Origin of the sequence: Paenibacillus xylanexedens (assembly GCF_017874615.1) — a bacterium.
GTDB lineage: Bacteria > Bacillota > Bacilli > Paenibacillales > Paenibacillaceae > Paenibacillus > Paenibacillus xylanexedens.
This window is the reverse complement of record NZ_JAGIKV010000002.1, coordinates 346,030-403,700: the sequence shown is the minus strand read 5'-3', so window position 1 is coordinate 403,700 and position 57,671 is coordinate 346,030. Positions and strand designations below refer to the sequence as shown.

The 57,671-nt window shown below is 41.0% G+C and carries 64 protein-coding genes; 56 read left to right on the top strand and 8 right to left on the bottom strand.

Translation table 11 applies throughout. From position 1 onward, the window contains the following. The first annotated feature begins 86 nt into the window (after window positions 1–86). From J2Z28_RS04240 to J2Z28_RS04215, 6 genes are all read left to right on the top strand, one after another. Complete coding sequence (locus J2Z28_RS04240; protein ID WP_211081308.1) at window positions 87–608, top strand: GNAT family N-acetyltransferase; 522 nt, start codon at window positions 87–89, stop codon at window positions 606–608. A 185-nt stretch (window positions 609–793) separates the two neighbouring features. Next, a complete protein-coding gene (locus J2Z28_RS04235) occupies window positions 794–1,273 on the top strand; it encodes a hypothetical protein (protein ID WP_211081307.1) in 480 nt (159 codons plus the stop codon). A gap of 95 nt (window positions 1,274–1,368) precedes the next feature. Further along, window positions 1,369–1,599, top strand: coding sequence for a hypothetical protein (locus J2Z28_RS04230; protein WP_211081306.1), 231 nt, complete (start codon window positions 1,369–1,371; stop codon window positions 1,597–1,599). Between the two features lie 82 nt (window positions 1,600–1,681). After that, a complete protein-coding gene (locus J2Z28_RS04225) occupies window positions 1,682–2,317 on the top strand; it encodes a P-loop NTPase family protein (protein ID WP_211081305.1) in 636 nt (211 codons plus the stop codon). A gap of 104 nt (window positions 2,318–2,421) precedes the next feature. Continuing rightward, a complete protein-coding gene (locus J2Z28_RS04220) occupies window positions 2,422–2,796 on the top strand; it encodes a hypothetical protein (RefSeq protein WP_211081304.1) in 375 nt (124 codons plus the stop codon). 111 nt (window positions 2,797–2,907) lie between these two features. Continuing rightward, complete coding sequence (locus tag J2Z28_RS04215) at window positions 2,908–4,713, top strand: serine hydrolase domain-containing protein (RefSeq protein ID WP_211081303.1); 1,806 nt, start codon at window positions 2,908–2,910, stop codon at window positions 4,711–4,713. 195 nt (window positions 4,714–4,908) lie between these two features. Here J2Z28_RS04215 and J2Z28_RS04210 read toward each other — a convergent pair whose 3' ends face one another. Further along, window positions 4,909–5,289: a hypothetical protein gene (locus J2Z28_RS04210; RefSeq protein ID WP_211081302.1), complete on the bottom strand. Its 381-nt coding sequence runs from the start codon at window positions 5,287–5,289 to the stop codon at window positions 4,909–4,911. A 341-nt stretch (window positions 5,290–5,630) separates the two neighbouring features. Between J2Z28_RS04210 and J2Z28_RS04205 the strand changes: the two genes are divergently transcribed. From J2Z28_RS04205 to J2Z28_RS04170, 8 genes are all read left to right on the top strand, one after another. After that, on the top strand, window positions 5,631–6,713 hold the full coding sequence (locus tag J2Z28_RS04205; protein ID WP_211081301.1) for a GTP pyrophosphokinase: 1,083 nt from the start codon (window positions 5,631–5,633) through the stop codon (window positions 6,711–6,713). Between the two features lie 283 nt (window positions 6,714–6,996). Continuing rightward, complete coding sequence (locus J2Z28_RS04200; RefSeq protein WP_211081300.1) at window positions 6,997–7,896, top strand: hypothetical protein; 900 nt, start codon at window positions 6,997–6,999, stop codon at window positions 7,894–7,896. Window positions 7,897–8,093: 197 nt separating this feature from the next. Next, window positions 8,094–9,263, top strand: coding sequence for a hypothetical protein (locus tag J2Z28_RS04195; protein WP_211081299.1), 1,170 nt, complete (start codon window positions 8,094–8,096; stop codon window positions 9,261–9,263). 229 nt (window positions 9,264–9,492) lie between these two features. Then, window positions 9,493–10,401 carry a hypothetical protein gene (locus J2Z28_RS04190; protein WP_211081298.1) on the top strand — a complete coding sequence of 303 codons (909 nt, stop codon included), beginning with the start codon at window positions 9,493–9,495 and terminating at the stop codon, window positions 10,399–10,401. A 241-nt stretch (window positions 10,402–10,642) separates the two neighbouring features. Continuing rightward, window positions 10,643–11,500, top strand: coding sequence for an HNH endonuclease (locus J2Z28_RS04185; protein WP_211081297.1), 858 nt, complete (start codon window positions 10,643–10,645; stop codon window positions 11,498–11,500). Window positions 11,501–11,683: 183 nt separating this feature from the next. Beyond that, window positions 11,684–12,457 carry a TRADD-N-associated membrane domain-containing protein gene (locus tag J2Z28_RS04180; RefSeq protein ID WP_211081296.1) on the top strand — a complete coding sequence of 258 codons (774 nt, stop codon included), beginning with the start codon at window positions 11,684–11,686 and terminating at the stop codon, window positions 12,455–12,457. A gap of 828 nt (window positions 12,458–13,285) precedes the next feature. After that, window positions 13,286–14,083, top strand: a complete 798-nt coding sequence (locus J2Z28_RS04175; RefSeq protein ID WP_211081295.1) for a hypothetical protein — start codon at window positions 13,286–13,288, stop codon at window positions 14,081–14,083. Window positions 14,084–14,167: 84 nt separating this feature from the next. After that, the gene (locus J2Z28_RS04170) at window positions 14,168–15,787 is read left to right on the top strand and encodes a hypothetical protein (RefSeq protein WP_211081294.1); all 1,620 of its coding nucleotides are present in this window, start codon (window positions 14,168–14,170) and stop codon (window positions 15,785–15,787) included. 29 nt (window positions 15,788–15,816) lie between these two features. Here J2Z28_RS04170 and J2Z28_RS04165 read toward each other — a convergent pair whose 3' ends face one another. Continuing rightward, the gene (locus J2Z28_RS04165) at window positions 15,817–16,074 is read right to left on the bottom strand and encodes a helix-turn-helix domain-containing protein (RefSeq protein ID WP_211081293.1); all 258 of its coding nucleotides are present in this window, start codon (window positions 16,072–16,074) and stop codon (window positions 15,817–15,819) included. A 163-nt stretch (window positions 16,075–16,237) separates the two neighbouring features. Here J2Z28_RS04165 and J2Z28_RS04160 point away from each other — a divergent pair, with 163 nt between their 5' ends. Next, window positions 16,238–16,423 carry an aspartyl-phosphate phosphatase Spo0E family protein gene (locus tag J2Z28_RS04160; RefSeq protein WP_211081292.1) on the top strand — a complete coding sequence of 62 codons (186 nt, stop codon included), beginning with the start codon at window positions 16,238–16,240 and terminating at the stop codon, window positions 16,421–16,423. 36 nt (window positions 16,424–16,459) lie between these two features. Then, window positions 16,460–16,762, top strand: a complete 303-nt coding sequence (locus J2Z28_RS04155) for a hypothetical protein (RefSeq protein ID WP_211081291.1) — start codon at window positions 16,460–16,462, stop codon at window positions 16,760–16,762. Window positions 16,763–16,885: 123 nt separating this feature from the next. Here the strand turns inward: J2Z28_RS04155 and J2Z28_RS04150 are convergent, their stop codons facing one another. The 3 genes from J2Z28_RS04150 to J2Z28_RS04140 all read right to left on the bottom strand — a co-directional run bounded on the left by J2Z28_RS04150 (window position 16,886) and on the right by J2Z28_RS04140 (window position 22,542). Next, the gene (locus J2Z28_RS04150) at window positions 16,886–18,565 is read right to left on the bottom strand and encodes a type 2 periplasmic-binding domain-containing protein (protein ID WP_211081290.1); all 1,680 of its coding nucleotides are present in this window, start codon (window positions 18,563–18,565) and stop codon (window positions 16,886–16,888) included. 134 nt (window positions 18,566–18,699) lie between these two features. After that, entirely contained in the window at window positions 18,700–20,310 is a 1,611-nt protein-coding gene (locus J2Z28_RS04145; protein WP_211081289.1) for a response regulator transcription factor, read from the bottom strand. Between the two features lie 420 nt (window positions 20,311–20,730). Beyond that, a complete protein-coding gene (locus J2Z28_RS04140) occupies window positions 20,731–22,542 on the bottom strand; it encodes a sensor histidine kinase (protein WP_211081288.1) in 1,812 nt (603 codons plus the stop codon). Window positions 22,543–22,712: 170 nt separating this feature from the next. Between J2Z28_RS04140 and J2Z28_RS04135 the strand changes: the two genes are divergently transcribed. From J2Z28_RS04135 to J2Z28_RS04120, 4 genes are all read left to right on the top strand, one after another. Beyond that, entirely contained in the window at window positions 22,713–23,675 is a 963-nt protein-coding gene (locus J2Z28_RS04135; RefSeq protein WP_415841430.1) for an ABC transporter permease, read from the top strand. Window positions 23,676–23,691: 16 nt separating this feature from the next. Further along, window positions 23,692–24,564, top strand: a complete 873-nt coding sequence (locus J2Z28_RS04130) for a carbohydrate ABC transporter permease (RefSeq protein WP_100529640.1) — start codon at window positions 23,692–23,694, stop codon at window positions 24,562–24,564. A 291-nt stretch (window positions 24,565–24,855) separates the two neighbouring features. Then, window positions 24,856–26,472: a xylulokinase gene (locus J2Z28_RS04125; protein WP_211081359.1), complete on the top strand. Its 1,617-nt coding sequence runs from the start codon at window positions 24,856–24,858 to the stop codon at window positions 26,470–26,472. 295 nt (window positions 26,473–26,767) lie between these two features. Next, window positions 26,768–27,409, top strand: a complete 642-nt coding sequence (locus tag J2Z28_RS04120) for a FusB/FusC family EF-G-binding protein (protein ID WP_211081287.1) — start codon at window positions 26,768–26,770, stop codon at window positions 27,407–27,409. A 129-nt stretch (window positions 27,410–27,538) separates the two neighbouring features. On the opposite strand, the gene J2Z28_RS04115 is transcribed toward J2Z28_RS04120, so the two are convergent. Beyond that, entirely contained in the window at window positions 27,539–28,126 is a 588-nt protein-coding gene (locus J2Z28_RS04115) for an NAD(P)H oxidoreductase (protein ID WP_211081358.1), read from the bottom strand. Window positions 28,127–28,372: 246 nt separating this feature from the next. On the opposite strand from J2Z28_RS04115, the gene J2Z28_RS04110 reads away from it, so the two are divergent. The 13 genes from J2Z28_RS04110 (at window position 28,373) to J2Z28_RS04050 (ending at window position 36,530) form a co-directional block, all read left to right on the top strand. Further along, entirely contained in the window at window positions 28,373–28,759 is a 387-nt protein-coding gene (locus tag J2Z28_RS04110; RefSeq protein WP_211081286.1) for a winged helix-turn-helix transcriptional regulator, read from the top strand. 18 nt (window positions 28,760–28,777) lie between these two features. After that, complete coding sequence (locus J2Z28_RS04105; RefSeq protein WP_211081285.1) at window positions 28,778–29,269, top strand: NUDIX hydrolase; 492 nt, start codon at window positions 28,778–28,780, stop codon at window positions 29,267–29,269. A gap of 78 nt (window positions 29,270–29,347) precedes the next feature. Beyond that, window positions 29,348–30,469 (top strand): hypothetical protein, encoded by a 1,122-nt coding sequence (locus J2Z28_RS04100; RefSeq protein ID WP_211081284.1) that lies wholly within the window; start codon window positions 29,348–29,350, stop codon window positions 30,467–30,469. A 535-nt stretch (window positions 30,470–31,004) separates the two neighbouring features. Beyond that, window positions 31,005–31,238: a hypothetical protein gene (locus tag J2Z28_RS04095; RefSeq protein WP_211081283.1), complete on the top strand. Its 234-nt coding sequence runs from the start codon at window positions 31,005–31,007 to the stop codon at window positions 31,236–31,238. Window positions 31,239–31,247: 9 nt separating this feature from the next. After that, window positions 31,248–31,481, top strand: coding sequence for a hypothetical protein (locus J2Z28_RS04090; RefSeq protein ID WP_211081282.1), 234 nt, complete (start codon window positions 31,248–31,250; stop codon window positions 31,479–31,481). 80 nt (window positions 31,482–31,561) lie between these two features. Further along, window positions 31,562–32,425 (top strand): DUF4085 family protein, encoded by an 864-nt coding sequence (locus tag J2Z28_RS04085; RefSeq protein ID WP_211081281.1) that lies wholly within the window; start codon window positions 31,562–31,564, stop codon window positions 32,423–32,425. A gap of 20 nt (window positions 32,426–32,445) precedes the next feature. After that, window positions 32,446–32,733: a hypothetical protein gene (locus J2Z28_RS04080; protein ID WP_211081280.1), complete on the top strand. Its 288-nt coding sequence runs from the start codon at window positions 32,446–32,448 to the stop codon at window positions 32,731–32,733. Between the two features lie 281 nt (window positions 32,734–33,014). Then, a complete protein-coding gene (locus J2Z28_RS04075; RefSeq protein ID WP_211081279.1) occupies window positions 33,015–33,563 on the top strand; it encodes an HAD-IIIA family hydrolase in 549 nt (182 codons plus the stop codon). A gap of 20 nt (window positions 33,564–33,583) precedes the next feature. Beyond that, a complete protein-coding gene (locus J2Z28_RS04070; RefSeq protein WP_211081278.1) occupies window positions 33,584–34,084 on the top strand; it encodes an NUDIX domain-containing protein in 501 nt (166 codons plus the stop codon). A 56-nt stretch (window positions 34,085–34,140) separates the two neighbouring features. Next, window positions 34,141–35,004: a phosphotransferase gene (locus J2Z28_RS04065; RefSeq protein ID WP_211081277.1), complete on the top strand. Its 864-nt coding sequence runs from the start codon at window positions 34,141–34,143 to the stop codon at window positions 35,002–35,004. 50 nt (window positions 35,005–35,054) lie between these two features. Continuing rightward, complete coding sequence (locus J2Z28_RS04060) at window positions 35,055–35,615, top strand: MepB family protein (protein ID WP_211081276.1); 561 nt, start codon at window positions 35,055–35,057, stop codon at window positions 35,613–35,615. A gap of 96 nt (window positions 35,616–35,711) precedes the next feature. Continuing rightward, the gene (locus J2Z28_RS04055; protein WP_211081275.1) at window positions 35,712–36,170 is read left to right on the top strand and encodes a DUF2262 domain-containing protein; all 459 of its coding nucleotides are present in this window, start codon (window positions 35,712–35,714) and stop codon (window positions 36,168–36,170) included. Between the two features lie 63 nt (window positions 36,171–36,233). After that, complete coding sequence (locus J2Z28_RS04050; RefSeq protein ID WP_211081274.1) at window positions 36,234–36,530, top strand: SHOCT domain-containing protein; 297 nt, start codon at window positions 36,234–36,236, stop codon at window positions 36,528–36,530. Window positions 36,531–36,670: 140 nt separating this feature from the next. Here the strand turns inward: J2Z28_RS04050 and J2Z28_RS04045 are convergent, their stop codons facing one another. Beyond that, on the bottom strand, window positions 36,671–37,654 hold the full coding sequence (locus J2Z28_RS04045; protein ID WP_211081273.1) for a cation diffusion facilitator family transporter: 984 nt from the start codon (window positions 37,652–37,654) through the stop codon (window positions 36,671–36,673). A 290-nt stretch (window positions 37,655–37,944) separates the two neighbouring features. Between J2Z28_RS04045 and J2Z28_RS04040 the strand changes: the two genes are divergently transcribed. The 7 genes from J2Z28_RS04040 (at window position 37,945) to J2Z28_RS04010 (ending at window position 43,608) form a co-directional block, all read left to right on the top strand. Next, window positions 37,945–38,622, top strand: a complete 678-nt coding sequence (locus tag J2Z28_RS04040) for a response regulator transcription factor (protein WP_211081272.1) — start codon at window positions 37,945–37,947, stop codon at window positions 38,620–38,622. Then, window positions 38,619–39,995, top strand: coding sequence for a sensor histidine kinase (locus J2Z28_RS04035; RefSeq protein ID WP_211081271.1), 1,377 nt, complete (start codon window positions 38,619–38,621; stop codon window positions 39,993–39,995). The genes J2Z28_RS04040 and J2Z28_RS04035 overlap by 4 nt, the downstream gene beginning before the upstream one ends. Before the next feature lie 67 nt (window positions 39,996–40,062). Beyond that, window positions 40,063–41,193 carry an ABC transporter permease gene (locus J2Z28_RS04030; RefSeq protein ID WP_211081270.1) on the top strand — a complete coding sequence of 377 codons (1,131 nt, stop codon included), beginning with the start codon at window positions 40,063–40,065 and terminating at the stop codon, window positions 41,191–41,193. Further along, window positions 41,190–41,867: an ABC transporter ATP-binding protein gene (locus J2Z28_RS04025; protein ID WP_211081269.1), complete on the top strand. Its 678-nt coding sequence runs from the start codon at window positions 41,190–41,192 to the stop codon at window positions 41,865–41,867. Before J2Z28_RS04030 ends, J2Z28_RS04025 begins: the two co-directional genes overlap by 4 nt. Before the next feature lie 164 nt (window positions 41,868–42,031). Beyond that, window positions 42,032–42,568: an NUDIX hydrolase gene (locus J2Z28_RS04020; RefSeq protein WP_211081268.1), complete on the top strand. Its 537-nt coding sequence runs from the start codon at window positions 42,032–42,034 to the stop codon at window positions 42,566–42,568. 59 nt (window positions 42,569–42,627) lie between these two features. Then, on the top strand, window positions 42,628–43,221 hold the full coding sequence (locus tag J2Z28_RS04015; RefSeq protein ID WP_211081267.1) for a DUF4304 domain-containing protein: 594 nt from the start codon (window positions 42,628–42,630) through the stop codon (window positions 43,219–43,221). Between the two features lie 93 nt (window positions 43,222–43,314). Continuing rightward, a complete protein-coding gene (locus J2Z28_RS04010; RefSeq protein WP_211081266.1) occupies window positions 43,315–43,608 on the top strand; it encodes an RNA polymerase alpha subunit C-terminal domain-containing protein in 294 nt (97 codons plus the stop codon). Between the two features lie 19 nt (window positions 43,609–43,627). On the opposite strand, the gene J2Z28_RS04005 is transcribed toward J2Z28_RS04010, so the two are convergent. After that, entirely contained in the window at window positions 43,628–44,572 is a 945-nt protein-coding gene (locus tag J2Z28_RS04005) for a hypothetical protein (protein WP_244988085.1), read from the bottom strand. Window positions 44,573–44,930: 358 nt separating this feature from the next. Between J2Z28_RS04005 and J2Z28_RS04000 the strand changes: the two genes are divergently transcribed. The 16 genes from J2Z28_RS04000 to J2Z28_RS03925 all read left to right on the top strand — a co-directional run bounded on the left by J2Z28_RS04000 (window position 44,931) and on the right by J2Z28_RS03925 (window position 57,363). Next, the gene (locus tag J2Z28_RS04000; RefSeq protein ID WP_211081264.1) at window positions 44,931–45,437 is read left to right on the top strand and encodes a DUF2569 domain-containing protein; all 507 of its coding nucleotides are present in this window, start codon (window positions 44,931–44,933) and stop codon (window positions 45,435–45,437) included. Window positions 45,438–45,558: 121 nt separating this feature from the next. Next, on the top strand, window positions 45,559–46,173 hold the full coding sequence (locus tag J2Z28_RS03995) for a histidine phosphatase family protein (RefSeq protein WP_211081263.1): 615 nt from the start codon (window positions 45,559–45,561) through the stop codon (window positions 46,171–46,173). Window positions 46,174–46,277: 104 nt separating this feature from the next. Further along, window positions 46,278–46,934, top strand: a complete 657-nt coding sequence (locus tag J2Z28_RS03990; protein WP_211081262.1) for a pyridoxine/pyridoxamine 5'-phosphate oxidase — start codon at window positions 46,278–46,280, stop codon at window positions 46,932–46,934. Window positions 46,935–47,015: 81 nt separating this feature from the next. After that, window positions 47,016–47,690, top strand: a complete 675-nt coding sequence (locus J2Z28_RS03985; RefSeq protein ID WP_244988084.1) for a GNAT family N-acetyltransferase — start codon at window positions 47,016–47,018, stop codon at window positions 47,688–47,690. Window positions 47,691–47,965: 275 nt separating this feature from the next. Then, window positions 47,966–48,922, top strand: coding sequence for a radical SAM protein (locus J2Z28_RS03980; protein ID WP_211081261.1), 957 nt, complete (start codon window positions 47,966–47,968; stop codon window positions 48,920–48,922). 426 nt (window positions 48,923–49,348) lie between these two features. Continuing rightward, entirely contained in the window at window positions 49,349–50,362 is a 1,014-nt protein-coding gene (locus tag J2Z28_RS03975) for a phosphodiester glycosidase family protein (RefSeq protein ID WP_211081260.1), read from the top strand. Then, on the top strand, window positions 50,359–51,372 hold the full coding sequence (locus J2Z28_RS03970; protein ID WP_211081259.1) for a bifunctional glycosyltransferase family 2/GtrA family protein: 1,014 nt from the start codon (window positions 50,359–50,361) through the stop codon (window positions 51,370–51,372). The genes J2Z28_RS03975 and J2Z28_RS03970 overlap by 4 nt, the downstream gene beginning before the upstream one ends. Before the next feature lie 217 nt (window positions 51,373–51,589). Continuing rightward, the gene (locus J2Z28_RS03965) at window positions 51,590–52,300 is read left to right on the top strand and encodes an AAA family ATPase (RefSeq protein WP_211081258.1); all 711 of its coding nucleotides are present in this window, start codon (window positions 51,590–51,592) and stop codon (window positions 52,298–52,300) included. Between the two features lie 67 nt (window positions 52,301–52,367). Further along, window positions 52,368–52,856: a cysteine hydrolase family protein gene (locus J2Z28_RS03960; protein WP_211081257.1), complete on the top strand. Its 489-nt coding sequence runs from the start codon at window positions 52,368–52,370 to the stop codon at window positions 52,854–52,856. Between the two features lie 260 nt (window positions 52,857–53,116). Then, window positions 53,117–53,638 (top strand): GNAT family N-acetyltransferase, encoded by a 522-nt coding sequence (locus J2Z28_RS03955; protein WP_244988083.1) that lies wholly within the window; start codon window positions 53,117–53,119, stop codon window positions 53,636–53,638. A gap of 24 nt (window positions 53,639–53,662) precedes the next feature. Continuing rightward, a complete protein-coding gene (locus J2Z28_RS03950; protein WP_211081256.1) occupies window positions 53,663–54,073 on the top strand; it encodes a hypothetical protein in 411 nt (136 codons plus the stop codon). 150 nt (window positions 54,074–54,223) lie between these two features. Beyond that, entirely contained in the window at window positions 54,224–54,706 is a 483-nt protein-coding gene (locus J2Z28_RS03945) for a hypothetical protein (RefSeq protein WP_211081255.1), read from the top strand. A gap of 48 nt (window positions 54,707–54,754) precedes the next feature. Further along, window positions 54,755–55,390, top strand: a complete 636-nt coding sequence (locus tag J2Z28_RS03940) for a hypothetical protein (protein ID WP_211081254.1) — start codon at window positions 54,755–54,757, stop codon at window positions 55,388–55,390. A gap of 497 nt (window positions 55,391–55,887) precedes the next feature. Beyond that, the gene (locus J2Z28_RS31070; RefSeq protein ID WP_244988082.1) at window positions 55,888–56,160 is read left to right on the top strand and encodes a hypothetical protein; all 273 of its coding nucleotides are present in this window, start codon (window positions 55,888–55,890) and stop codon (window positions 56,158–56,160) included. 173 nt (window positions 56,161–56,333) lie between these two features. Next, window positions 56,334–56,837 carry a DUF4188 domain-containing protein gene (locus J2Z28_RS03930; protein WP_211081253.1) on the top strand — a complete coding sequence of 168 codons (504 nt, stop codon included), beginning with the start codon at window positions 56,334–56,336 and terminating at the stop codon, window positions 56,835–56,837. 25 nt (window positions 56,838–56,862) lie between these two features. Then, window positions 56,863–57,363: a hypothetical protein gene (locus J2Z28_RS03925; RefSeq protein ID WP_211081252.1), complete on the top strand. Its 501-nt coding sequence runs from the start codon at window positions 56,863–56,865 to the stop codon at window positions 57,361–57,363. Window positions 57,364–57,671 lie beyond the last annotated feature (308 nt).

Genomic DNA, 57,671 nt, shown 5'->3' with positions numbered 1-57,671 from the left:
ATGCAGCCGCACCCTTTCGGGTGCTTTTAAGCCGGTGGTGGGTTAGCATCTACGAAACGACATCAAACCATAAGGAGGCTAATTACATGATTAGATTGTGTAAAAGCATGGATACGGATGTAATGTATCAGATTATTAATGATGCAGCAAAGGCATACAAAGGAGTAATTCCTGACGATAGGTATCATGAGCCTTATATGACATTGGAAGAGCTAAAGTGCGAAATGAACGATGGTGTAGTATTTTGGGGATTTGAAGAAAAAAATCTATTATTAGGAGTTATGGGAATTCAAGATAAGGGTGATGTATGCTTAATTAGACACGCATATGTACGAACAAACCAACGGAATAGCGGAATAGGTACCAAGCTTTTATCTCATATGGTGGCTTTAACAAATAAACCGATCTTAATAGGGACATGGGACTCAGCTGAATGGGCTAAGAAATTTTACTTAAAGAATGGTTTTAAACTGGTATCACCTGATGAGAAGAAAAAGCTATTAAATACCTATTGGAATGTTCCAGAAAGACAAATTGAGACCTCTGTAGTCTTATGCGATAGCAAGAGGCCACTTGACAAAATTTCAGAATATACAAGTTCAGATTAAGTTAGAAGTGGTTTCGTATAATATCATATTCCCGCTTAATAAATCAAAATTTGAAAAGAGGTTTTTTCCTAAAACCCCTATAATTGAAAGCAAACAACTAGACAATACCTATTTAAAAGGACTTAGGAAATATCCACGGATTAGATTAGCGATTGCACTTGAACTTGCAAATAGGGATCTTCAAGATGAAGAGAAAAATTAAAGGAGTTTCCAAATTGAAGAATCAAAAGCGTTCAATGATTTTAATATTTCTTTTAATAATAGTAGCTCTAAGTGGTTGTATTTCAAGCAGTGTAAAGACGGATGAAACTGTTGAGAATGGGTTGAACATAAACTTGATATCAATTGGACTGGGAGGGAGCGAAGAAGATGAAGGTATAACAGTCGTAACATATCATTTCAATCTATGGAATAGAACCAATAAATCAATAATCCTAAAAACAGTTGAACCGATTATAAGTAAGGAGATTCAGGAGCGATTAATTGATAGAGACATTAAATTGGACATAAATAAGAAAGTTGATGGTAATACTTCGGAAGCACTGACAGGTACTTTTAAATTAGATACAAAAGGGCTTGATAAAGAAGGAATAATCAAGTTAAACATTAATGTTAAAGAATTTAATATAGCAATTGAACAAGTCATAGGAATAAACGAACCTTAAGGCTCATCAATATCGGATAACAAAGTGTTTATGATGTGGGAGGCTTCCGTTTTGCTGTAATTAGTGGTGTTTCCTTAAAGGAGGATTTTAAAATAATGAGAAAACGGCATTCTATTGATAAAGCGGAGTGGTCAGAAACAAGAGAGACCCATTATCACAAAGACTGCAAGGATATTGTATTTGCATTTGGCGATGGACTCATTGAAGTGGATGGCACGATTTATTTGAAAAGAAAAGAAGTCCTAATTAAGGTAATAAAACCTCTTAAACGAAAAACATTTTGGTATGAAACATGGCTAAAGATTAAAGAAATCTACAATACATAGTCTAATATAAATTCAACATGATCGCTTAAGAGCCAGTGAAGGTTGATTAATCATTTGGTGAGTAATATTTGGAGGTAATTGAATGACGATAATTTGTCTCGAAGGTGCCAGTTCTGTAGGTAAAAGTACCACTTGTCAGCAGTTCGCTACACAATATGATGCATTTATTGTTCCAGAAACAGGGTTCCTTTGTGAAGCTCCTCAACTTGAAGGTAAGGAACTTATGATGTGGTTGCTGGAGAGACAAATCGATAGATGGCATATAGCATATGAGAAGAATCAACAACATGAGTATGTGATTTTGGATGGCGATGTATTTAAGATTTGGTACAGCTGGATATATGGTTCTGAGCACCTATCTTTAGATGAAACAGCGAACTTTTTTAGAGAGAAGTTATTGAAGAATGAAATATCATTACCGGATGCTTATGTACTATTCTGGGCTGAAGAAGATGAGCTGCGCAAGCGAAAGGAGATGGATCAGACAAGATCCAGAAGAAATTTTGATAAACATCTGTGCATGATTGAACCTCAAATGAGGTACTTCCATTACCTTAATGAACTGGTACCAGGATATGTAGGGATTCATAAAGCAGAGACTGTAGAAGAGAATATACATCATATTGTAAAGCATTGCGAAACGTTACCGGACATAAAAAAACGAGAGAGCGAGATCTTTGATAGAGTAATTGATTTCTATAAAAGTACTACTCCTTAATCTTAGTGTGATTTTAATAACAGATCCTAAAGCTACTCTAGCTGTGTCTTGGATAACATACCAAATACTGCGATCAAAGGAAAAAGGAATATGTGAGGTGAGTTATGGGCGTAAGAAAAAAATATAAACGTAAAATCGTTCGCTCTAATCGATTATTTTATTGGTATGTTGAACCGGATATTGACGATGAAGGAATAATCAAATTACATATCGTTTCTGAGGATAAGAAGTTAATCGTCACTTATGAAGTGGGACAACACAGTATTAAGAAGAATCCCCCATATATAGTCATCATCGGAGAAGAATTCGAAGGCTGGACGTTAGAATATATAGGATACAGAAGAGTACTAACACCGAAATGGAGCGATGAGACCATCACGCCAAAATTGATAGGAAAAATTATTGATTGGTGCCTGTTGAAAGACAAAGAAATAAACATCGTTAATTGGAAAGGTGAACTTCTCCGACCTATCTCTTAAATGGAGTGTAATTGCATTTGAAAATAATTTAGAGTCACGTGGACTCTTTTGAAAACGCATACTCGAAAACAAGAGATGTAATTGCCATTTAATATAAAAGGAGAGAAGCTAATGCAGATGAATCGTGGATATCACACGGTTAACAAAGTAATCGCTTGTGTTCTGTCATTCATATTTATCATTATGGCAATAGCGGTACCTGCCCACGCTGAAGAAAAACAGGTTGAGACTACACCATCCAGAATTCCTTTATCCAAGTTAGAGGAAACGATTGATGCTTATGTTGCCTCGTATGAGAAGTACACCGCTGCCGTTTCGGTTGTGGCTATCAAAGATGGTGAAACCATTGTGAATAAGGCATATGGTTACGCAGATATTGAGAATCAGCGAAAGGCGGATACCTCTACTGTTTTTGAATGGGCTTCCATCTCGAAACTGTTGGTCTATACAAGTGTGATGCAGCTTGTCGAACAAGGAAAGCTTGATTTGGAGACGGATATCCAGGAATATCTGCCAGAGGGATTTTTCAAAAAGCTGAAACATGATGATCCAATTACCCTAATGAACCTGATGCATCACAATGCGGGTTGGGAAGATCAAACAGCGGCCGAGGTGTTTTATTACTCCGAGGATGAAACGTTAGAATTGGGAGAAACGTTGCGTAAATATGAGCCAAAACAGATCTATAAACGGAATAGCATAGTGGGTTATTCGAACTATGGCGTTGGTCTAGCCGATTACATCGTGGAAGAGATAAGTGGCCAACCTTTTTATGAGTATGTCAATCAACATATATTTAAACCGCTTCATATGAACGACACTTCAATTCATCCAACGGGGCAAGATCATCCAGACCTAGTACATAGAAGAAATGAGATTGAAGGGTATACAAAAGATTTGAAACTGATCCCTGAGAACAGAGTATACGTAACGATTTATCCTACAGGGGCAGCGATTGGGACAGCAGAAGATTTAGGCAAATTCCTTGCAGCGTTGATGCCTGTAGATGATAGCCATGTATTATTTAAGGACAGGGATACGTTGAACGAAATGTTGTCAACAAGTCTATATTATGAGGGGACTTCTACTCCGCGATTTGCGCATGGGTTCGTTGAGATGGAATACTGGGTGCCTACACTGATGCACGAGGGGAATTTGAAAGGATTCTCTAGTAAACTTGTCTTTGATCCCGAATCTAAATTTGGGATGGTTGTCATGACAAACCAGTCTTTTGAGGAAATTTATTATTATGGACTTACTAAAGAGATTTTCGGTGATAACGTCAATTCTAATAGAGTTACTTCTGAGGGGGGAGGATATTTTCAATCCGCACGACGGGCGGCCTCTAGATTTACTAATTTATTTACAGCCCTTGATATAAGGAAATTCACAAAAGCTGATTTAGCAAAGTCTTATAATGTTGTCGAGAATAATGGGGTTATTGAGAAAACTTCCGTCACTCCTTACATTGATTACTTGCCAGTATCGAATCTAAAGGTGAACTTGATTAAAATATCTTTTATTCCTGTTTTGCTTGCCGCCATTTTCAGTTTATGTGCTTTAATTGGCTATCTAATCTTGATGCTTCTTAACAAACTAAATAAACGAGGAAATCTTACCACCAATTTTAATAAATATCATCTTGCCATTAATTTTGCAGGTGTGGCACTCTTTCTTAATCTTTTCATCATGCAAACGAAGTTGAGGTTTCCAAATTATCCTGCTTATTCTTCGTTACGGATCAATTTAATGTTTAACCTACTTTATGTAGTTCTAGCAGTGGCGTATCTTGGCTTGCTTATTTACAAACTGCGGAAGAGTAGTTACAGCAAAAAGAAAAAGGTGATGTACATCATGTCTGGCATCTCGGCTTTTATCTTGGCTGCTTTTATTGTGGGATGGAATTTGTATGTTTAGAGTGGCAAACGCTGAATGTAGATATTTCAAACATTACAATGGCTCGTGGATGACTTCTATAGATAAGTGAAATATTAAGTGGGGTCAATTAAAAGGAGTAAAGGCAGCAGTTCCTTATTGGGGACTGCTGCCTTTGTGTGAGTACGCCCTTTGGCGACTTATGCCTCTGTATATTAAAGGGGTATCAAAATCATCCTACTTTTTGTCTCTCAAAATAAATATTTTAATGGAACTGTAAATGACCACTAGAATATTCAATAATAACAGACCTATATATCCATCCGTTAACTTTGTTCGTTCAATCCACTTGTTCACTAACTCTCCAGAGAGAGCTTGTTTTCCTAAATATTTATCTATATCATTTTGATTTATTTCATCCCTATATATAAGTGGAAACTCCATGCTGTTGGAAGAAGCAGCTAGCGGCGGATAGAAATCTACCCATTTCTGACCTGCCCATCGATCATACTTATAATGAAAGTCTGCGCTGGACTCAAGATTGTCCCACCTGAGAAAACCCAATAATATTAGAATACAAAGTGTGACAACGCTAAATAATAACATCTTGTTATTCAAATAAACACCATCCTTATGTTGTACTACTAACAGTACCGTTGCATGAAACAACTTCATCATTCGTTATATTTTATCAGCATTTTCCGTTATATGGAAGTGGATTGTTTCAATCCGAATGAAATGAGCGTATTCAAAGCCCATTGGATCGTATGGACATGAGTGAATGAAAGAAAACTGATAAATATCCCTTATTCGCCAATTTTTTCTTCGCAAATACCACAGCATAGGTTATCATATACCTAATTCAGATATCAGGCGGGGTGTGTGGTATTTACGAAGTACATAAATTAGATGTTAGACGCAATACCGTAGGAAGTTCATATTAAATGGGAGGTTCATTAATGGAGAATAGCGAGAAAAATATAGATGAGATTATTAAATGGTATGTGAATGTAAGGCCTACATACAAAAACCTTGCAAGCAAGGTTGAGTCAATCATAAGAGAAGTTTTAAATAGCTCAGGAATTTCATATTATACAGTTTCAAGCCGAGCAAAAGACATTGAGAGCTTTTCAAAAAAGGCCAGTAAAGAAAAATATAAAAATCCCAAAAATGAAATTAAAGATATGGCTGGAATAAGAATTATTACATTTGTTAAAAGTGAGGTTTTACAATGTTGCGATATAATTAAACCATTGTTTGATATTGACCCTGATCATAGTGTAGATAAAACAAAGGAACTTGGAAATGATAAGGTAGGCTATAGATCTATCCATTATGTAGCCAAGCTAACAGACGAAAGACTTGGATTGCCCGAATATAGCGTATTTAAAGAATTAACTTTTGAAATACAAGTTAGAACTATACTTGAGCATGCTTGGGCAGATATCTCGCACGATAGAAATTATAAGTTTATTGGTAATTTACCTACGGAAAATGATATTCAAAGAAGGTTCTCTTTAGCAGCGGCTACTTTAGAATTAGTTGATAGAGAATTTGATAACTTAGCAAAGGAAATAAATATTTATGATAAAGAAGTTAAGAATAAAGTAGAAAATGATGATTTGAATGTATCAATCAATACTACGTCTTTAAGAAATTATCTGAATAATAAATTCAGATCACTTATTGACAAAAATATATTAGAACGCACCTTCAATAAAGGAAGTAAAAGGATAGTTAATGAATTGAAATTATATGGAATATATACGTTAGCGGATATAGATAGAATAATAGGAGACGACATAAATAAATATGTAGAGAAGCCAACAAACTACTTGGGTTTATTAAGATACATTATGATTATTAACGACATAAACTTGTACTTTGAGAAAGCCTGGAGAAAATCTTGGACAGGAATAGATCGGAAAGAGATTAATTACTTATCTTCATTAGGTGTAGACATAGAGGCAATTATGGATAAATTCGAATTGCATGTTGCCGAGAATGACTTTGATTATGATGAAGATGATATCTTTGAATAAGAGTTTTTTTAGAAGACTAAAAGTAAATAAAGGAGTAACTTGATTAACCAAGGAAGTCGGTACGGCGTCTAACATAATATTCACGCATCGGGCATACGCCCTCGGTCCGGCAGAAGCATTCTAGGGAAGCAAAGGCTGCCGGACACACTTGGCATACGCCAAGCGTCGTGAATACGGGAACGTTATAGGAAATTAGCGAAAGCAAATATAAAAGTCCAATTACTGAACTTCAAAGCGGTATTTTTAATGATTTATAGTTGAATTTATTGGAGGTTTGAAAGAAATGCAGTTAATTAAAGTTATTGTTTCAAGTGACATGACTTATATGCCGGAAGGCGATGATGGAAAAAGTATTAATCGCAAAGAAATATTGAAGATACAGTATTTTATTACCGAGATTTCTGTCACAGAAGAATTGCTCCAACAATTAGAAATTGATGTTATAAGATGTAAAGGAGATTGGCTTCAAACAAGTTATAATATCCATGGAAGTTACATAGAATTTGATATTAATTTTTTGCAATTTACTGTTGGATTTGAAGATATAGACAACCATGAAGATTTTCTTGATGGCTATCAGTCAACTTTGACATGCATTAATCAATGCTTTAAAGACCATTTTAAATTAGTTAAATATGAAACAATAAGAATCGAAGGATCTGAAATTAAAGCTATAGAAGATAATAATGAAAATGAGGATGTTGATCTTCTCAATATTACGATTATTGAAGCTGATTTGAGTGAACATCCTATTATAGAGGAATTGGACGATCAAAAATTAGCTTACGAAATAATTAATAAGAGAGCAACTCTGAGTAATACCGGCGCAAGCTCGTTTTCTTTAGCAGCTCTTATTATGGTTATTGGTAAAGCTACAGGTGGTGCTATAGGTACGGTTGCAGGCAAGAAATTACTCAAAGAAATTATTGAAAAGTATAAAGGTAAAGACAACTTGATTGAAATTGATGATATGAAAATTAAGCTAGGAAAAGTGAAAAGGGACATATCTTCAATGCTCGATGTTCCTGTTACTATTATCGATTTTTATTCAATTACTTCTTATGGGGATTCTGTTGCTATATCTTTTGTATGTAGGAAGGGGTTAGAGCTAACTTTAATTACTGCCAATTGTAATACAAGAGGCGAAATTAGCTATTTAAATATTGAAAAGCCTATACTGTAGTGATTATTATATTGAGCATTTCATAGAAGCTGCTGACATCCTATAACATAATATTCACGCTGAGGGCTTACGCCCTAGGTCCGGCATACGCCGGACACCCGACATGAGTCGGGTCGAGATTACAGAAACGTTATACGCAATCCCTAAAGAATAAAGATAATATCAAAATGCGTTTAAAATAAGGAGGTAGATTACCAATGATTGATAAAACACTTGAAATGGATTTGTATAATCACAAAATTTATGATGCTTGGCAATTTGTTTTAAATACTTCAAAAGCCATTGGAACTGCAAAATATTGTAGAGATCTCATTTCTGACTTGATAGAAAAAATGTCGAATGAGCATGATGAATGGAAAAATAACTTGTTCAATGACTTAATGCATCAAGAAAATGAGCTTAAGAAAGTTTCAATCACTACAGAAGGCCTTCCCGATTTTCAGGTCAAGGTTTCAAATATAGAAGTACCTGTTGTTTTTTTGCTGAACAAAACAACAAAAGATTTTTTTCAATACATTAGAAACTCTTTTGATTCGATGGCTCAAGTTTCCAATGCGGCTTTATTGGCCAACAAAGCAAAAAAAATTGACACAGTTGATTTCCCGAAGATGTTAAGTGTTTTTAATCAACAAACCTACTCTAATGATTTCCCGGGTATGTCATTATGGTATAACGATATTAATTTGTCATCTGAATTTAGTTATATAGATGCATTCAATAACCGATCTAAACATACACTCGACATTTATCTTAAAGTCTCTATGGACCTTATTGGCTCGCAAAATGTAACAAAAATAAATCCCTTCTTTAGAAAGGATATACAGCATCAAAGTCAGGATGTTATTAGTTATTTAGATTCAATATATCAATTTACATTGAAGTCTTTTGAAGAATTTTTGGGAATTTTAAAAGATGAATATGTAAAAGAAAAGTATGTTGAGAATAGAAGTATTAAATTAAAAGCACATCAACAAAAAATGCTAGATAGCCCCAATAGTGACTACTCGGTTGTATATTTTGAATCAGAAGAAAAACATAAAGATTTACCTGATGAAATTCAAATCCTTTTTTTGAATAAAATAGATGAAGAAATCTGGTCTAAAAATTGCGAAATTGAAACGATACTTGTAAGAAATAAAGAAGAAAATTACTCTGCAAGGTATAAAGCAGAAAACTCTTACGGAAATGATAATCTACTTAAATACCGAAAATATAGAAAGGATGATTTAGAAGGACAAATTGTATTATTCGAAGAGATGAGTAGACAAAAAAATAATACGATTTTTTATCTCAATAATCCTTATATAGATGTTCAGACAGTAAGTGATGATAAAACATTTATACAAAGAGTTCAATTACCTTTTTAGAAATTCATGTAAAGCATTTTAAAGTGCTTGAAGTATATACAGCGAAGACAGGGAGAGCGTATAACATAATATTCACGCTGCGGGCATACGTTCTGGGTCCGACATGCGTCGGACACCCAGTATACGCTGGATCGTGAATACAGTAACGTTATATGCAACTTGAAAGAATAGGAAAATACAAAGTATTGATTTTTTCCTAAAACAAAAAAATACATTTAGGAGTATTTCTATGGCTGATCTTACCCCTTTATTAACCATATCTGGCGCGTTTGGTGCTGCATTTGCTGGGCAGTATTTAGGACATAAACTGACACGTAATCGTGATACAGAAAAACAAAATAAGGAAAGCTTGCAAAACCTATACTCGCCATTAGTTTATAAAATCGTAGATTATATAGACATTGAATGCAGTAATTCCATTATCACACCTAATAATTTTATTGACGAACTAGAGATATATGTTTTAGATCATCTTAATATACAGCTAAAAGAGAATACGAATGATCTATTCAATAATATTTTGGCAGATATAAGCGAAAAACTGACATATGCTGACCAAAATCTGATTATGAGTTTTGAGATTGCTAAAAAGTACGGGAAGGAGTTTAATTACGGTCAGGAAAAAGCAACTTTAGTGAAAAATATTTATTCTGTAAGAAGTCGTATAGAATTATCTTCAGTATTCTTGTCACAGTATTTGAAGCTTAACAAACAATTGAAAACACTTTCTAAAGCTATTCAAGATGAGTTAGAAGAACCTTATTTCTACACTCTAGTAGTTCGTATACTTCTTCAAATGCGTTTGTTTTCTATAGCTATTAATTATTCATTTAGAGATAAAGATTTAATTGTTTCAGCATTCGGTATTGATAAATATTTACTTGAAAAGGCAGAAAATCTAGTGAAAAGACATGAATATATACTTAATGATTTAGATGATTTTTCGTCAAAAGTAAGCGAAGAATTGGATGTAGATTCATACGCTTTCTTAGATGAACTAATTCATAAGATGGAGTATATGGATCATTATGAATCTGACGCTCCAAGTATATGGAGGAGATTAATTGAAGAAGATCGTAATAAGGAAGAAAAACAATTAGAGGACTTTCTTGAAAATTACGTAAACAAAGATTCTTGAATTAATAATACTTCTTAGTGGAAAGTGTCACAATGATTCAATCAAACCTTGTAATTAGTGTAACTCAAATGCAAGATTAATTTAAATATTGAATTTGAAAACACAGGCAGCATATAACATAATATTCACGCATCCGACATGCGTCGGTTCGTGAATACAGAAACGTTATAGGAAATCGACTAAAGTACTAAAAAAGTTATATAACATATAATTCAACTTGTTTTGGAGGAAATTGATATCGATGAGCTACATTGATATGAAGTACATAAGTACTTATTATTATGCAAATGTGATACAAGGTGTTATTGAAGATCCATCTAGCTACTTGATGAACCTGGAAAGTATTTTTGGCGACTCTGGGGTTTTGAATTATATAGAGCCTTTCAAAAAAAGAAGCAATTTGCATGCGTTCATTGAATTCATTATTGATTCACTATTTTGGGAGCAGTATTCAAAACTAAAAATTTCAAATTGTATTGATAGATCGCATTTTGATTTTGATAACCCCAGATATATTACACCCTTAGAACATATCTTTGAAGAATACGGAGTAGATCATTTATCTTTTATGGAATGGTGGAATGACTCGGAAGAAGATATTTTAGAAGAAAGACATTTTGAAGATTATTATCAAGAGTTGGTTCTTTTAGAAGGATACTATAAGGTCATTGAATTACTTGGGGAGGAAGTCTTTTATATTTTATTTTTGAACAGAAAACTCTTACAAGAATTCAATGAGATTTTCTCTTCATACTTAAATATGTGTGACGGAGATGATTTTGCAATGGAATTTGTAAAAGAGAATTCTCTAGAACCTATATTAAAAACAGATTACAAGTTAAAACGTGTTAGCATTCCATCATGGGTAAAAAGAGCAGTGTATTTTAGAGATAGAGGTGCATGTACAAAGTGTGGGAAAGACTTAAGTGGATATTTATCTTTAGAAAATCAAGAGAATTACGATCATATCGTTCCCTTAAATTTATATGGATTTAATGATGTGACTAATATCCAGTTATTATGTAAAGAATGCAATTCTAAAAAGAGTGGTTATCAACGTGCAGCTGAAACCAAATATCAGAGTTGGTATAAGAAGTAAAAGTACTTATCTGGATCAGTAACATAGAATCTTAAGGATGGAATTAAAAATTAAAGTATATCGGAGAAGATGTTGACATCATATATCAATATATTCACGCTGAGTGCATACGAACTTGGCCCGACATTCGCCGAGTCGTGAATACAGGAACGTTATGACAAATCACTGTAAAGGATAAATGACATGAGCGAAGAGACTGAAATACCGATTAAAATAAATGATACGACAACTGATAATGTGGAGTTAAGTGGTGATGCAATTGGTCTCGATTTTATTGATTCTAAAATTCAAAAGCTAATTGGAGAGAAAGAGACAGATCAAAAGTTAACAAGTGCGCTAAGGTATTTTTTTGGAATAGTAACAATAACAGGCATCCTTATTTGTTCGGGATTTATTGACACGTTTCTCTATATTGGGATTGTTTTAATTGTAATTGGTGGTTTAATTTTTGCAGCTAGTTTTTCTGATACAAAACAAGGACGATTAGCTGCTGAAATAAAAACTCTGGAACTTCAAAAAGAACGACTCGAGAAAAAGTCTGCTAGTAATGAAACAAGTAGGTATTATGATAGCTTAGTCAGTATTAATTTAAGAAATTTAGAAGAATACTATGATCTTGTTAAAATCAGCAATAAGAAATCGTTCTTTTCTTCTTTAATAATGAGTTTTTTAGGTATACTAATAATTTTATGTGCTCTTTGCGTGTCATACTTTACCTCGCAATTCAAGGATATAACTTATATAGTAACAGCCTCAGGAATAGTAGTTGAAGTGATAGCAGGATTAATGTTCTTTTTGTACAGTAGGACAGTTCTGCAACTTAAAAGTTATCACGATAGTTTAATAGATGTTCAGAACGTATTGCTGTCCTTTAAATTAATTGAGGATACTAAAGATGAGAAAATAAAGTCCGAAATGATGAAACAGATGATAGAAAATTTAATTCAAAGGAAATAGTAATTGTTTAACTCTTAGAGCACGGGAATTAGCGTAACGTAAGATTTAAGCGTAGGCTTCGATGGAGCCTTGGTTTGAGAAATGGGTTTCGAGGAGCATGTTAGCAGACAACCCCTCCGGGTTCGTGAATATAAGAATGTTATGGGAAACTCTATAATGATCAAATCTTGGGTTCTATCTCATAATTAAGTGGTTGACAGTCTTCGGGCGCAAATCATGGGAAGTTCTCACTTTAATAATCTTCGCATTAAACGATGATTGATGAAGATGCTTGGAGTTTTAAATCGATCAACCCCTAAAGTTGGTTTTGAGCCATTAATTCATTGATATTTCCGAAACCCTCGCGATCATCACGAATTCTTAGTGTTGAACAAGATGACATCTGGGTCTCTATAGGGATTAAGGGAAAGATAGGTAGCAAAAAAATCAACTTTACCGGACAACAATAATACGTGGAGAGAGAAATCTTAAGATTTATTACATAAAAGTGGACATGACTTAATGAGAAAGTTACGTGTTCTGTGATTGGTAGAGAAGGAACAAGAATTTCCGCAAGATACCTCTGGACAAGAGGGCAAGAAATACAACAATGAAGATGGGAGAGTTTCCCTGAAAGGATTTTTGAGCAGTTCTCCACTAAGTATTTACGCGCTCTTTTGTTTTGATGAGATCAAGTGAGAGGCAAGGTCTTCAATTTCTATACGGGAGAACTCTTGAAGCAGATCGTTTGTGTTCTCAGTACAACGAGAATAATTTCATTGGGAAAGGCCGTCCGAGTTGGAAATACGTTTCTGTCTCTTCAACAATTCGCCAAAAAAGGAGTAGAATATGGAGGAAATATTAAAAGAAATATCAAAAATAGCAGGTATTCCAAGTGTTATTTTTACCGTTATATTTATAATCATGAGAATAAAACCCATCACATTGATCACATCAAATCCAGTTGAGATAAAGATGTTATCAAAAGAAAAGAGATTCTCAATTAAAATTGTCAAGTATTTATTTGAAATATTCATTATACTTAGTCTTATGTTATTAATGACATTTAGTGTCTTTACAAAAAAGTCTATGTTCAATCCTATAATAGGAAGTATATGGGCGGTATTATTATTGATTATATTTATCTTTATGTTAGCTATGATTGAGGTAAAAAATAAAAGGTTGAACGATATTCTTAGGCCAATGCCAAAAGTATTATCAGTTGTAATATTCATTATTTCACTAATTTTATCAGCCAGTTTTTATGTTCTCCCTACATATTACGTAGGAACTCAATTATCATCTATTCTAAATGAAATAGAAAAGCCAACAACTTCAATATTGTTGTTTGTTTTAGGGTTAAATTCTATTATGTATTTAATAATTATAATATTCATTCTAATGCCAGTTGGAAGATTAATATCCCGTTTTTTTGATTTTGACAATGCACTTTCCAATTTGAATAATAAATATGTATTTATAGAAATTGAAGAAGATGGAGAAAATAAAAGATGGTATTTAAATTACCCGATAGATGCTAAGTGGTATTACTTAACCGATTCAGTTAATTTTTCTGTTGAAACAAATAGTAGATTTATAGAAATTGAAGAACTTTACAAGAAAATCTTGAAAATTGAGACCACTTAAATATAATTTAACTTGTTACCACATTTCTTTCTTAATTTATATATTGGCTGTAGAACTATATATTAAAGACAGGGGTTTAATTATATGGATAATAATTTAATAGATTCTATATCTTCGAGGATATTTGCTGAAATCGATAAAGTTCGCGCAGAATTCAAAACTGATATAATTGATTACGCCGGTAGCAACAATACAATTTTGCTTTACTGCAAATTACATGAAATTTTTTATTATAATCATTTATTCAGTAAAGGTCAGCATATTCAAAACACTTCTAAATTAAAATACACTATTAGTGAAATAATTAGTTGGGTTTCCAACGAGGAATTTATTGAGGACAAAGAAATAAAAGAAATAGATCTTTATAAACTAGAAAATAAACTAGAATCTTATTTCATTAGGGCAATTGAAGTCTCACAATGCAGTTCTGCCTTCTTATCGAATTATGCTAATATATTTAATGTCGTCGAAGTGGATAAAAATAGTGTGGAATTCAAATATAAAAGTGAGGATTTAGAGAAATTTGAAAACATAAATCATCTATTAATCACTGAATATATACAGAGCAATCGTAAGGAATTTGAAAATAAGATGCGGAAAGGTCAACACCAAAAAAAATACAGAAATGATCCTTATAAGTTTAATGCAGAAAGCATATTAAACACTGATATAAGTCTTCCAGACGATTATACAATGTTAGACATTTCAATTGCGCAGATAAAGGAATTTTGGTTGAATATATACATCCTAGCTTATAAAACTGACAAGAGTAATATTGACTATGCCAAAAGTTGTGCAAAGAGCAAGGGACATATTTCTTTTAACAATGGATTCAAAAATATTGAGATAGTAGAATTGAATTTTGAAGAATGGCCTTTAGAAAAATTAGATGAGAAATCGCTAAATTTATTGTTGGAGATGTTTAGTTACAATGGGATTAAGAAAGAACAAACTATCCACTCATCATTCATCACTGAGCCAATTATTAAATTAGCAAATGGGAAGTATATTATTATTCCAACGACGTTGTTCGATTTTCAAATAGAAAGGTATGTTTTACAAGTATTTGATAAACACATAGGCTTTAAACAAAAAATGAAATTGAAAGTTCAGACCGATGACTATAAAAGAGAAGATATATTCACTGCAAAGCTGAACATTTTGTTTAATGACTTTAAGTTTAAAAATGATGGATTAAAAATAGGTTCTACAGATATCGATTATCTAGTCTATGATGAGAATAGTGAGACTGTTGTTTGTTTTGAAGCTAAATGGATCACCGAACCATACACCCCAACTGAAATAGTTAATAAAGATAGATCACTCAAAAAAGCATTAGAAATACAATTACCAAATTATCAAAGAGAACTGGAGTCTAATACTGAGACATTACTAAAAAAAGCTTTTGGGCATCACTTTAATGCCAAGCCTAAATATTTTTTTTATTTTGCATTAACTAATCTAAGTATTGGTAGTGGCTCGCTAGATAGAAGTATATATAAAGTCATCAATTTCAGACTACTTAAAAAGGCATTAAGAGACACTGATTACAATATTCTAGAAGCTTCTCAAAAATTGAATTTTGATTTCTATATTCAAGACTACAATAAATTCATAGAATCTATAGTTTCAACTTCATCATGTTTCGGAGCAGAAGTGCGTCAACCTGAGTTTAGATACTTGGGTGGCTACGATCTAGACTGAACCTTTATGGGTATAGCACATCTCACAAGCTATACCCAATCCCTTTCTTCCCCAAGTAAGTACCCCACAGAAACCTCCAAAGCCTTGGCAATCATCACCACTTCATAATCCTGAACAAGACGATATTGACCTTCCAAACGCGAAAGACTGGTTTGACTGATATCCAAGCCCAGTGTTTGCAGTCTGGCGAGGAACTCTCTTTGTTTGATTTCTTTGCTTTTACGGATAGCTACGACTCGGGAGCCGATTATATTTTTGTCTCCAGGTGGTTCTTGTCTATGCTTCATTATGTACACCCCTCATTTCAACCAAATTGTATGAGAAATAATGGTTGTTTTAATGCGGATATCGAATTAAAATGAAATAAACCGATATTCGCATTAAAATGACTGCTCACGTCTAGTCTTAACAAGACATGGTGCAGTTTAGACCCATCAGAGAGGTGGATGTATGAGCCGGTTGCTTGACTTATTGGAAGAGGAACGGCGCAAGCTTAATCAGCTTGGAGAGGCATCCTTGAAGCAAGCGATTCCGTTGTGGGACAACCCCGAAGTGCAAGAACAGAGCCGAAGGGTGGATGAACTGGTGACCCGAGTGAGTGAAATGAAGGCGAGGAATAACCGAGTTGTACGATGATGGGTGAGGTACATAATGCATAGGGGAGGAGAAACAATGGATTTTCCATCGTGGATGCAACAAGCGATTCAGGCAAGGCTGGAAGAGGTGTCTTCCCAGATCGAGCATGATCCTGAACTTAATCGGGTACGTGGGGAAACAGACAAAGCATTTGAAACTTTGTTTGCAGGTAAGGATGTTGAACAGACACCTGAATATGCCGAGTGGGAGAATCGTTATATTGTCAGAAAAGGAATAGAGAATGAGCGGTTGTACATGAAAGGGCTAAGAGACGGCATTCAGCTCACGGTTTCCTTGCTAGGTGTGTCGATGCCGGAGGAGATTGATACGAAGGCTTGATCCACTAACGCGACCCAAAAGTAATGGGGAGCGACCCCGATCTTAACCTAAAAACCCAGCCGAAGCGTATAACTTAACGCTTCGGCTGGGTTTTTAACGTTCTACTTTTCCAAAATCCAATCTTTACTTCGCACTTACCGATTTAAACCATTCATTCACTTCTTGCGTGATCTGATCTCCGCCATTGGATTTCCAGTTGGCGACGAATTGGTCAAAGGCATCAATTGGCAGTTTGCCGTAGATGATTTTGTTGAAGGTTTCCATCTCGGACTGGCGGAGCAGGTTCCATTTGGATACCATGGTTGGTGTTGCAGCACCAGTAAAGTAGTTCTGTTTACGAATGTCGATTTGCGACATTACGACTTTACCTGCATACCAGTTTTCCGGTTTGCGGAATTCGGCCATTTGTTTCTCGTAAGGCGTTTCGGGCTTCTCGCCGTCAGCCAGCTTCACGAGGGTTTTCATGAACAGATCCGGGATACGGGCTGGCCCTGTCAGGAACGGGAACTCGTTGGAGAAGTCTTTGATCTTCTCTTTGTCACTGGTTGGTTTGCCGTCAACGATGTCCCAGTCGTAACCTTTGGCAAAGCCATATTCATACTCACTGCCCGCAGCCGGATTAGCCAGGTTATCGAGCAAGTAGTTGTAGTACAGGAAGATGGCTTCTGGATGCTTCGCATCCTTGTTGATCATGATACTTGCGTTGACACCAGAGTTCTGCCACTTCGTACCGATCTTGCCGTCTGGGCCAGCTGGAACAGGGTAAGCTTTATATTTTGAGCCAGGTACGTTCTTGAGCAGGTCAGGTGCAGGCCAGTCCGGAACCCAGTTTGCGCCAGGCAGAATGCCCGCTTTGCCAGCCGTCCAGCTTTCAGCGGATTTACCTTCATCCCACAGGGCGGAGTCGGTATGGATATATCCTTTATCCATCCATTCAGCCAGCTTGGCAAGGGCTTGTTTCGCACCCGGGTTAACGGAGCCGTACTCCAGATTGCCGTTTGCGTCTTTGTTCCATTGCTCCTCGATTGTGCCATAAGCACCGAACAACCAGTCGAGTTGGCCCATCCAGGTGTTGGTGTTATTTTTCAGCGAGATTGCCAGTGGGAATACTTTGTCTGGAGACAGACCGTCCGGGTTCTCGTTTTTGAATTTGTCCATGATGTTCTCAAGGTCTGCGATGGTTTTTGGAGCTTCCAGGTTCAGCTTCTCCATCCAGTCTTCGCGGAGCCAGAGCAGTGTATCGTCGTTATCGGTGTACTCCATGATCGGCATGTTGTATTTCTTGCCGTCCTTCGTGAACGGATACCACAGTTCAGGATGTGCTGTTGCATGATCTTTCAGGGTCTGACTCGCGTACTTGTCGAACAACTCATCAATGGCGATGAATTGACCGGAGTCGATCAGCTGATTGGTCAGTACCGCATTGGTGGGTACTGTTACGAAATCAGGCAGCGTCTCGCCAGAAGCGATAGCCAGTTGAAGCTTTTGTCTGTATTGATCGTCATTGGCCGGATACCAGGTATCTTTATGCTTCATACCCAGCGTTTCGAGCATCCAGCGATCGTGCACGTTATTTTCTTTGGTATCTCCTTGCACGTATTTCTTCGGCATCAATACCGAACTGAACTCGATGGGTGGGTCATATTTTCCTTTGGCAAAAGCAGCTTCTGCTTCAGCTGAGCCGACAGTTCCCGGCGTATTATTACCATTGTCACTGGCTGTCTTGCCACTGCCGCACGCAGTGATCGTGATGAGCGCGATAACCATGAGCAGTGACCACCATGTTTTTTTGAATTTGATCATTGTTCAATCCCCCTACGGTGTATGATCTTTACAGTATAACTGTACCAATTTGTGCGGGAGTGCATCTATATGAGTTTTTTAGTTTTGATAGGACTCTATTAGTGAATGTTCAAAAAGAGCGGTTTTCAGTCATTTTATTTGTGCTGGTCTCTGTACTCCTGCGGTGTAACGCCAAACTGGCGTTTGAACACCTTGATAAAATAAGCCGGGTCCATATAACCAATCTCCATGCTGATTTCGTACACTTTTTTGGTGGTCGTGACTAGCTTGTGGCAGGCCCGATCCATGCGCAAGCGCGAGATATAATCACTGATGCCTTCGCCGGTTTCGATCTTATAGATCTTGGACAAATGGGTTGGGTGCAGATTGACATGGTCAGCGAGCACACGCAAAGACACATCCAGATGCAGGTTCTTATCTGTAAAATCCTGAATCTTCTTCACATACTCGGAACGGATGTCCTTGATCTCGTTGGACGTGCCTTCTTTGAGTTTGCCAAGCACACTAAGTGACCATCTTCGCAGTTTGCTGATGGTAGCGAAAACTTCCCCACTTTGCAAACCCTCGACATCATTGCCCATTAATGTGGTCAGAGTCAGCTTGTTCCGGTGGGCGATATTGGTGAATGAAGCCGTAATAAGAAAACCAGCCTCCATACAATGCTCCCAGGATTCCGACCATTTCTCATCCAGCTCTGCGCAGACCGCGCGTATTTTCTCTTCCGCTGCATCCCACTGTCCGCTCTCTAGCAAACTAATAAAGGTGGGCGGGGTGTACAGTACGTCCAAGGGACCTTGTGCCGCAGGTGTCTCGACATCGCTGACACGCATGACGAATTCGCGTTCGTCTCCAACGATCTGCCGGAAATAAGCGGAAGCCTGACGGAAGCGATCGTAAAGCTGATCCGGAAAGGTGAACCACTCGGTGATAACGATGGAGAGGGAGCCTTTCAGAAACTGTTTTACTTTGGATTGAAGCTGAATGGACAGCTTCTCCAGAATGGTTTCTTTGCCAATATCGCCTTTCCGATCTTTAAACTGAAGCAAAAACACTAGATATCCGTGCTCCTCCTTGACGCCCCACACTTCCATAAACTCACCCATAATCTCTTCCGCCATGTTGATGATTGCATATTCGATCAGTGTCTGATCATTGCTGTCATAGTGTCCGAATTCTTCTTCCAGCCGTACGAGCATTAATGCGGCATCCCCGGTATGAAAGGGCAGAGCGTAATTGGCGAGCTTCCGATCCCATTCCGCAGCGGCGATTCGTTGTCCCTGTAAAGCTCCTAGGAGCAGTCGTCCCCGCAAATGGGGGAGATTCTCTCGCAACGTAAACTGCGTTCGTGTCAGTGAACTGACAATTTCCCATTCGTTGTTCAATTGATCGATGGCTTTCTGCACAGCGCCCATTAATTCCTCGTCTGTCGGGGGCTTGAGCAGATAGTCTACGGCTTCGAACTGGATGGCTTTTTTCGCGTAATCAAATTCGGAATATCCGGATAATAGAATACATTTTATTTTTTTGTCCCGGATGCGGATGCGTTCTATTAGTTCAATGCCTGTCATTTCGGGCATCTGGATGTCTGAGATCACGATATCGATGGGATGGGTGTCAATCATTTGAAGTGCTTCGTGTGCCGAGTATGCTTTATGCACATGTTCGATGCCCAGCGTGTGCCAGGGCTTGGTCATGGACAGGTTATCGACCCAGTGTGCTTCATCGTCTACGATCATCATTTGCATGGTGTAGTGTCTCCTTGGTGGTATATAAGTCTTAAGAGTTAAAATCAATGGATGCTTCTTGTGAACGAGGCCGCTACGGATTTGAAGGTTTCTTTCGATCGCTGTTCAAGCCCCATTTTCTGAATTTGAAGATTGGATGGTTAAAATGGTGCTTGAAAGGCGAACGCTTCGCTTCTCCAGAATCCCTTCAATCCTTCGCTTTGGTTCACGTAAAGTATAACCCTTTATTTTAAAACAAGCCCTATATAAAGGTTGAATTTCTAATAAAAGCGAAGCGTATGCTCCGATGAGGCATTCTTTCCAGAATGGTTCATGAGAACACTTCCGAACACTTTGCTTCTTCAGGTTTTTTCTGTCCTCTGCGTTCACGTGTAAATGGTTCGTTCAAAATCAAATATCAACTTATCGTTAGTATCGATATTAATTTGTATCGTTATTACCTTTATCGGAATCTGTATCCTCTTTTGGTATCTCCCAGATGATTTCGGTTCGGAATCCGCCAAGTGGGGATGGGCCGAATAGGAGGTAGGAATGACTGCCGAACAGGTGCGTGATTCGTTGGTGCGTATTCCAAAGGCCGCAGCCCATTTCTTCTTGTAAAGGTTCCTGCATCTTCAAGTTCAGCGCTTCGTACTGTTCTGGGCTGAGGCCAGGACCATCGTCGTCGATATATATTCTGCCAAAACCATTCAAGCGCTCCCCGGTAATTCGGATTTCCCCGGAAGAATAGGACTTCGCCACGCCGTGAATGACGGAATTCTCAACCATCGGTTGAAGCATTAATCGTGGCACCGACTGGGCAAGCATATCCTCAGGGATATCGATGTGATACTCAATACGACCATTGCGCAGCTTCTGGATATCCAGATAGTTGATCAGCAGCTTGATCTCTTCTTGTAGCGATGACGTCTCCCGTTCCATACGGGTGGTGTAGCGATAATACGCACTTAGGTTATGCGCCATGGAGACCACGGCTTGCTCGTCCTTCATCTGGGCCATGTTGATGATATAACCAAGACAATTATATAGGAAATGCGGATTGATCTGCGCTTGTAATTGCTTCAGCGTAGCTTCCCGGGCTCTAATTTTCTCATGGAAAACATTCTCGATCAGATCCTGAATCTGATGGGACATATCGTTGAATCGGCGGAACAGGAATGAGAACTCGTTCTGGTTTTTGCTATACAGTCGGACGGAATAATCCCCTTGCTCTACACGGCGTAAGCCTTTGATCAGCTTTTTGATCGGATATTGAACATTTCGGTACAGCAGGATTGAAGCAGAGATGCCCACAACCAACAGCATAATCATACAGGTGTAGAACAGATTCTGACTCAGCGAGATGGGTTTCAAAATCTGATACAGCGGGATCACGTCCACCAGATGCCAATCCAGATAAGTGGACTTCACAGAGCTAACCAGATAGTTCTTCCCGTTCAGCTTCACGACATCTTGTGTTGTGTCTTCTGGGGAATGCGTATCCAGATACTGAATGAGTTCTGCGGATAATTGCTTGTCCGCGCTGCGATTGAGAATGGGTGAATTTCCTTTGTGATATAAGAAAGGATCACCTTGTCCGCCTGCTTTATACGTATCCAGCATATTCTGAATATTCTCATAGCTGAAGCTGGCTTCAATCACCAGATTACTTCCCGTGAGCATCCCCGGCTGTGCCAAGGAATCGGTAAAGAACCAATAGAAGGATTGCAGCTTGTCTTTTGATTCCGCACCCTGGTCCCCATAGGTCCATTGTCCGCTCATATTTTTTTTCAAATACGCTTCATCATATCCTGTGGTTCGATTGTAGTTGGCGATGACATCCTTATTCTGCTGTGAATGCACTGCATATCGGGTGGGCCATATATCCGTAACGCCGGTTTGCAGCGTCATCTTCTCTTGTATCACATAACGGGTCTGCATCCGGTCATATCGATCATCCCACATGTTAAGGCCGTTGAATGCTCTGACATTGGGATCTCGGGAGAGAATCAGGCTGAAATCCATCATCTGATTGATTCGGGAGTCGATCTGACTGGACAGAAACGTGAGCTGTTTGGTGTTGGAGATCTGCAGTTCTTTGCTGACGACATCATAGGTGACGTTATTCGAGTAGGTGTACATGATTAGAATGGGGATGAACAAGACCACAATTAACAAGTTTATTTTGGCAAAAAGACTGAATCGGGATCGGGTCTTACCTTGAAAAAACATGAAGCGCTTCCATATATGCATAAAAAGTCTCCTTCTAATTCGTGTGTAAACAACTTCTTCCTAGGATGGCCCTAACAAAACACTATCAAGCCTAACAATGTTATATAGCAGACCTCAGTATGGCTTGATACTATTTATATCAGAGAACCCGATCACACACAAAAACTTTTTTTGGGAACAGGAGAAGCGCTATGGAGGCTAAATTGGAGGGTAAGCGGATCCCGCAGGAAAACGTTGGGAACAAGCTGGATAAAAAGAGAAAAAAACGCTACAAACAGCCATGGATTCTGCACTTTATGGTGTTGCCGGCGGCCATTATGGTCTTTATATTTTCATACATTCCGATGTCCGGGATTTTGATGGCATTTCAAGATTATAAACCTGCGCTGGGATTTTTCAATTCCGAATGGGTAGGACTGAAACACTTCAGGTACATGTGGGAAAATGATTATTTCCTGCAAATTACGTGGAACACGTTGTTCTTTGCCTGTTCCAAGATTGTCATGAACCTGATTATTCCGTTTGTATTCGCCTTATTACTTAATGAGGTACGGAAGATGGCGCTGAAAAGAACGATTCAAACGCTCGTGTATCTTCCTCACTTTCTGTCCTGGGTTACGCTATCAGGCATTCTGATCGACATTCTGGCCCAGACGGGTATTGTCAATCAGTTCTTGGTTTCGGTATTCGGCATCAAACCGATCTTCTTCCTGGGGGATGGCAGCTGGTTCCGATTCACAATTATTGCGAGTGATGTCTGGAAAGAGTTTGGATTCAACACAATCATCTTCCTAGCGGCACTGTCTGGCATTAACCCTGCACTTTATGAAGCAGCTGAAGTAGATGGGGCAGGACGCTGGAAGCAAACGATGTATATTACCATCCCGGCACTGATTCCCATTGGGATCGTAATCGCAACCTTGGCACTGGGTAATGTGCTTAACGCGAACTTTGACCAGATCTTTAACTTATATAGTCCGTTGATTTATCAACAAGGAGATATTATCGATACGTTTGTGTATAGAGAAGGTCTGTTAAGTGGGCAGTTCAGTTTCGCTACCGCTGTGAATCTGTTCAAATCGGTCATCAGCCTGATCCTGATTGTGATCTCGTACCGACTGGCTTACCGATTCGCCGGATATCGAATTTTCTAGAAAGGATGACGAACGAATGTATCATAAAACGATGCCTTACCGCATATTCAGCATATTCAACAATGTGTTACTGACCATCCTTTCACTGCTCTGCTTGCTGCCTTTGTATCACTTACTCATGGTATCACTTAGCGCATCCGCACCTGCAAATGCTGGTCTCGTCACGTTCTGGCCAATTGGATTCACACTGGAGGCGTATGCGAAGACATTTGCCAATACCAATTTCCTCTCTTCCTTATGGGTATCTGTGGAGCGGACGGTACTTGGTACTGGACTTGCGTTAATCGTTAATACGATTGCAGCCTATGCACTCTCCAAAGAGACGCGAGTGTTCCGCGCACGTAACATCTATCTGTGGTATTTTGTCATCACGATGCTGTTCAGCGGTGGCCTCATTCCGGGGTATATCCTGATTCTGAAGCTGGGACTGATGAACACATTGCTGGCCTTGATCCTGCCAGGATTGGTTGCGGTATTTAACATCATTCTGTTGCTGAATTTCTTCCGTACCGTTCCGAAGGATCTGGAAGAAGCGGCATTTATCGATGGCGCAGGGCACTTTAAGACGTTTATCAAAATCTATCTGCCTGTCTCGGTACCCGTTATTGCAACGGTTTCGCTCTTCATGATGGTTGGGCATTGGAACGCATACTTTGACGGGATCATCTACATCCGTGATGCGGAAAAACTGCCACTCGCGACATTCATGCAGACGATCATCGTGCAGGCTGATATGTCGAAGCTTGATCCGGAAGCAGTAGCGAACCTGTCCCAACGGACGATTCGGGCTTCGCAGATCTTTATCAGCGCACTGCCGATCCTGCTTGTGTACCCGTTCCTGCAACGGTATTTTGTAACCGGGATCGTGGTTGGTGCTGTTAAGGAGTAGTTGAATGTAGGGGTTAGAATAGGGGTGTGAAAAAGGAGTCACTGAACTGGGGAAGGCCAGGGAGGTGGCTTCTTTTTGGTGTATGGAAAAAGAACGTTGCATATATGTAGTGTATTACCTTTATTTGAATAAAATGGTACAGTTGAAGTTGGATAAAGAGTTATCTTTAATAAGTTGACTTCATTAATGGTCGAGTGTGACATCCCGGCAAATACCACTCAAGATGCGAGGGTTTCAATAGAGTATAAATAGCTCGGGTGAATTCCAAATTCAGAGAGGATGAATACGATGATGGATCAAAACTTGATACAAGCAATAGTCAGGGGAGAAACTTCGCTAGGCATTGAATTTGGATCCACACGAATCAAAGCTGTACTCATGGATCACCATTTTAATACCATCTGTTCAAGCAGTTATGAGTGGGAAAATCAATTGATTGGCGGTTACTGGACTTACCATATCGATGAAATGATTCATGGGTTGCAACAAACTTATCATTATTTAAAGCAAGAGATTGAAAAAAAATATGGTGTAACGATACAAAAAATTGGCTCAATCGGATGTTCTGCTATGATGCAGGGTTATATTGCACTTGATCAAAATGGGGAGTTATTGGTTCCGTTTCGTACATGGCGTAATGCCACAACGGGGAAGGCTGCATCAGAGCTAACCGAGAAATTCCAGTTTAAAATTCCAGAGCGCTGGAGCATCGCACATTTGTATCAAGCGATTTTGAACGGAGAAGAGCATGTTACGAACATCAATTATATTACGACGTTATCGGGTTACATACATCGGCTGTTAACTGGCAGTAAAGCTATTGGTATAGGGGATGCCTCAGGTATGTTCCCAATTGATGAATCCACACTGGAATACCATGAAGATATGTTGAAGAAGTTTGACGATATAATTGCCGACAAAGGCTACACGTGGAATCTTAAAGATATTTTACCTAAAGTGTACACTGCAGGTGAACATGCCGGATATCTTAGTGAAGCTGGTGCCCGACTGTTAGATCCATCAGGTAACTTGGAATCCAATATTCCACTTTGCCCTCCGGAAGGCGATGCTGGAACAGGCATGGTTGCTACGAATAGTGTCCAAAAACGTACGGGTAACATTTCCGTAGGTACATCGATTTTTGCCATGATTGTATTAGATAAAAACCTATCTACGGTATACCCTGAGATTGACATCGTGACCACACCTGATGGCAATCCTGTGGCTATGGTTCTTGCGAATAACTGCTCCAGCGATATTAATGCCTGGGTCGACTTGTTCCGTGAGTTTTATGAGGCGATGGGACAGAAGCCCGATATGAACCAGTTATTCAATGTGTTGTTCAATGAAGCACTGAAAGCTGACGCTGATGGCGGTGGCTTACTGAGCTATGGCTACTATTCAGGCGAGAACATTACAGGAATTGCAAAAGGTCGTCCGTTGTTCGTACGTTCTCCAGAGAGCCGCTTCAATCTGGCAAACTTTATGAGAGTCCATCTATTTGCTGCGTTTGCTGCACTAAGACTCGGGCTGGATATTCTCACACAGAAGGAGCACGTAACGATTGAGCACATTTGGGCGCATGGCGGATTGTTCAAAACCCCACTAGTCGCTCAAAAAATGTGCGCATCCGCACTGAATATTCCCGTGTCGGTCATGTCTACCGCTGGTGAAGGTGGCGCATGGGGAATGGCTATTTTGGCTTCCTACATGGTTAATAAGCAGCAGCACGAGGGTTTGGCGGAGTACCTTACTACTAAGGTGTTTATTGATGCAGAAGGACAAGAGGTTTCTCCAAATAGCGCGGACGTGAATGGATTTGCCTTGTTCATGGAGCGTTACACGGAAGGGCTGGCCATTGAGCAGTCAGCAGTAGATCATTTCGTGGAAAATGGGAAGAAAGCCTAAGATGTAATTATATTTCTTGAAAAGAGGAAATTGAAACGAAGCTCGTTGCCTACACTATGCTGCCCTGCTATAATTTCGATATATCTATCGTATTGGGGGTTATGACGTGGCAATATGGATGATGCCGGATTGCTCGTTCGCTAGAAAGCCTTACGCAAAGCCTGAATAGGGGCGGACTTTGTGTAGGGCGCGACAAATTGAGATTGTTGCCCTGAAATCAATATCAACATAACGTTTCATCCCGCAGGCTTTGCACCTTATTTGTTCTTCCAATAAAAATAAGGGGCTGAACGCCATGCAAACACCATTTATTCAGAATCATCAATTTAATTATATTCAAAAACAAGCTGATTTCCTGCTCAAAACGCTACGCTCGGTTGTGGATCCAAAAGTATTGGAAACCGTCCGTTATACGGTCGGCACAAATGCGGTGAGCATCTTCGATGAACTCACTTCGGAGCAGAAGCAACTGCTGGAGCAGTTATCCACGCATGAGAAGATACATGAGTTGCAGACCTATCTGAACCAGCTGGAATCATATCTGATTCCATATCCGCAAATATCGGCAAAGCAGATCCAAAAGCTGTTTCCGAAAGCCAAGAAGCTCAAAGTGCCCGATCTCGAATCCATCGATTACGCACATACAACCTATCTGAGATGGACTGACATTGCGACTAGCCGTTTGTTCATCGTGTACCCGCACGAAGGCAGATTCCTCGGTATTGAGGGACGGATTACTCCCACGAACAAAAAAGGGTACTGCATGTTCTGTCATCGTCATCAGGAACTTGGATTCTTCAACGTGAAGACCAAGGCTCATTCGCCAGACAACTTTTCTTCCATTGCCCAGTACGTATGCATGGATAACACAGCTTGCAACCATAGTATTACCGATATCACTATGCTGGAGAAGTTTCTTCTCTCGACAGTAAAATAATGCAAGGCACACAGGCAGGGTCGCTCTTCGGAGCGACCTTTTTGCCGTGTTCAAGCATAGTGATTCGCCATTGAACGTACCACAAAACTTCAGAATTCATATTCGGGTCATACCTTTTTTCTCATACGATCATGGAGTCGGAATATCGTTGGCATAGTTCAGTCCCAAGTGATGTGCATGGTTCAGCAGTGCCTCATAATGCTCAGGCTTGGATTCCAACGTTTCATATATAAACTCAACCCTTGATTGGGACACGCCGCAATAATCGGCAATCCCCACATTGAGAAGGTTGGCGATCGATTGACCATAGTTTCGCTTATGCATCTGTTCTTCCGTCACACCCGAAAGAGCGATCCACAATATCTGCTGATGAGGGAGCTTGTTCGCGCCGTAGGCAAATCCGTTGTTCATGACACGATCCACATAACCTTTCAACATGGCTGGCAGATGCCACCACCAGAGAGGAAACACAAAAGCCACAGCATCGTGTTTCTTCAATCGCTTCATCTCGGTTTCAACCTCAGGCGAGAACACCTGATTTTCTTGGGTATAGTCTGGTTCATCCATCTCTCGGAGAATTGGGTCGAAGCCAATCCCATGCAAATCCAATATCTCATAACCGTGACCGGCATCGGTAAGACCCTGTGCAAAACGTTGAGCTACCTGAAAGGTCAAGGAGTCTTTTCTTGGGTGGGATACTACAACGAGTACGTTCATCTTATCTTTCACTACCTTTCTGGATTGCAGTCTTGTAGCCATAAATCGGTGGCTGATGCTATTATAAACAGGTATGAAAACGTCTGGAAGTACGCACTTTGATGTTCTATAGGAAGACTGAAGTACCATAGGAACATTAAAGTACCCTAAATGGATGGCTCGAAATGGGTTTGAATAATAGAAAGAAGAGTAGCAAAAGTTTATATTTTCACTTGGGATATAGCCTATTTATGGAGGGGTTCAAAAATGACAGAACATGGAGAAACGAGTGCTCCAAAAAAATATAAAGTAGGCGTGGAAGCGGCCTTGGAAGTAATGGGTGGGAAGTGGAAGCCTTTGATTATTTATCATTTGATGACCGGACGGAAACGCACGTCGGAGCTTCGGCGGTTAATACCGGACATTACACAGAAGATGCTGACAACACAGCTCAGAGGTCTGGAAAAGGATGAAATTGTGCAGCGCAAGGTATATTCAGAGGTACCTCCCAAAGTGGAATATGAGTTAACGGACTACGGCTGGGGACTCAAGCCTGCCCTGGATCATCTATGCTATTGGGGAGAAGAGCATCTGGACAAAATCCACGGGGATAAGTTTAAAGTATTGGATGATTTCGATTCTCAGGAAAGTTGAAGAGAGGGGCACGAGAAGGTGGATGGTGCAGATCACGTGAAACAGGCAGTTCCCATTCGTTGTGAAGGCGTGGCTGTAGTTCTGTTAAAGAAAAGCCTCGATCAATACCGTGTACTGATGTTGAAACGGGCTGGTCGTATGTTGCATAACGAGTGGTGTTATGTTGGCGGCGGGATAGAAAAGGGCGAGAAGGCATGGGAAGCTGCACTCAGAGAAGTTCATGAGGAAACAGGTATTACGGAAGTACAGTTGTATTCTGCCAATCAATTCGAACAATATTATTCACCCATGGGGGAGTATATCTATACCGCTCCCGTATTCGTAGGATATGTGGATGAAAGCCAAGTTGTCCGGTTAAATCATGAACATACCGAGTACCAATGGATGACGTTTGACGAAGCTAAAGAAAATGCGGCATTGCCTGGGATTGATGATATTTTGGATTTTGTTGAAAAGCATTTTGCCAAGAAGGCTCCGTCGAAATGGCTGCGGATTGATGGGAAGATGTAATTCGAGATCAGGAGATATGAAGGTTTCTAGAGAAATTCAGAAGTTTAGAGGCTTATTAATGAAAGAGGTGTGAGACAAATGATTAACGAAGAATATTATGTGAAGCTTAATCGAGATGCACAAGAACAGTATCAATCTTACAAACAAGAAGCAGAAGCACGGGTACATAGAAGAGAATATACGACAAGTAAACGGTATGACATTTCTCCGTACTGGTATGCGCGCCAAGGTGAAATTCCTGGAGATATCTCGTATGAAGTGACAGATACCTATTATGAGTTTGATGATGAAGGTAGAATACGGATTTTGGCCTGTGACGATTTAATTGATGGCTACACGTATGTTACATATGATGAAAGTCATATAACGACAAGAACGTATGTCGATGGAGAATTGGACTCAGTCAAGGAATATTTGATACAAGACGGGTTAATCTGTCGGTCAGTTGAGTATTTTACTCGATTCAATAAATTAGAGTATGAGGATTATATCTATGAAAGCAACAGACTTGTAGAAGTATATCAACCTCAATACGAAAATAATGCTCTTTTTGATCACCTTCTTCTCACCTATTTCAAATATGATGAGCAAGGAATTCTCCAGCGAGTGTTAGATGGAACCAAAGGTGTGATTTATGTGAAGATGCCACCTGAAGAAGTTCTAATACTCCGGGAAACGGTGAAAAAGGAACTCATTCTGGCCGTGAAAGAGATTATTGATGTTCTCTGTGAAAATCAATCGGACAAAAGATATTGTTTTCTGTCCATCTACTTACACGATGAAGTTGATACGGTATATTCACCTATTTTTGATCCAGGTTTGCAAGAAATAAGAGAAGAACAAGTTGAAGAGAAAGATGAAAACGAAGATTACTATTACAACATTTGGAATTCAGGAGAGCATCCTGGAATTGATCAACAAGAACTTACGAATCATGATTTAATTGAGAAGCTTAGAACTCTTATTATGTATTGGCGTAGCAACGGAGATTGGTGGGAGGAAGGAATGAGATTGTGGAAGGAAGTCGCGTATGACCTCAATGAAACGACGAATTGGTCCGATTACTCCCGACTTACGGAAAACTTTGTTGTATTCGTCGAATGGGAGGCAATGGATGTGATGAATGGAGATTTGCAAGAAAGCATCCCTCCAGCCAAGTTAGAAGTTTTACAATCAGAAGACCTAGCGAAACGCATTTAAGATATCAACAAGTGATTTGGGAGGGACAAATTATCAAATATTTGACTACATATCCACGGGGCAGGTTGAATTTAGTAGTTATACTGATCCTTGAATTTTTTTGTTCAGGAATTTTTCCGGTAGCCGTGTAGGGATATTAAGTTACTTGACAATGGTTATGATTATCTTTATTTTCGTATATATTATCATTCTTATCAAACGTTTATTTTCCACCAATCCGAGTATTACTATGGGAAGCGATTATGTGATATCTACGAAAAACCAGAAATATGAAGCATCTCAAATTCAGTGCATCTATATGAATTACGAACGTATCGGCATTAAGCTCCATGGAAAATGGCTAGTTCCTATGGATTTATGTTTTTATTTCGAAAAAAGCTAGGAGACCGAAGGTTTAAAGGGATTAAATGAATGGGCAGCATGCCATAAAAAAGTAGTAAAACGGAAGTTCTTTCAAACTCTAATGTAGACTTGTGCGTTTGTTTAATTAAGACTGACTATGAAAGAGAAATCTTGTATTTCTGGGGGACTAGCGATGAAAACACTTGAAGAATGTTTAACAAGCGATTGGTATAAAGAAGTGATTGATGAGCTTATTAAGCGAAAACCGCATATCAAGTTTACTGCACATGCCAACTATGAAGCTGGGTTTTTAATGGACTCTATTAAAGCACGGAAGGTTGTTCTTGAAGATTTGAACAGTACTCCTCCAACAGAAGAAGAGTGTATTCAGTGGATAAGGATAAAGGAGCAGTACAACGAGCACTAGGCTAACATCATGTCCTATGTTGTGGCTCGCTTAACATTTAGTGAGCAATTGATTGATGACCCAGATGGAGAATTCCCAGAAGGTGAGGAGCCTGATGCAGGAGATCGATCTGAAGTGGTCGAGGTGCTAGGCTTTACGAGATATGTTATCGCTATCACAATTGTTGAATATGATTTTGTCAAAAAACATCCTAAACCATTAACAGCTTATTTTAAACGCACACGAATTCCAGGTGCAGCTTAATTCTCGTCACAAATTAAAAAGGTCTATGCTTCAATAGCAAAATAGATTTAGATTCCTAAAAATTAGCAGGAGAGATGCATATGAAATATCGAACGAAAGAATGGTATGAGCTGTGTCAGCGGACCGGACTTCATTTTGGGATGAGGGTACATAGAGGAACTTACGAATTGGACGAAGCACTTTTCCTGCGACGTTATAAAAGAAAAGAAAAAGAGTATGTAGAGTTTCAGCGTGAGATGTATAATACAGATCCTCGTTTTTTGCTGGAGCAAAATGGCCATGTTTTTGTGCCTGCTGAAAAGTTCTTTAGTGGAAATGAAATATTGGAAGACGATAAAAGAATATACCAGATGCCTGCTGAAGAAAAAGAGCGGATCGAAAAAATAATCGCAGATTATGATGTGAGGCCTCCTTTTGATGAGTTGAGCTACAAGCAAGAGTTTAAAAGCAATCTGGAATGGGATTGCAAAAACCAGAAAGAGCGTTTACCTAAAGAAATCTATGAGAAAATTGCGGATATCCGTGTATTTACGTTGGGTTATTGCACGAGAGAAGTAATGCTACAGTTAAAGAAACAGAGTGAAGAAAATAGGAGAGAGATGGAGCGTGTATCGAATGAATACAGGGAAGCCATTTTAGCACAGGATATTTCCGATGAAATACATGGGCGGATTCAATACCATGATTGTACAGTGACAGAACTGCTGACGGGTAATGAGGTGGTCATTCGTTTTGACACCCGTGGGGGCTTCACCAACATAAATAAACTTACGCTGGTTGCGCCAGAAATCATCAAGCAAGACGGTGGGATTGTAGGCAGTTACTGGCTATATCAAGAGCTGTATCGAATCGATAACGGATATGAGCTTCATGTTCTATTTGATGGAGAGAATATGCCTGAGCTGATTGTGCGCTGTGCTGACATTCTCGTAGAGGTAGAATGAGAGAGCCTAAGAGGATGAATATGAAGGAAATAGAGATGGAATGGACCACCAGTACGTTTGGTTATTTATCTACTCCCGTAGTTGTCGTGGGCATTGCGTGTTACTTCTTTCCTGATTTTCTATACAAAATATTTGTTCTGATCAGAGATCGAAAAATTAAACCGAATTACGAGTTTGAAGATAACCCACCTAATAGTGATATCCCTAAACATATCGAAATAATATTAAAAGTACTAGGCACCATTATGGTTATCCTGGGGATCATATGGTTTTGGTTTTCGAAAGAGTTTTATGACTTATTATTTTGACAGCAAGGAGTTGGACACCATTTTGGAGTTTATCTGGACTATAGTGATCTCAATTATAAGTTTAATTGTCGTTCTTATCTTTGCTGCAATTGTACGTTATGCGATAGATTCATCCAAAACATCGAAGAAGCTGGATGTACTAATTAAAGAAGTGCACTATCTGAAAACTGAAATTAAAAAATTGCAACACCATAAGCAGCAAGATGGTAGCAAGCATATTATCGATGAGAAAGTATAGATGAACGACACGACTTGAAATTTTTCTGAGAAAGGAACAGACCATGATGAAACCACAGGGGAACGTACAAGCTGTTTTTATAGACAGAGATGGAACAATCGGTGGTACAGGTCATTTTATTCATCCGAGAGATTTCAGATTATACCCAAATGCTCAAGAAGCAATTATGCATTTAAAACGAGAAGGAATTATGGTGCTGGCTTTTACGAATCAATACCGAATCTCGCGTGGAGAAGCAAGTGTTGAGGATTTTGAAGAGCAATTTCGCGAGTACGGATTCGATCATTCCTATATATGTCCGCATGAGCAAGAATGCAGTTGCAGAAAGCCGAAGCCCGGAATGTTATTACAGGCCTCAGAGGAACTCGGTCTGGATTTATCCAAATGCATAGTTATTGGAGATGTAGGAGATACAGACATGCTTGCTGCCCATGCCGTAGGAGCGACCAAGATCATGGTGAGAACAGGCTGGGGGGAATCTTCATTAACCAAATTCAGAGACAAATGGACGGAGACTGAACCTGATTATATCGCAGAGGATATTTGGGATGCCGTACAATGGATCATTCATGGAAGGGAATTCAGAGAATAGAAGACAGGAGGTAACTGTGTATGGGCATGTCAGACTATTACAAAAACCTTAGGGACAAGATCGGCAACGAGCTTATTTTTATGCCAGGTGTAGCTGGGATTATGCGAAATGAACAAGGGGAGATCCTGTTCGGTCGTAAACATAACGAATCAACCTGGGGGCTGATTGCTGGAGCAATCGAGCTTGGTGAGACACCGGCGCAAGCGATGGTAAGAGAGGCACTGGAAGAGACAGGTCTAGTTGTTGAACCGGAGAAGATTATTGGAGTATACGGGGGTGAAGCCAGACGGTTTACATACAGCAATGGTCATCAGGTTGAATATTTGACTATCGTATTTGAATGCGAGATCAGATCTGGGCAACTCACGCCCGATAATGAAGAGATGAAGGATCTGCAGTTTTTCCCCGAGGATCAGCTTCCACCCATGGCAAACCAGTATCCAGATTATATTTTTAGCTCCAACCAAGAAGAACGAGCCATTTTGAAAGATAACCCAACCCACTGTGCAATTGGAATCTAAACTCACCTTATGTTTACCAAATGAATTCAGATCCTAGTTATTATGAGGAGAACCATATGTTAATTAATCCAACGATTAATGAGATCAATGACTTATTCAAGATGCATCATATCAACGAAGAAATATCTAAAATTCAAAGTTTGTCAGGTACCACAGCTGGACGTGTTTATCGGTTGAGAACAAGTTTGAATAAGCACTATATTTTGAAATCAGATGAACCCGAACAGATTCACATCGCCCAGCAGTTTTTGGATACGTATAAGAATTCTTCGTTACTGCCTGAAGTTTTGTTGACTGATCCGGATAACACTTATTTCATTTATACGTATATGGAAGGTACGACCCATTTCAACCGGGGCCAGAAAAGAGACTGGTTAACTCGTCTGGTGAAAGAGTTATTCAATACATATGTGCGTTCTACAGATACGAAATCATGGGGCAGAATAGAGTTCCCACAGAGGACATGGAAAGAATTCAATCAGATTAGTACTAATGAAGCAAAGATGAATATCGGAAGTGTTTTAACGACAGATGATTATAATCTGGTTCAATCCAAAGTGGATCACCTGTTTCATGAGCAAGAAGAGAAGTTTCTTTTACATGGCGATACGGGGGTCCATAATTTTGTGTTTGCTCAAAATGAACTCATCGGCGTCATTGACCCATCTCCAATGGTTGGACCTATCCTCTATGATTTCTTGTATGCTTTTAGCTCCTCGCCAGATGATATCAACACCGAAACATTATTTGCTACGTTCGAACTTCTGGAACAAGTGAAAATGGAAAAATACAGATTGATAGAGGAAGCGCTGATCCATCTATATTGCCGAATTGGACTGAGTAACAAGCATCATCCGGATGATCTGCCTGAATACTTGAAGGCATGGCAGGAATGGAAGCGATTATGTCAGGAACTTTGAACTAACAAAGTTTTTACAGCTATCGCACAAGACAGGAGAGATTTCACAAGTTGGATAACAAAAGTAGTTTGAATCGTCCAAATGCTTGGACGACCTCCGAGATGCTTCATGGCGACTTACATGCCAGTAAAGAACTTATCTATGACAAGTGTGGCTTTGTTTGCTCACAACCACATGAAGAAGCACAAAATGCTGAATACGGGGCGTATGTATTCACCTTAAATTCTCTCTCCATTCGATTTCGTGTTGCCAAAACCACCCCAACTAAGATTGGACAATTTGTTACCCTGTGGGAGCGGAGTGAGGATGGATCGACACAGCCATATGATGTATCAGATCCAGCAGATATGTATGTCATTAGTACGCGCACAGGCAGCAACTTTGGTCAATTTGTATTTCCAAAGCATGTATTGTTACAGCGAGATATCATATCGGATCAAGGCAAAGGTGGCAAGCGCGCCATACGTGTATATCCGCCTTGGGACAAGCCAACAAGTAAGCAGGCTCACAAAACCCAGCAGTGGCAGCTTGGATACTTCCTGGAAGTACCTTTTACTGAGCCATTGAACTGTGATCAAGTCCGGGTACTTTATGGTAACTTTCAAAAGTGAAAGAAAAAATCTGATCGTAGGTAAAAGGATATTGGTGAGGTATGAATATGATATGGAATATTGATTTAGATATATTGAAGAGAAAGGTAATCAGCTATGGAAATGACAATTAGTAGTAGAATAATAGGCTCTTTTATGTACAATGAAGAATTTAACTCCTATGAGCATACGGAAGGGAAAGTATATTACAGTTTAAAGCTTGAGAATGAAAGCACTAATGTAGATGAATTGATGAGTAGAGCAGAAAAACTAATCTGTCAGTTTGATGAATTTGAAAAAAGGGCTAAGACACAGATAGCACAGCATTTAATTGATTATAAAAATGATTTTTGGCCTGAATACGATGAAGATGATGAGAATTTAAATTGGGATGATGTAGATGCTGGGAAATATGACGTAACCACAGAAGACTTTGAAAGAGTCATAACGTTGCTAGACATTGAATTACGAGTGGACCATATATACTGTGAATGTTCAGATGGAGATTTATTTGGTGGACATCGGATTCATGCAAAGTTTGATCATGACTATAATTTAATTGATGCAGATGTTTAGTCTTCTGACCGACCTTTCCTGATTTTGAATAGAGACATACATAACCTATAGGAGGAATATTCATTGAAAGCATTATCGATCGTCAGTCTTATTTGGTTCGTACTCAATTTTTTATTGATAGCAGTTTTTTTAGATGGTTCGCAAGAAGGTGCGGAGGTAGCGGCAGTTTTGGGACTTCTGGCTGGACTGTATGGTCTGCTTTTCTCAATCCTAGCTTTGATCATATCAAGCAAGAGAAAAAAGACCCCTGTGAATGTGCATGAACAACTGCTGCAGTTGGGTGAATTAAAAGAGAAAAATATCATATCAGAATATGAATTTGATCAGAAGAAAGAGAAGTTACTCTCCAAATACAGGTAGTCCAAAGCCTGCTGCGATAAGGTAAAGGTCATTCTATTTTCTACTCATGCAAAAAATGAAATTCTCTAAACAAAAAACAGGGCGCTCCCTTTAACGGGAATCTGCCCTTTTTTTGTTTGCAGCTATATTTTATACCCATCTCAATGATGATGATGCGCATGGGCATCTGGTGCGTCGCCTTTGACCGTACATAGTACCGAGGTGTCATGCAGATGTTTTTCGGACTCCACTTGGAGCGTCACATGTTTGATTTCTTTATGCTCCAGCATATGTTCAATCTTCTGAACCAGAATCTCAGATGCATAGACATCCATCGTTCCATCCACCACGATATGAGCGGTCAGCGCATTCAGGTTACTGGTAATGGACCAGACATGCACATCGTGCACACCTTTGACGCCATCGACTTGTTTGATGGTTTGCACCAGTTCATTCACATCCACATTGGCCGGTGTACCTTCCATCAAGATATGAAGGGATGATTTGGTGACATAGAAACCACTACGCAATACCAGTGCCGCGACAATCACACTCGCCAGTGGATCGGCCCAACCCCAGCCAAAGAACATCATGAGCAGGGCTGCCGCAATGGCCCCAACCGATCCCAGCATGTCGCTGATGACATGGAGATAAGCCCCGCGCATATTCAGGTTATTCTCTGTATCGCTACCACGCATCATGATCCAGGCCACCAGAATATTGATGAGCAATCCAATGACGCTGATGATTAACATGCCTACGGTTGCGACTTCTGGCGGGTTGATAAAACGCCCAATCGCTTCGTAGAAAATGTAGAGTGCAATGGCGATTAACGTAATTCCGTTTAACGTAGCGGCCAAAATTTCAAATCTTCTGTATCCGTACGTTTTGCCAGTATTCACCGCTTTTTCACCAAAGGTGAACGCCAGCAAAGCGATCCCGAGCGCAATGGAATCGGACAACATATGACCTGCATCCGAGATAAGCGCGAGACTGTTGGTGATGAATCCACCAATGGCTTCAACGATCATATAGATGGTAATAATAATGAAGGAAAACAACAGGACTTTCTTGTTATTGGTGGTGTGAGCGTGGTTGTGTCCATGATCGTGCCCTTGGTTATGATTTTGATGATGTCCAGACATATAAATCCTCTCCTTTGGAGCGAAGCTCCGTTATGTAATATGATTTCTACTGTGGCTATAAATGATCTTTAGCGATGGTTAATCACAAACAAATGAATATATGAGCGTTTGTTCATATGTTATGAATTTATTATAGTTGTGCCTCTTAGTAGTGTCAACCAAATTTAAGAAAATATAAACATGTCGAGTGTATCTCCATGCATGTGCTGGCGAATGAGATTGCTTTTATGCTACCATCTGTGCAGGATCAAAGTGAGATGTACTCGTTACATAGAAGGGCGGACAACCTTATGAAACATCTGCTGCTGGCAGACGATGATGCCAATATTCGAGCACTCCTGCGGCATGTCATGACCAAGGAAGGGTATCGGGTTCATGAAGCGAAGGACGGATTGGAAGCGGTCAAACTGATGCAAGAAACGCCGATCGATCTGGCGATCCTTGATGTCATGATGCCCGGCATGGATGGACTGGAGTTATGTGATTACATACGGCAGCATTACGACATTCCAATTATGTTGCTGACGGCACGAGATCAGCTATCTGACAAGAGAGATGGTTATTTGAAAGGAACAGATGAATATGTGACCAAGCCGTTTGAACCGGAAGAATTGGTCTACCGGGTAAAGGCGTTATTTCGTCGGTACCATCGCACATCCAGCGATATCATCCGTATGAACCGGATCGTCATTGACCGTAACAATGTGGAGGTTACCGATGGGCAATCCATTCTCTTTTTGCCGATGAAAGAATTTGAATTACTCTCACAGCTTGCCCAGTTTCCGGGCCGTTTGTTCTCGCGGGATGAACTCATTCGGCTCGTCTGGGGAGCAGACTACGAAGGAGATGACCGTACCGTTGATGTGCACATCAAGCGGCTTCGTGATCGTTTTGCCGATTATACGGAAGATTTTGTCATTCAGACTGTGCGGGGTATTGGTTACAAGATGGAGGTGAAAGCACCTTGAGAACCTTGTACGTCCGGGTATTCCTCATTACAATTGCCGTGATTATGGTCAGCGGCATGCTTGGTTTTCTTTTGTCCAACATCTACTATCATGCAAAGCTCAAGGATTTTAATGATGAGAAGCTGGTGGGCATCGCGACGCAAATGAAGCAATTTGTGGAACAGGAACCCGGCACGATGGAGCAGTATTTGAACAATGCCGCCGCACTCGGGTACGAAATCTATGTGACGGATGGAAAAGGCAACGACCAATTCTACGGCCGTGAATTCCGCGAGAAAGATTTGGAAAAGCAAGCTGTAGAACTGGTGCTAAGTGGTGAGGTATACCATGGCGTCGCCCAGTTTCCAAGTAAACCGTTCATTACCGGTTTTTTCGATAATCAATTAAGTAACACCGTGGGTGTTCATCTACAGTTGGGCAATGCCAATTACGCTCTCTTTATGCGCCCGGATGTAATTCTGCAATTCGGTGAGCTGCGAATCTTTTTTGCGCTGATTGGAGCATTTACGATAGGTATTAGTATCCTGATCTTTCTGATCAGTACCCGCTATCTGGTCAATCCCATTGAACGTCTGTCCGAGGCAACCAAGCGCATTGCGCAAGGAAAATATAATCTGAAATTGCCTACCGCAAGGCGGGATGAGATTGGACAGTTGGCCCAGCATTTCATGACCATGAGTCGTGAATTGGAAAGGGTAGATCAGGCGCGACAGCAGTTTGTATCGAACGTATCGCATGAGATTCAATCACCGCTGACCTCGATTCAGGGTTTTGCCCAATTGGTGGCGGATCGGGATCTGCCTGAACAGGAGCGGGAGCACTATGCATCGATCATTGAGGAGGAGAGCCGTCATCTCTCTTTGCTCAGCAAACAACTGCTTCTCCTGTCTTCCCTTGAACAAGGCAACGAAGATCTTTCCAAGGTAAAGTTCTCTCTGCGAGATCAATTCCGACAAGCGGTTCAGGTGTTACAATGGCAACTCGAAGAAAAAGAACTTCTGCTTCGGATATCGGTGCCCGAATCCATCCAGCTTGTCGGCAATGAAGTGCTGCTCATGCAAGTTTGGATGAATCTATTGGGCAATGCGGTGAACCATCTACCACAGGGAAGAAGCATCGAGATTCATGCCGAGCAGACAGATAACCAGTGTGTGATTCAGATTCGGGATACAGGAGACGGAATTGCTGCGGAGCATCTGCCTTTCCTGTTCGATCGATTCTATCGGGTGGATCGTGCGCGTGAACGTTCTTCCGGACGAACAGGGCTTGGACTTGCCATTGTGCAGAAAATTATCCGAATTCATGACGGTACAATCGAGGTTTCCAGTTCGCCTGAGGGTACGGTCTTTACGGTGACACTTCCGCAGATGTAATCTGTTATTCATTTGCCGTTCATTTTCGCCTCCTATACTTGGGTTATCAAGAGGGAGGTCACAGAACATGTACTTGGCTATTCGGGAAATGAGGTATGCCAAAGGGCGCTATGCCTTAATCGCTACAATCATGGTACTGGTTTCATTTCTGGTACTGTTTGTTACAGGTCTTGCACAGGGGCTGGCGTATGATAACGCAGCTTCGGTCAAAAATATGGCAGCAACCCACTTTGTGCTGGAGCAGGATTCGAATCATCGGTTTACCCGGTCACAAGTGGATCAGGATCAGCTTAATCAAGCACGCTCCGTGGTAGGGCAAGAGAACGCGGAGCCACTAGGTGTGAAAATGACAACCGTCAGTCCAACCGGCGACACAAAAAAGATCGATGTCACGCTGTTCATGGTTAACCCGGAAGGTTGGCTTGCTCCAACCGTTACCGAAGGATCTCCGATTACGGATCAGACAAAAGGGCAGGTTGTGGTAGATCATAAGTTAGCTGAATCCGGTGTGACGATTGGTACCGTTCTGGTCGATCAAGCTACAGGAACGGAATGGACCGTTGGTGGATTTGTACAAAATGAGTCCTTCAGTCACTCCCCGGTGGTATTCCTGAATGAACAGGAATGGCTCGCACTCCAGGGAAGTTCACGAACTTCGCAAGGTTCAGCAGACACCAATGCCAATGCTCCGATTTACAATGCCATTGCTATCAAGGATGGGGGCGAGCAGGTAGACCGCTTGAGTACTGCAATGCCTAATACGGAAGTCATCACAAAGTCGGATGCCGTATCGGCCATCCCTGGATATAAGGAAGAGCAGGGATCGTTGCTCATGATGATCGCTTTTCTATATGTCATCTCGGCGTTTGTGCTTGCGGTATTCTTCTATGTCATCACGATTCAGAAAACGAGTCAGTTCGGGATATTAAAAGCCATCGGAACGCGGAATGCTTATTTGGCGGGCAGCGTTTCGTTACAAGTCTTGGTTCTGTCGATTGGCAGTCTGGTGATCAGCGTGCTGTTGGTTCGACTGTTTGAGTCCATCTTGCCAGCATCGATGCCGTTTCAATTAGGTTTATCTACCCTCGCACTGACCTGTGTATTATTCATTCTCATGTCTGTGGCGGGTTCGTTATTCTCGGTGTGGAAGGTTACCAAAATTGATGCACTTGATGCGATTGGGAGGACTGCAGCATGAGAAACCGATTGGTATTACAGGGAATTACACAGACCTTTGAAGATGGTGGCAGTAAACGGACGATTCTGGACAAGTTGCACCTTGAGGTTGCTGAAGGGGAACTTGTGGCTGTGATGGGGCCTTCCGGCTCGGGCAAAAGTACATTCCTGTCCATTGCTGGAGCACTTCTTGAACCAACGGAAGGACAGGTTTTTCTGGACGGGGCTTCTATTATGGGCAAAAGCAAACAAGATATATCCGATGTACGGCTTCAGCAACTCGGTTTTATCTTTCAAAGTGCCAACCTCATTCCGTATCTGAAAGTAGAAGAACAACTCATGGTCGTTGCAAAGCTCGCTGGAACGGATAAAAACAAGGCGGAGAAACGTGTGGATGAGCTGTTGGATACGGTAGGCTTGACCCATCGGCGGAAAGCGTATGCGGAGAAGCTGTCTGGCGGGGAACGTCAGCGGGTCGCCATTGCACGGGCCTTGATGAACGATCCGGCTGTTCTGCTCGCGGATGAACCAACAGCCAGCCTGGATGCGGAGCGAGGGCTGGATATTGTCGGCATGATTGCACGGCTCGTGAAGGAGCAGTGCAAGAGTGCAGTGATGGTTACGCATGATGAGCGGATTTTGCCGCTCTGTAGCCGGGTTCTTTTTTTGGAAAACGGAAAGCTGGTGCAGCATTAGAACGAGAATGGTCTGAGAGTCTGGAGAGAACACTGATTCAAGGCTTAAGGGCAGAGAGCGTAAGAAGAGGGTCACGTATTCCCCGGTGGGAAGGTGGCCTTCTTTCTGTGTTTTCGACTATAATTGGAAGAATAGTGGAATTAGATAGAGAGGATCGGGTGCGGATGAGTAGCTTGAGTGCGGAACTATTTCCGGCGCTGAGTACGTCGATTCATTGGGGAATTATTGAGGCGGAGTTCAGATTAAACGATATCGTGGATGAAAATCTGGTGAGCAATAGTAGCATCATTCCGTTTGTCGGGGATCAATGTGTTGTCTTCCAACTGGATAATGGAGATTGGGAGTTGCCTGGGGGTACGCTTGAAGCAGGTGAGCAGTATATGGATGGGTTAAAACGCGAATTGATGGAGGAACTTGGGGCAGAAATGCGGTCGTATCAAATTTTTGGTCAATTCCACTGTACATCCAGTGCGTTGGAATCGTATCGACCCCATATCCCGCATCCCCATTTCGTACGAATTATCGGATATGGAGATGTTCAACTTGTCGGTGATCCGCTAAATCCGGAGGATGGCGAGCAGGTGGTTGCAGTTGAAGTGGTAGAGATTGATGAAGCGATCCGAAGATTCCAGGAACAGAACAGGCAGGACATTGCAGAGATGTACAAACTGGCTCATATGCTGCGAGAAGAAGCTAAATAGTATTTTTATAAAATGGAACAGGCATGATTCTGCAAACTTTGCCTTGGGAGTGATATCTAATGCAGGAACTTTTTAAGAAGATCATCAATACAGAAGTCAAACCCTTATTTGCCAAACACGGCTATTCCAAGAAAAATCTGAGTTTCTACAAAGCGGATGGAAACCTCGCATACAAGTTCAATATTCAAAAAGCAAAGTATAACAGCAGTAGTCAAGTCCAGTTTTATGTTAATTGTGGTGTTCAATCCAACGAACTTGCGGAGTTGCATTCCGTTGGATTGAATGGAGACATATTGGAGTTCATATCTCATTTCACCTGCCGAATCAGAGAAATAGCCCCTTCCGCTCCGGCCCACTATACCTTAACGCCTGATATCGATCCAGACGCTTTATCGAAAGAACTGGTGTCACATTTGGAAGAGGGCATGTCATTCCTACACTCGCTAACAGGGGCCAGAGATATAGTCCATTATTATATGGATAAGACAGCGCTACATTTAAGCGAAGTAACCTTCCGCTTCCTGCTAAAAGCCGGCGATACGGAAGAAGCCAAGCATTATTTACAGCAACTGCACGCCAAATACGGAGCCGAAAAGCGCTGGACGATATTTGAAAAGAAATATGCAGCCGTTTTTGCCGAGTACGGATTGTAAGCTTTGCTCCAGAAGAGTACAAAAAGCGGATTTTAGTACAACTAGAATTGGCTAGTGCAGATTGTAACAATACTTTCAGGAGGGGATACCCACATGGCAAACGATAAAGGAACACTCAGAACATGCGAACAAGGACATTCGTATTATAAAAAAAGTGATTGCCCAACCTGTCCGACGTGCGAAGCTGAACGTAAAACGACAGAGGGATTTCTAGCCTTGCTGTCATCTCCCGCCAGACGTGCCTTGGAGAATGAAGGCATTACAACACTACTACAACTTGCGGAGTACACGGAAAAAGAGATCCTGAAGTTGCATGGAATCGGGCCATCTGCCATGCCTAAACTTCGAAAGGCATTGGAAGAAGAGGGATTGTCTTTTAAGAAATAACCCTCTTCACTCCTGTCATTTAATCCAAACCAGAAGCGGAAGTAATCTCCTCCATCGTTACCCGATACAACAAGTTACCTTCACTAAGTAGCAGACGATGTTGGCGAAAATCCTGCCGTGCCTGCTTGAAGGGCTGACCATCTTTATTTAGAAAATCAATCTTCTGCCCCTTGCTCAATCTTCCGGGCTTCTCCATTTTCTTAAGGATAAATGTACCATGTTTACCGTACCCGGCATCGAACAAGAAATGATAACCATCCGTACTGAAGCCGGAGGAACCGGAGATGTTTGGATTCATCAATGTAACGTTGGGTTCACTGGTGCCACCTGAGATACAACCGAGTTCAAAATCGGTATAGAAGTAGAACCAGACCTGCTTCTCATTCACCACATTGAGTGCGTAACAATCCGCAATGTCAGCTTCACGATTTTCATACAGTTTGTTGCCATGCTCATCCCAGGCCAGCAGACCGCTTGATCCAATCGGATCGCTCCATCCGCAGTTACCAAATACCCCTTCATCGAAGTAGCTGGTCCAGATCGTTCCCTTCTCTGTAACCTGTGCACTCTGAATACCGTCTCCCAACAGAAACTCGCGAATTGTATTTCCTTCCAGATCACATACTTTGGCGTTCAGATCATACTGTTCATTCCCATAATTCGCACACCGTGCTCCGACGAGCAGTAGATGATCATGCAATGGTTGTACGTAATGATAATTGAACGTCTGTCCCCAAATGACAACTTCCTCGATAGTTTGATCTGTCACAATGAGCACTTTGTATGTATAGCTTTGCTTCATTTTACTCTGAACGAACATACCTCGTTTTCTTTCGGGGATCTGATTCATCAGCAGCACATAGACAAGGCCATCACCGCCCCACTGGGTGGAAACGATATCGAAGCCCTCGACATAGTTTGAAATGTCGGCAAATGGCAAAAGTTTTACTCTGGGATTGGGCATATCCATATCCTCCTTTGTAGTCGAAAGCAGAGTCACCATCTGCATCTGTATAAGAGCATTATGATATACGCGTACTTTGCTGAACATGGCGGAAGTATAGCGAAGGTCTACTTTGGCCTTTACAGCATATAAGTATGATGTTTTGAAAGGGATGCTTCGTCCTTGACACGCGTAGTACAATAAGGAGGTTGTGTAAAATTCTAACAAGAGGAGGACGGAGAGGTAACTATAAGGAGAGTGTGAGAATACATACAACGCACGTGAAGTAAGGAGAAAGAAGCACCCGTAGATTCAATTTGCAATATTACGAGGAAGACTCATCTCAGAAAAACAAAACTGCATAAGGAAGTGTTACGAGGTGGAACCACATATTCAAGAGCAAAAAACAGACTACCGTTCACTAGGCGTGTCGGGATTGGGTGGTTGGCTGATTCTCATTCAGATTGGATTATTTCTTACGATTATCCTGCTCGCAGTACAGTTGATGCAAAACACGTTACCAGCATTAACATCCGAGATGTGGGACGTATTTGTTTCCAAGGACTCCGAATACTATCATGTTCTATGGGGACCATTAATTATTTTTGAAGCTATATATAATGTGGTCTTTTTATTGTTCACCATATATATAGTTGTAACTTTTTATAGAAAAAAAGCAATTTTACCCCGGTTAATGATCGTCTATTACAGTGTGAGTTTGGTGCTATATACGGTTGATTATATACTCGTGCTTCAGATCCCCATGATGCGGGAATTGGAAGATGGAAGTGGAATACAGGAGATTGTGAAATCTGTAATCACTTGCGCCATCTGGATTCCTTATTTTATCAAATCCGAGCGAGTTCATAACACATTTGTGAGATGAATGGTAAGCAGGAAATGCCCGATCTTGGATAGAAGCTATCTGAGGTCGGGTTTATTTGATACATACGAAAGTAGTTATAGATGTAAAGTTAACCTGTTCAATGTGAAAAGGAGGAGAGATCTTGAAAATTTATCTGGTAAGGCATGGGATGGACGAGGAAGGATATCGAGGCGGATGGAGTGAGCGTGGACTTACGGAACAGGGGATCAATCAATCCAAGAGACTGGGAGAGCATTTGCATCATCACGCTGAGGAGTACAACATACATACGATCATTAGCAGTGATCTTCCTCGTGCAGTACAGACAACACGGGAAATTGAGAAGAAATTAAATATGCAGGCTAGCTTAATGAAAGATTGGCGGGAGATGAATAACGGAGATTTGGCAGGTATGCTCCATAAGGATGCTGAAGAACATTACCCAGGAGTTTATTTCAACACCCTTGAGATGGATTCCCCATTTCCGGGAGGAGAAAGTCCAAGGGATTTTTATAACCGGATAAGCACATCTTTCGAGAGTCTTCTTAGAGATATAGAGGAACAAACAGTCAAGTCCAATGTTCTGTTAATTACTCACGGCGGAGTGATTAACATCCTGTATTATCTGCTTGAGAAGAGGGAATGGAGCAATAAGTCCAGCTTTTATCCCATGGACAACACCAGTGTACATACAATTGAAAAGGGAAGGCATGGTTGGAAACTTAGCAGCGCAAATGTGTTAAGTCATCTAGATTAGTTGTTTACTAGATCAAGATCTGATAAGTCGACTTAATCAGGAAGTACAGACTCATAGGTTCCAATGTATTACAATGGTATAAAATAGAAGACGGAGGCGATGATATGAGTGATCAACCAATTGAACTGCTGCAACGTTTGAAGTCTTTATCCGGACCATTTCCAACGTGGGATATGGAGCAGTTGCCGGAGCAGCCGGGGAAGCTATTTTTGGAGTGGTTGAGATTGGCGGTTGAGAACGAAGTGAAAGAACCTCATGCCATGACGATCTCCACCGTGGATCACGACGGTTATCCTGATGCGAGAGTATTGATTTTGAAAAACGTAATCGACGAAACGTTTTATTTTGCCTCCAGTTCGGAGAGTCGAAAGGGGCAGCAGTTGAAGGAGAATCCTCATGTCGCTTTGACATTCTACTGGCCTTCACTTGGAAGACAGATTCGGATAAGGGGAATTGCCGAGGATCGGGGAGATGAAGCGGGCGCTGATGATTTCCGCAAACGTTCAGCTGGAGCAAGAGCAGTTGCCATGACAGGGCATCAGAGTGAGGTTTTGGATAGCGAGGGAGTGTTGGATAGTTCCATTGAAGCTCAGAAGGAAAAGATAAGACGTGACCCCAGTGTTGTTACACCTCATTGGCGTTTATATGCCGTGAATGCACAAGAGGTGGAGTTTTGGCAGGGAGATTCGGAGCGCAAGCATGTACGAGTCCAATATGTAAAGCAAGATGGGCAGTGGAAGACACTCAGATTGTGGCCTTGATTTTACAACAGGTGAGTTAGGCAACACGGACCGAACTGCTGTGTGTTTCTTTTTCCTAACAATTTCAGGGAGGGTGAGTCTATGAGAACGATTGAAAGCTTCTTCGAACCATTTCCGGTGTTGGAAACCGAAAGAACTTTACTCCGGCCTCTTACCTATGATGATCTGGATGATATGTATAGTTATTGCGTTGTACCTGCTGTATCGGAGTTCACCACCTGGGACGCGCATCAGAGCAAAGAAGACACAAAAGCTTTTTTAAATTTTGTCATGAGTCGCTATGAGACGGATCTAATAGGCCCGTGGGGGATTGAAGATAAACACACCAAGAGGCTGATTGGTAGTTGTAACTATCTAGGGTGTGACAGAGATAACAGGAGAGTTGAGCTGGGATATGTATTATCTGATCAATTTTGGAAACAAGACTACATGACCGAAGTAGTGAAACGAATCATCCAATTTGGATTTGACGAAGTGGGGCTTGAGCGAATCCAGGCCAGATGTTTAGTGAAAAACACAGGTTCCGCTAAGGTCATGGAGAAGGCAGGCATGCAATTCGAAGGTGTGCTGAGGAAATACATGAAGGCAAAAAATGAGCTTCAGGATCTGAAGATGTATGCTATCGTAAAAGAAGACTTCTTACTCGTGTTAAGTAAAGAACATATTTTTGATCAAAAGGGGCGTGTGTCATTCATCATGCTGGCGAGCCATGAGTTTGCCTATAATCCTGAATTCAACATGGATGACATACAATAGAGGGATTCTGGGATTACCTTATATCACATCTGACTGAGATTCAGAAGTTCTACCATATTGCTGCATCAAAAGGTCAAGGTATCGTATTTTATATTGTCTAATCCAATAATCATATGCTTAGCTTTGGCCCATTCCTGATCGTTGAGGAAATGGGTTTTATTTTCGTTTTCAGCAAGCAACGTACATAATGTCATATCGTCAACCTGGTTCCTTCCGCTATAATCTTCAAGTTATCCAAACGTGGATTGAATGAAGGAACCAGGAGGTACAACGAATTGATAGCCAGAAACAAATATAAATCACTCGAACTGGAAACATCCGGCGTATATGAGCTGGAAGGGCTTGAGGTGGGAGTGACATCGAACTGCAATTATAAATGCGACTATTGCTGCGCCTACAATCGGGATGATGGAGCGTGCATCAATAGTCAGGAAGTCATCCGTATTATTAGTGAACTTCCTCGTCTCAAGCGAGTGCGATTATCCGGGGGTGAAGTTACTCTGAAATACCAGGATTGTCTGGAGATTGTGACGTACTGTGCAGCACATGGCATTGATACACAATTGAACAGTAATGCAAGTCTGCTGACCGAAGAAAGGATCATCGCGTTACGAGAGGCAGGCTTGTCTAACATTCATATCTCGTTCAATTATACGGATGCGGAGTCGTATGCCGCGTACTACCGTGTGCATCCTCGCATGTATGAGAGACTGGAGCAGAATATCCGTTTGTGTACGGAAGCTGGTCTGGAGACGGTATTGGAAACGTTACTGTTTGAGGGTAACCAAGCGAACATGCAGGCGATTAGCGATAAGGTGTATGATCTTGGTGTTCGCATCCATGAGATCCAGAACAGCATTAAGATGCCACATACGGACTGGAGCCAGATTGTATCCATAGAGTCTCTCATTCGATCTGTAACGGAGCTGATAGAACATAAGAAGCCAGATACAACGCTCTATTTTACCTGTATGGATCGGTTCGCTGAACAGTTGAATTTGCGTGAACAACCCGGTGTGTATTTCTCGAATTGTGTGGATGGCACGAAACAGCTGCACTTGCACGGCAACGGGGATATTCTTATCTGTGAGTTATGCCACCCTGTCGTGATTGGTAACATCTATAATGGAACGTCGTTGAAGGATATCTACGCTCAGCAGCCCCTGGCATTAACGGAATTTTTGAAAAAGCGGCCTTGTCCCGCATACGATGCTCTTTTTGCAGATGCATAACAGGAAGACCTGTTGAAGAAGAGCCGTAAGCTGAACAAAACATGTTACACGATAACAGCGACATTTAGGGTTATATACATTGAAATCAAGGTGATCTGATTTCCTCACTGGGGAAACGGATGGCCTTTTTTGATTGAACTATTCATTTACACAATAAAGGAGAGGACAGAAAAAACCTGAAAAAGCGAAGCTAAAAGCTTTCTGGAAGAAAGCTGCATCGGAAGCATACGCTTCGCCTTTATCCCCGGATTTTCCCCTATAGAAAAGGGAATCAAAAAAATCTGGGGGTAACAGCGATTGGAAGGTTGTTCTGTCATCGTAGTGTCAGTGTGGATATTCTTTAGTTCAATTGATATGGTTTCAGATTCATTTAAGCTACCCGGCCTAATATGGCCTTAAGAACTTAGATGAAGAGGTGAGCTTCACATGATGAAGATTGATGAAAAACCAACCCGGAAAGACCCATATAAACGACCGATCTCCCCAGCAAAGCGCAGATGGCTCATCATCACACTTGTCATCGTGCTTGCAGTAGGTGGAATCCTGTACAGTTTGGCTGACCGTTACCTGATCCGGCATGTGCAGGTGGTTGTGGCGGATGAGAACACGGCAACGGTAGCAACGGGCAACACCAATGATTCCAGCAGTACTACGACCACTACGACTGAAGTGAATGCAACGTCAGATGATTGGAATTATTCGAGTGATGATATGAAGGTCAATATTGAAAAGGTACAGACAGGATCTGGCTCGGATCAGATTACGTATTATGTCGCTGATGTTCAGCTAACAGATGCAAGCAGCCTGCGAACCGCGCTGGCGGACAACAGCTTTGGAACGAACATTACCGAAAATACGTCAGAGATTGCCGCTGCCAATAATGCGATTTTTGCCATTAACGGTGATTATTACGGATTCCGCGATGATGGTGTCATTATTCGAAATGGAACATTGTATCGGGACAGCCCCACGCGGGATGCACTTGCCCTGTTCAATGACGGAACGATGAAAACATATAACGAGAACGAGATATCTTCCTCGGAACTGCTGGCCGAAGGGGCAACCAATACGTTATCCTTTGGACCTATTCTAATTCAGGATGGCGAGATTGTCAGTGATTTTAGCAGTGTGAAAATCGATAACAACTTCGGTAACCGCTCCATCCAGGATGCGAATCCAAGAACTGCGATCGGCATGATTGCTCCCAATCATTACGTCTTCGTGGTGGTGGACGGACGGCAGGACGACAGCCGTGGCATGACCTTGGCAGAACTGGCCGATGTCATGAAAGGTCTCGGAGCAACCGTGGCTTACAATCTGGACGGCGGCGGTTCATCCACGATGTATTTTATGGGCAGAGTCGTCAATAATCCGCTGGGGCGTAACCAGGAACGTGGCGTAAGTGACATTCTATATCTGACGGAGGGACAAGGATTATGACGATATTAATTCCATCATATGAACCCGATGTGCGTTTAATTAATCTTGTTCTGCAGTTACAGACATTTAATCTTGGACCCATTGTGATTGTAGATGATGGCAGTGGACCCGGTTACCGTGGGATTTTTGAAACGGCAGAAGCCTATGGCTGTACGGTCCTGACACATCCCGTCAATCTGGGTAAGGGCAGGGCGTTGAAGACGGGCTTTCAGTATATTAGAGAGTACGGACCACAAGGCGGTGTGGTGTGCGCAGATAGTGACGGACAGCATCTGCCACATGATATTAAGCGTATCTTCGAAGTACTGCTCGCACAAACGTCACCGGGAATTGTACTCGGCAGCCGTTGCTTCAGTGGGAAAATTCCAGTACGTAGCCGTTTTGGCAACACAGTCACACGGGCAGTCTTTTCCCTCACGACAGGTACCAAAGTATATGACACGCAGACGGGGCTACGCGGTTTTCCTTACTCCATGCTGGATTGGCTGAACCAGATTCCCGGGGATCGGTTTGAATACGAGATGAACATGTTGTTAACGGCACACAAGGAAGGGTATGAGATTACGGAGGAGTTTATTGATACGGTGTATCTGGATCACAATGAGTCCTCCCATTTCCGCCCGCTGGTTGATTCGTTCCGGATCTATATGCCAATCCTGATGTTTAGCACATCGTCGGTGCTGTCCGCTCTGATTGATTTTGGACTACTATTCGTCATCCAGTATTTCACGCATAATCTGTTTCTGTCGGTTTTCGCAGCAAGACTGTGCAGCTCCATCTTCAACTATACGATTAATCGGAAGTATGTATTCTCCGCTGGAAGAACCTCGAAGGTGCGACAGTCTTTGCCCAAATATTTCTCACTTGTCCTGCTGGTGTTGTTATTAAACTACGGTTTACTGTATTTTTATAATGAAAAACTGATTATTCCGCTGCTCGCAGCCAAGCTGTTGACTGAGGTGTCCATCTTTGTATTCAGCTATTGGGCACAGCGCAGATTTGTCTATTAACCCTGAAGAGAGAGTAAGCCTATGGCTTGCTCTTTTTTGGTTGAAACGGTTTCATATGTACCCCTTAATAGGTTACGATGGAGTGGGAAATAAGGAGCCATATTTTAGGTGAATTCATGATCAGATTAAACTGAATGTTAATTTGAAGATAGCTGCGAAGTTCGATTGTAAATATGCTTTAGTTGAACTTATAAAAAATAAATGTGGGAGGATGATTATGTATCTTCGAAGTGTGGAACTCCTGTCGGCCAAGATCGAGAATCGGGACCAATATCCTTTTGACATCCCCGCGATCCGGTCCTTGGAACGATTGGAGCTCACGAATAACGTTACTTTTTTTGTAGGTGAAAATGGTTCAGGGAAATCTACGCTGCTCGAAGGCATCGCTCATCAATGTGGATTCAATACCGCAGGGGGCGGTAGGAATAATACCTATGAGACACATGCTTCGGAATCCTCGCTCGGGAATTATCTCAGGCTGGCATGGTTGCCCAAAATAACGAATGGTTTCTTCATGCGCTCTGAATCCTTCTATCAATTCGCATCACATGTGGATGCGATGCCGGAGTCACTTCAATATTATGGCGGGCGTTCATTACATGAACAATCGCACGGAGAGTCTTTTCTCAACCTGTTCGTCAATCGGTTCAGTTCCAAAGGCATCTATCTGCTTGACGAGCCCGAAGCCGCTTTATCTCCAGCTAGGCAGCTCTCCTTATTGCGTATCCTTCATGATCTGTCAGGCACTTCGCAATTCATTATTGCGACGCACTCACCCATTTTACTGGGATATCCGGAGGCAGAGATTTTAAGTTTTGACGATAGCCATATTCAAGAGGTAGCCTATGAGGAGACCGATCATTATCAGATTACCCGCAGCTTTCTGGAGAATCGCGACCGGATGCTGAATGAATTATTTAAAGATTAAGTTCTCAGTTTAACAAGGGAAGTCACTCAACCATGCGGCGTAAAATTTATTTATGAGGAGAGATTGGATGAAAGTAGGTTTGCTTATTGTTGATATGCAGGAGAGTATTGTCCGGAAAAAGATGGATCAGACTTCGATAGACCATGCCTGTGAGTACATTAACCATGTGGCTAATGTGCTGCGCTCGAATGATCATACAGTCGTTCACGTGCAGGATGTGGAGGGCATGGAGGAGGCAGCGTCAGATGAGTATCGCATCATTCCCGAGGTGGATGTGAATGAGAAGGATCTCACCGTTACCAAGGAAGCCTCCAATGCCTTCTGGCAAACTGACTTGGAGCAGGTGTTGAAGAGTCACGGAATTGAATTGGTGGTCATCTCTGGTTTTGCCGCGGAGGAATGTGTTCTATTCACCTACAACGGAGCGATGGAGCGAGGTTTCCGGCCGGTGATGTTGCAAAGCGGAATTCTTAGCACACATCCCGAAGCGGTGACTTCAACGTACAGAGATCGCAATGTGATCTCATATCCTGTGGTTGATTATTTAATCCATTAAGTGTTGGCTACATGCCAGTGGATACTTGTGAAAAATAAAGATAAGACCAATAATCGGACTCTGTAGGGAGTCTTTTTTTTGTCCAAATGTTCATGTCCACTGTGAAAGTAAGGTTACTCCATGGTTTAAACCAAACTTTGCCTATATCTGCTGTGGTTGAAAGGATATATTGAGAACAGGGCACAGCAAACTCGTTGTGGACATCGGTAATGTCATGTATGGATCACTAACCAACTCATTAACTAAGGGAGATATGTGCAATGAAGATGAATGTACACATTACGAGTATTTTGGCAGAACAAAAGGAATTGTTTCTCAACCTGTACAACTTGTACTTATATGATCTGTCTGAATTTTCTGGCGAGGATCTGCTTGAAGAGGGGAAATATGATCCAACGAACACCTATCTATATCTGGAACGCGATGAATTACATCCATTTTTGATTCAGTATGAAGGGAAGGTTATTGGATTCGTACTGGTTTGCTCACCTCCATATGTGTCGGAAGGTGTGGATTATACGGTGCAAGAGCTGTTCTTGGTCAAAAAGTATCGCGGACAGGGGCTGGCAGCACAAGCGGTTGACTTGGTTTTTGCTCAATTTGAGGGTACATTCAAAGTGGAACAGCTCGCTAACAATGCGGCAGCAGTTTCATTCTGGAAAAGATATTATGAGCAGCATCAGATTGAATATACTGAGTCTGAATATAACATTGAGATTGACAACATCGCTGGCAGCCACCGGATTTTGTCTCAGACTTTTGTGCGTGGAAGAGAGAAATAATATTTAAATTAGAAGGTGATTAGCTTGTTTATTATCTTAGCAACCAAGGGGGATTTGAAGTGGATTTCAGGTGTATTCCAGGCAGAAGAGGTAGCTAGACAGTACATGGATCTCATACCTGATGAGCTTAAGGTGTACCATGAATTCATTCAGATAGAGAACATCACATATCCTTTTTATATTATACAGCGTCAGGCATCTCCATTTAGGTTTCTCGATAAAGATGAAGTGATTTCACTTTTCGATCATACGGATATATCAGAGGACGAAGATGAGGTGCACTTCAATATCTACACGGTGGATTCAGATTATAGACCAAAGAAACCTGGAACAGATTATATGGGAATACTGAGACATGATCATGTGACCAATGAATCTATAGAGATGTATCGAGAAGAAGGAACAGCGTTTCTGAGTAGACGAAGGATTTTATGAATGTAAGAAAGTTTTTATCACGGTCCTATTTTACTTCTCCTGATTTGGGAGGTAGATAGGACCTTTTTCAATTTCCATTTACCAATACATGGGTTATGATGAATTAAGAGGATTCTATGGGAGTGAGCGTGTAAGGGGGCGCATGTAGGTATGCCGAAGCATCATTTTGTTATCGAAAACAAATCGCAAGTAGACGGGAATATTCATACCTCCTACTCATGGGATTCACAAGGGAGAATACATGGAAGTGGATTAACCACAGAGAATCATGCGACCTTGGAAGACGAATTCATTGCGTACATCTATGATTCCCTTTGCTGGTTGGATACATGGAATCCATCTACCTGTATGAGATGTAGTGGACTGAACAACTATGGAATAACCGTTATTGAAGAGCAGAATGTTTTGTTGAAATTTCATCAACTGATTCGGGCTTGGATTGATCTATTCAGCCATGCGGCGGATCCGATTGTGCTGACAGGGAATTACAGCATTGCTGGAGGCGAACAGAAGGGCTACTACGAGAAACTCGTGTACAACAAAGTTGAATTAATCAACGAATTAAACAAGTTTGCGAACATGGCAAAGTACGCTGAGGTAAATGGGAAATGCATTGTGCATTTTGGGATATGAAAGTTAACTCTTATAAGATCCAATTTACAATAGAAGGGAGTTTTTGTATTGCCTTGGCCTATGGTTCATTTTGCAATTGCATCCGAATTGATATCAGATCCATCCCCTGAATTATTATTGGGAAGCCTCGCTCCAGATTCCATCCATGTAAGAACTAATCTTCGTACCGAAAAGGCGAAAACCCACCTCATGCCAGAGGCAGGAAGGTTCGCAACAGACGAAGAACTTAAAGAATTTTTTGAGTCCAACAAGAAGATAGCTTATAGTGATCCCAAATTCCGGCAATATCTGTGCGGTTACATCGCCCATATCTATACGGATCGCGTGTGGACATTCGATATCTATCCTGCATATGAAGTCCACCCCAATGGAAGAAGCGTGTATACACAGGAAGTCACGAAGTTAGAGTTTATGATTCTACAGAATTGGAACAGGGCCAGCGATTGGTTAAATGAGCTGAATGTGGGGAGAGCATTTGATCTAGGCGGATTGCTGGAATCTGAGGTGTACCAGTATAGAGGAGAGAAACTTGAGTTTTTAGTTAACCCTGACAACGAACCTTTGGGTGATTTAAATATTTTATCCATGGAAGCTATGGACAAGTTCATACATACAACAGGATTAGCGCTAAAACAATTGTATACAAAATGGAATGTGTATGAAGGTTTACGCAGCACTGTGTAAGCAAGGGAGGGATTTACCTGAAGGTATACAGGAAACAAGTACGCAAAATTGTAGTGAATGATACACTGTTTTTATATGTTGTGGATGAGCAAGCATACGATATTGTTATTCGGATCTATTCAAATACATTTAAATCTACATTTGTAGAGTTTGATGTGGCTTGGGAAGATACATGGGATATATTTGTCTATGAACCCAAACTGATATCCAACCTTATTCAATATGCTATAAAACAAGGGTGGGCCTACCAACAGAAGAATAACAAAATGAAATTTAACAATGCGACCAGCATTGTAAGAATTCTAATGGCAGAGAAACAAACACGATCATAAGGAACGTGAACACAAATTGAAAGCACGTCTACTGCTCCACAACTCACCTAATTTTAAATTAGAAGATATATGTACTGAAAGGCATAATCTCCAGTTAATCTTGCATCATAGAATCACATAAAGGAGGATGGCTATGGACATCGTTATGACGCTTGAACCACATGGATGGATATTACGATTCAACCTAATCAAGGAGAACAGATTGAGATTCCGGTTTCTTTTTTGTCGGATGCGGTTGATGAGGTGGCACGTCAATTCGTTGCATTGCACAAGGGAGCCACAGAGGTAACCATGACCATGCAGACTGAACCTGGAGAGTATCGATTCCGGATCAAAAAATGTTCCAAGACCATGATTCAATTCATGGTGTATGAGATGAGTGATAACTTTAGCACGGAAGACGTTACAAAGGGTCGGTTACTATGTCTGAAGAGCTAACGTTGGTCAAGTTGACCAAGCTGTACAGAGAACTAAGCAAATTGAAGGAAATGGGACCGGAGGAATATCACAAACGGTGGAGTTTTGAGTTTCCCCTGAATGCCTATGAGCGGATAGGCAGGGTCGTCCAGATCCGATGAAATCGAATGTGTTTGACGAAAAGGAGGGGTGACATGGCGAACATACATAAGGGAAGATACTCCGCTCAGATTAAGGGAGAATTTGTTGTTTTTATCATTGGAATGAGGATTAATCGTCTGTGGGCTATACATAAATGGTTGCCTGTCTTCAAGTCCATGGGCCCGATGATTAAAGAGCTGTATATGAATCCGGAGACCGGATTTCTGAGTACAGAGTATTTTATAAGCTGGCGTGGGGTGACGCTACTCCAATACTGGCGTTCTTACGATGAATTGGAGAAATACGCACGAGGTGGACTACACTTGGAAGCTTGGAAAAAATTCAACCGATCCATTGGTACTGACGGAACAGTAGGAATTTATCATGAAACATACAAGGCTCAGTCGGGTTCCTTCGAAACCATATACGCCAACATGCCCAAATTCGGATTAGCTAAAGCTTCTGACCATGTGCCTTCGACAGGGAAAATGGAGACATCCAGACGCAGAATGGGCGGAGAGAATGACCCGGCCGTGGAAGTACCAGATAATCCTTAAATTGGTAAAAAGAAAGGAGCATGTTATGAAGGCTAAACTTCGACCAGAAGATATATATTCAAAGCAACTTAGCTGGCTGTGTATTGAACCGATGCTTGTATCAGTACGGGGCAGAGATATGGCAGCCAAAACAGAGATATACCGACAGTTACACGAAGGGCAACAAGCTTTATTTCTGTTCTATTCCTATCACAATCACACGAAGAGTCTGGCAGAATTTTATTGGTTTTCGGCATATAACATCATTGAGATCAAGAGTTGGAATGGAATAAAAAATGGGATGCGCTTTTTTCATTTAGATGAAATGGTGAATGTACTTGAACAGATTGAAAGTCTCATTAAGGACAAAAATAAAGTGGGTGAAGAGTGGCGTGAGGTGTTAGCAACGGATCTGGATAAGGACCCGATTTTGCTTCAGAGAACAGAGATGTTATATGCTGCATATCAGACCGTAGCGCAAGCTGCTATTGCACACATGAATGAGATGATTCTGCAAAATCAGGAGTTGTATCTGGAGATTGAGTAAGGTTATATGAATATATGGATTCTAGGGGGCTACTCATGAGTGAGTAGTTTTTTTATTATGTACGAGAAGAAAACTTGTGCTGCACATCATCTCTTTTTATTTTTATGCTAGAATGGATAGCAGGAAAAAAGCGGAAGAGTTAAATAACATTCTCAAGTAGGCAAGGAGTACACGTATGAACGAGGGAGAACTGTTGCAGCTGTATGGATTGGAGCCTAGAGCCATATGATTTTGTTAATTTCTCCGAAACGGAATGGGTCTCACACTATAAACAATATTATGGTGTTTGATTCGGATTTATAAGGTAT

Coding starts and splice junctions, on each gene's coding strand:
- J2Z28_RS04240 (WP_211081308.1), top strand. CDS start 87: ATGATTAGATTGTGTAAAAGCATGGATACGGATGTAATGTATCAGATT.
- J2Z28_RS04235 (WP_211081307.1), top strand. CDS start 794: ATGAAGAGAAAAATTAAAGGAGTTTCCAAATTGAAGAATCAAAAGCGT.
- J2Z28_RS04230 (WP_211081306.1), top strand. CDS start 1,369: ATGAGAAAACGGCATTCTATTGATAAAGCGGAGTGGTCAGAAACAAGA.
- J2Z28_RS04225 (WP_211081305.1), top strand. CDS start 1,682: ATGACGATAATTTGTCTCGAAGGTGCCAGTTCTGTAGGTAAAAGTACC.
- J2Z28_RS04220 (WP_211081304.1), top strand. CDS start 2,422: ATGGGCGTAAGAAAAAAATATAAACGTAAAATCGTTCGCTCTAATCGA.
- J2Z28_RS04215 (WP_211081303.1), top strand. CDS start 2,908: ATGCAGATGAATCGTGGATATCACACGGTTAACAAAGTAATCGCTTGT.
- J2Z28_RS04205 (WP_211081301.1), top strand. CDS start 5,631: ATGGAGAATAGCGAGAAAAATATAGATGAGATTATTAAATGGTATGTG.
- J2Z28_RS04200 (WP_211081300.1), top strand. CDS start 6,997: ATGCAGTTAATTAAAGTTATTGTTTCAAGTGACATGACTTATATGCCG.
- J2Z28_RS04195 (WP_211081299.1), top strand. CDS start 8,094: ATGATTGATAAAACACTTGAAATGGATTTGTATAATCACAAAATTTAT.
- J2Z28_RS04190 (WP_211081298.1), top strand. CDS start 9,493: ATGGCTGATCTTACCCCTTTATTAACCATATCTGGCGCGTTTGGTGCT.
- J2Z28_RS04185 (WP_211081297.1), top strand. CDS start 10,643: ATGAGCTACATTGATATGAAGTACATAAGTACTTATTATTATGCAAAT.
- J2Z28_RS04180 (WP_211081296.1), top strand. CDS start 11,684: ATGAGCGAAGAGACTGAAATACCGATTAAAATAAATGATACGACAACT.
- J2Z28_RS04175 (WP_211081295.1), top strand. CDS start 13,286: ATGGAGGAAATATTAAAAGAAATATCAAAAATAGCAGGTATTCCAAGT.
- J2Z28_RS04170 (WP_211081294.1), top strand. CDS start 14,168: ATGGATAATAATTTAATAGATTCTATATCTTCGAGGATATTTGCTGAA.
- J2Z28_RS04165 (WP_211081293.1), bottom strand. CDS start 16,074: ATGAAGCATAGACAAGAACCACCTGGAGACAAAAATATAATCGGCTCC.
- J2Z28_RS04160 (WP_211081292.1), top strand. CDS start 16,238: ATGAGCCGGTTGCTTGACTTATTGGAAGAGGAACGGCGCAAGCTTAAT.
- J2Z28_RS04155 (WP_211081291.1), top strand. CDS start 16,460: ATGGATTTTCCATCGTGGATGCAACAAGCGATTCAGGCAAGGCTGGAA.
- J2Z28_RS04150 (WP_211081290.1), bottom strand. CDS start 18,565: ATGATCAAATTCAAAAAAACATGGTGGTCACTGCTCATGGTTATCGCG.
- J2Z28_RS04145 (WP_211081289.1), bottom strand. CDS start 20,310: ATGCAAATGATGATCGTAGACGATGAAGCACACTGGGTCGATAACCTG.
- J2Z28_RS04140 (WP_211081288.1), bottom strand. CDS start 22,542: ATGCATATATGGAAGCGCTTCATGTTTTTTCAAGGTAAGACCCGATCC.
- J2Z28_RS04135 (WP_415841430.1), top strand. CDS start 22,713: ATGGAGGCTAAATTGGAGGGTAAGCGGATCCCGCAGGAAAACGTTGGG.
- J2Z28_RS04130 (WP_100529640.1), top strand. CDS start 23,692: ATGTATCATAAAACGATGCCTTACCGCATATTCAGCATATTCAACAAT.
- J2Z28_RS04125 (WP_211081359.1), top strand. CDS start 24,856: ATGGATCAAAACTTGATACAAGCAATAGTCAGGGGAGAAACTTCGCTA.
- J2Z28_RS04120 (WP_211081287.1), top strand. CDS start 26,768: ATGCAAACACCATTTATTCAGAATCATCAATTTAATTATATTCAAAAA.
- J2Z28_RS04115 (WP_211081358.1), bottom strand. CDS start 28,126: ATGAACGTACTCGTTGTAGTATCCCACCCAAGAAAAGACTCCTTGACC.
- J2Z28_RS04110 (WP_211081286.1), top strand. CDS start 28,373: ATGACAGAACATGGAGAAACGAGTGCTCCAAAAAAATATAAAGTAGGC.
- J2Z28_RS04100 (WP_211081284.1), top strand. CDS start 29,348: ATGATTAACGAAGAATATTATGTGAAGCTTAATCGAGATGCACAAGAA.
- J2Z28_RS04095 (WP_211081283.1), top strand. CDS start 31,005: ATGAAAACACTTGAAGAATGTTTAACAAGCGATTGGTATAAAGAAGTG.
- J2Z28_RS04090 (WP_211081282.1), top strand. CDS start 31,248: ATGTCCTATGTTGTGGCTCGCTTAACATTTAGTGAGCAATTGATTGAT.
- J2Z28_RS04085 (WP_211081281.1), top strand. CDS start 31,562: ATGAAATATCGAACGAAAGAATGGTATGAGCTGTGTCAGCGGACCGGA.
- J2Z28_RS04080 (WP_211081280.1), top strand. CDS start 32,446: ATGAAGGAAATAGAGATGGAATGGACCACCAGTACGTTTGGTTATTTA.
- J2Z28_RS04075 (WP_211081279.1), top strand. CDS start 33,015: ATGATGAAACCACAGGGGAACGTACAAGCTGTTTTTATAGACAGAGAT.
- J2Z28_RS04070 (WP_211081278.1), top strand. CDS start 33,584: ATGGGCATGTCAGACTATTACAAAAACCTTAGGGACAAGATCGGCAAC.
- J2Z28_RS04065 (WP_211081277.1), top strand. CDS start 34,141: ATGTTAATTAATCCAACGATTAATGAGATCAATGACTTATTCAAGATG.
- J2Z28_RS04055 (WP_211081275.1), top strand. CDS start 35,712: ATGGAAATGACAATTAGTAGTAGAATAATAGGCTCTTTTATGTACAAT.
- J2Z28_RS04045 (WP_211081273.1), bottom strand. CDS start 37,654: ATGTCTGGACATCATCAAAATCATAACCAAGGGCACGATCATGGACAC.
- J2Z28_RS04040 (WP_211081272.1), top strand. CDS start 37,945: ATGAAACATCTGCTGCTGGCAGACGATGATGCCAATATTCGAGCACTC.
- J2Z28_RS04030 (WP_211081270.1), top strand. CDS start 40,063: ATGTACTTGGCTATTCGGGAAATGAGGTATGCCAAAGGGCGCTATGCC.
- J2Z28_RS04025 (WP_211081269.1), top strand. CDS start 41,190: ATGAGAAACCGATTGGTATTACAGGGAATTACACAGACCTTTGAAGAT.
- J2Z28_RS04020 (WP_211081268.1), top strand. CDS start 42,032: ATGAGTAGCTTGAGTGCGGAACTATTTCCGGCGCTGAGTACGTCGATT.
- J2Z28_RS04015 (WP_211081267.1), top strand. CDS start 42,628: ATGCAGGAACTTTTTAAGAAGATCATCAATACAGAAGTCAAACCCTTA.
- J2Z28_RS04010 (WP_211081266.1), top strand. CDS start 43,315: ATGGCAAACGATAAAGGAACACTCAGAACATGCGAACAAGGACATTCG.
- J2Z28_RS04005 (WP_244988085.1), bottom strand. CDS start 44,572: ATGCCCAATCCCAGAGTAAAACTTTTGCCATTTGCCGACATTTCAAAC.
- J2Z28_RS03990 (WP_211081262.1), top strand. CDS start 46,278: ATGAGTGATCAACCAATTGAACTGCTGCAACGTTTGAAGTCTTTATCC.
- J2Z28_RS03985 (WP_244988084.1), top strand. CDS start 47,016: ATGAGAACGATTGAAAGCTTCTTCGAACCATTTCCGGTGTTGGAAACC.
- J2Z28_RS03975 (WP_211081260.1), top strand. CDS start 49,349: ATGATGAAGATTGATGAAAAACCAACCCGGAAAGACCCATATAAACGA.
- J2Z28_RS03970 (WP_211081259.1), top strand. CDS start 50,359: ATGACGATATTAATTCCATCATATGAACCCGATGTGCGTTTAATTAAT.
- J2Z28_RS03965 (WP_211081258.1), top strand. CDS start 51,590: ATGTATCTTCGAAGTGTGGAACTCCTGTCGGCCAAGATCGAGAATCGG.
- J2Z28_RS03960 (WP_211081257.1), top strand. CDS start 52,368: ATGAAAGTAGGTTTGCTTATTGTTGATATGCAGGAGAGTATTGTCCGG.
- J2Z28_RS03955 (WP_244988083.1), top strand. CDS start 53,117: ATGAAGATGAATGTACACATTACGAGTATTTTGGCAGAACAAAAGGAA.
- J2Z28_RS03945 (WP_211081255.1), top strand. CDS start 54,224: ATGCCGAAGCATCATTTTGTTATCGAAAACAAATCGCAAGTAGACGGG.
- J2Z28_RS31070 (WP_244988082.1), top strand. CDS start 55,888: ATGGATATTACGATTCAACCTAATCAAGGAGAACAGATTGAGATTCCG.
- J2Z28_RS03930 (WP_211081253.1), top strand. CDS start 56,334: ATGGCGAACATACATAAGGGAAGATACTCCGCTCAGATTAAGGGAGAA.
- J2Z28_RS03925 (WP_211081252.1), top strand. CDS start 56,863: ATGAAGGCTAAACTTCGACCAGAAGATATATATTCAAAGCAACTTAGC.